The sequence below is a fragment of the Lysinibacillus sp. COL-1 genome (genome assembly GCF_059814265.1).
In genome coordinates, this window is record NZ_JCAWSJ010000001.1 from 1 (window position 1) to 57,671 (window position 57,671).

At 33.6% G+C, this 57,671-nt stretch carries 50 protein-coding genes and 2 pseudogenes (1 of these 52 running past the window's edge); 12 read left to right on the top strand and 40 right to left on the bottom strand.

The features are described 5' to 3' along the window. Positions 1-203: 203 nt before the first annotated feature. The 11 genes from AC6BKE_RS00005 to AC6BKE_RS00055 form a co-directional block, all read right to left on the bottom strand. On the bottom strand, positions 204-2,090 hold the full coding sequence (locus AC6BKE_RS00005) for a TnsD family Tn7-like transposition protein (RefSeq protein WP_009370511.1): 1,887 nt from the start codon (positions 2,088-2,090) through the stop codon (positions 204-206). 442 nt (positions 2,091-2,532) lie between these two features. Further along, a complete protein-coding gene (locus AC6BKE_RS00010; RefSeq protein WP_009370513.1) occupies positions 2,533-3,888 on the bottom strand; it encodes an FAD-dependent oxidoreductase in 1,356 nt (451 codons plus the stop codon). Between the two features lie 105 nt (positions 3,889-3,993). After that, the gene (locus AC6BKE_RS00015) at positions 3,994-4,218 is read right to left on the bottom strand and encodes a hypothetical protein (protein WP_009370514.1); all 225 of its coding nucleotides are present in this window, start codon (positions 4,216-4,218) and stop codon (positions 3,994-3,996) included. A gap of 65 nt (positions 4,219-4,283) precedes the next feature. Continuing rightward, on the bottom strand, positions 4,284-4,565 hold the full coding sequence (locus AC6BKE_RS00020; protein WP_009370515.1) for a HesB-like domain-containing protein: 282 nt from the start codon (positions 4,563-4,565) through the stop codon (positions 4,284-4,286). Further along, positions 4,562-6,331, bottom strand: a complete 1,770-nt coding sequence (gene arsA / locus AC6BKE_RS00025) for an arsenical pump-driving ATPase (RefSeq protein ID WP_009370516.1) — start codon at positions 6,329-6,331, stop codon at positions 4,562-4,564. Before arsA ends, AC6BKE_RS00020 begins: the two co-directional genes overlap by 4 nt. 1 nt (position 6,332) lies before the next feature. Further along, positions 6,333-6,692, bottom strand: coding sequence for an arsenite efflux transporter metallochaperone ArsD (gene arsD / locus AC6BKE_RS00030; RefSeq protein WP_009370518.1), 360 nt, complete (start codon positions 6,690-6,692; stop codon positions 6,333-6,335). A 1-nt stretch (position 6,693) separates the two neighbouring features. After that, positions 6,694-7,113, bottom strand: a complete 420-nt coding sequence (gene arsC / locus AC6BKE_RS00035; protein WP_016993624.1) for an arsenate reductase (thioredoxin) — start codon at positions 7,111-7,113, stop codon at positions 6,694-6,696. A gap of 12 nt (positions 7,114-7,125) precedes the next feature. Further along, positions 7,126-8,184 (bottom strand): ACR3 family arsenite efflux transporter, encoded by a 1,059-nt coding sequence (gene arsB / locus AC6BKE_RS00040; protein ID WP_016993623.1) that lies wholly within the window; start codon positions 8,182-8,184, stop codon positions 7,126-7,128. Then, positions 8,177-8,503, bottom strand: coding sequence for an ArsR/SmtB family transcription factor (locus AC6BKE_RS00045; RefSeq protein WP_036079775.1), 327 nt, complete (start codon positions 8,501-8,503; stop codon positions 8,177-8,179). Before AC6BKE_RS00045 ends, arsB begins: the two co-directional genes overlap by 8 nt. A 254-nt stretch (positions 8,504-8,757) precedes the next feature. After that, positions 8,758-9,204 carry a MarR family winged helix-turn-helix transcriptional regulator gene (locus tag AC6BKE_RS00050; protein WP_009374034.1) on the bottom strand — a complete coding sequence of 149 codons (447 nt, stop codon included), beginning with the start codon at positions 9,202-9,204 and terminating at the stop codon, positions 8,758-8,760. A gap of 90 nt (positions 9,205-9,294) precedes the next feature. Further along, positions 9,295-10,359 (bottom strand): flavin-containing monooxygenase, encoded by a 1,065-nt coding sequence (locus AC6BKE_RS00055; protein ID WP_009374035.1) that lies wholly within the window; start codon positions 10,357-10,359, stop codon positions 9,295-9,297. Between the two features lie 399 nt (positions 10,360-10,758). Between AC6BKE_RS00055 and AC6BKE_RS00060 the strand changes: the two genes are divergently transcribed. From AC6BKE_RS00060 to AC6BKE_RS00070, 3 genes are all read left to right on the top strand, one after another. Continuing rightward, positions 10,759-11,121, top strand: coding sequence for an ArsR/SmtB family transcription factor (locus AC6BKE_RS00060; RefSeq protein WP_009374036.1), 363 nt, complete (start codon positions 10,759-10,761; stop codon positions 11,119-11,121). After that, positions 11,114-13,492: a heavy metal translocating P-type ATPase gene (locus AC6BKE_RS00065; RefSeq protein ID WP_009374038.1), complete on the top strand. Its 2,379-nt coding sequence runs from the start codon at positions 11,114-11,116 to the stop codon at positions 13,490-13,492. The genes AC6BKE_RS00060 and AC6BKE_RS00065 overlap by 8 nt, the downstream gene beginning before the upstream one ends. A gap of 114 nt (positions 13,493-13,606) precedes the next feature. Further along, positions 13,607-14,221 carry a methyltransferase family protein gene (locus AC6BKE_RS00070; RefSeq protein ID WP_009374040.1) on the top strand — a complete coding sequence of 205 codons (615 nt, stop codon included), beginning with the start codon at positions 13,607-13,609 and terminating at the stop codon, positions 14,219-14,221. A 75-nt stretch (positions 14,222-14,296) separates the two neighbouring features. On the opposite strand, the gene AC6BKE_RS00075 is transcribed toward AC6BKE_RS00070, so the two are convergent. Genes AC6BKE_RS00075 through AC6BKE_RS00085 form a run of 3 tightly spaced genes read right to left on the bottom strand, consistent with a single transcriptional unit; the run spans position 14,297 to position 16,535 of the window. After that, on the bottom strand, positions 14,297-15,181 hold the full coding sequence (locus AC6BKE_RS00075) for a cupredoxin domain-containing protein (protein WP_499855430.1): 885 nt from the start codon (positions 15,179-15,181) through the stop codon (positions 14,297-14,299). A gap of 14 nt (positions 15,182-15,195) precedes the next feature. Continuing rightward, a complete protein-coding gene (locus AC6BKE_RS00080) occupies positions 15,196-15,948 on the bottom strand; it encodes an urease accessory protein UreH domain-containing protein (RefSeq protein WP_009374042.1) in 753 nt (250 codons plus the stop codon). Between the two features lie 14 nt (positions 15,949-15,962). Then, a complete protein-coding gene (locus tag AC6BKE_RS00085; protein WP_009374044.1) occupies positions 15,963-16,535 on the bottom strand; it encodes a DeoR family transcriptional regulator in 573 nt (190 codons plus the stop codon). 337 nt (positions 16,536-16,872) lie between these two features. Between AC6BKE_RS00085 and AC6BKE_RS00090 the strand changes: the two are divergent. After that, positions 16,873-16,986, top strand: a pseudogene (locus tag AC6BKE_RS00090) (cytochrome c biogenesis protein CcdA); the annotation flags it as partial. A 96-nt stretch (positions 16,987-17,082) separates the two neighbouring features. On the opposite strand, the gene AC6BKE_RS00095 reads toward AC6BKE_RS00090, so the two are convergent. The 9 genes from AC6BKE_RS00095 to AC6BKE_RS00135 all read right to left on the bottom strand — a co-directional run bounded on the left by AC6BKE_RS00095 (position 17,083) and on the right by AC6BKE_RS00135 (position 29,828). After that, the gene (locus AC6BKE_RS00095; protein ID WP_009374046.1) at positions 17,083-18,924 is read right to left on the bottom strand and encodes a TnsD family Tn7-like transposition protein; all 1,842 of its coding nucleotides are present in this window, start codon (positions 18,922-18,924) and stop codon (positions 17,083-17,085) included. Positions 18,925-18,943: 19 nt separating this feature from the next. Next, positions 18,944-20,572 carry an ATP-binding protein gene (locus AC6BKE_RS00100; protein WP_036079781.1) on the bottom strand — a complete coding sequence of 543 codons (1,629 nt, stop codon included), beginning with the start codon at positions 20,570-20,572 and terminating at the stop codon, positions 18,944-18,946. After that, entirely contained in the window at positions 20,569-22,719 is a 2,151-nt protein-coding gene (locus AC6BKE_RS00105; protein ID WP_009374050.1) for a TnsB C-terminal domain-containing protein, read from the bottom strand. The genes AC6BKE_RS00100 and AC6BKE_RS00105 overlap by 4 nt, the downstream gene beginning before the upstream one ends. Further along, complete coding sequence (locus AC6BKE_RS00110; protein WP_009374053.1) at positions 22,700-23,533, bottom strand: heteromeric transposase endonuclease subunit TnsA; 834 nt, start codon at positions 23,531-23,533, stop codon at positions 22,700-22,702. Before AC6BKE_RS00110 ends, AC6BKE_RS00105 begins: the two co-directional genes overlap by 20 nt. Before the next feature lie 680 nt (positions 23,534-24,213). Continuing rightward, the gene (locus AC6BKE_RS00115; protein ID WP_009374058.1) at positions 24,214-25,749 is read right to left on the bottom strand and encodes a multicopper oxidase family protein; all 1,536 of its coding nucleotides are present in this window, start codon (positions 25,747-25,749) and stop codon (positions 24,214-24,216) included. A gap of 124 nt (positions 25,750-25,873) precedes the next feature. Then, a complete protein-coding gene (locus AC6BKE_RS00120; RefSeq protein ID WP_009374061.1) occupies positions 25,874-26,413 on the bottom strand; it encodes a TVP38/TMEM64 family protein in 540 nt (179 codons plus the stop codon). A gap of 50 nt (positions 26,414-26,463) precedes the next feature. After that, on the bottom strand, positions 26,464-27,393 hold the full coding sequence (locus AC6BKE_RS00125) for a C39 family peptidase (RefSeq protein ID WP_009374070.1): 930 nt from the start codon (positions 27,391-27,393) through the stop codon (positions 26,464-26,466). Positions 27,394-27,585: 192 nt separating this feature from the next. After that, entirely contained in the window at positions 27,586-28,167 is a 582-nt protein-coding gene (locus AC6BKE_RS00130; protein WP_009374071.1) for a YdhK family protein, read from the bottom strand. A 734-nt stretch (positions 28,168-28,901) separates the two neighbouring features. Further along, positions 28,902-29,828: a cupredoxin domain-containing protein gene (locus AC6BKE_RS00135; protein ID WP_051145745.1), complete on the bottom strand. Its 927-nt coding sequence runs from the start codon at positions 29,826-29,828 to the stop codon at positions 28,902-28,904. A gap of 290 nt (positions 29,829-30,118) precedes the next feature. On the opposite strand from AC6BKE_RS00135, the gene AC6BKE_RS00140 reads away from it, so the two are divergent. Continuing rightward, positions 30,119-31,039, top strand: a complete 921-nt coding sequence (locus AC6BKE_RS00140; RefSeq protein ID WP_009374075.1) for a C40 family peptidase — start codon at positions 30,119-30,121, stop codon at positions 31,037-31,039. 86 nt (positions 31,040-31,125) lie between these two features. Here AC6BKE_RS00140 and AC6BKE_RS00145 read toward each other — a convergent pair whose 3' ends face one another. The 4 genes from AC6BKE_RS00145 to AC6BKE_RS00160 form a co-directional block, all read right to left on the bottom strand. Next, the gene (locus AC6BKE_RS00145) at positions 31,126-31,743 is read right to left on the bottom strand and encodes an NAD(P)/FAD-dependent oxidoreductase (protein WP_009374077.1); all 618 of its coding nucleotides are present in this window, start codon (positions 31,741-31,743) and stop codon (positions 31,126-31,128) included. 167 nt (positions 31,744-31,910) lie between these two features. After that, positions 31,911-34,331 carry a heavy metal translocating P-type ATPase gene (locus AC6BKE_RS00150; protein ID WP_009374078.1) on the bottom strand — a complete coding sequence of 807 codons (2,421 nt, stop codon included), beginning with the start codon at positions 34,329-34,331 and terminating at the stop codon, positions 31,911-31,913. A gap of 81 nt (positions 34,332-34,412) precedes the next feature. Continuing rightward, on the bottom strand, positions 34,413-34,619 hold the full coding sequence (gene copZ / locus AC6BKE_RS00155; RefSeq protein ID WP_009374080.1) for a copper chaperone CopZ: 207 nt from the start codon (positions 34,617-34,619) through the stop codon (positions 34,413-34,415). A 452-nt stretch (positions 34,620-35,071) separates the two neighbouring features. Then, entirely contained in the window at positions 35,072-35,401 is a 330-nt protein-coding gene (locus tag AC6BKE_RS00160) for a four-helix bundle copper-binding protein (RefSeq protein WP_009374082.1), read from the bottom strand. Between the two features lie 317 nt (positions 35,402-35,718). On the opposite strand from AC6BKE_RS00160, the gene merR reads away from it, so the two are divergent. The 4 genes from merR to AC6BKE_RS00180 all read left to right on the top strand — a co-directional run bounded on the left by merR (position 35,719) and on the right by AC6BKE_RS00180 (position 39,891). Beyond that, positions 35,719-36,111, top strand: coding sequence for a mercury resistance transcriptional regulator MerR (gene merR / locus AC6BKE_RS00165; RefSeq protein WP_001863748.1), 393 nt, complete (start codon positions 35,719-35,721; stop codon positions 36,109-36,111). A gap of 28 nt (positions 36,112-36,139) precedes the next feature. Then, positions 36,140-37,780, top strand: a complete 1,641-nt coding sequence (gene merA, locus AC6BKE_RS00170) for a mercury(II) reductase (RefSeq protein WP_002440486.1) — start codon at positions 36,140-36,142, stop codon at positions 37,778-37,780. Positions 37,781-37,939: 159 nt separating this feature from the next. Next, positions 37,940-39,262 carry an ISL3 family transposase gene (locus AC6BKE_RS00175; protein ID WP_009374086.1) on the top strand — a complete coding sequence of 441 codons (1,323 nt, stop codon included), beginning with the start codon at positions 37,940-37,942 and terminating at the stop codon, positions 39,260-39,262. 530 nt (positions 39,263-39,792) lie between these two features. Beyond that, positions 39,793-39,891 carry a sunset domain-containing protein gene (locus AC6BKE_RS00180; protein WP_449290221.1) on the top strand — a complete coding sequence of 33 codons (99 nt, stop codon included), beginning with the start codon at positions 39,793-39,795 and terminating at the stop codon, positions 39,889-39,891. A gap of 114 nt (positions 39,892-40,005) precedes the next feature. Here AC6BKE_RS00180 and AC6BKE_RS00185 read toward each other — a convergent pair whose 3' ends face one another. The 3 genes from AC6BKE_RS00185 to AC6BKE_RS00195 are packed head-to-tail and all read right to left on the bottom strand — an operon-like array spanning position 40,006 to position 43,775. After that, positions 40,006-41,160 (bottom strand): Ger(x)C family spore germination protein, encoded by a 1,155-nt coding sequence (locus AC6BKE_RS00185; RefSeq protein WP_229387491.1) that lies wholly within the window; start codon positions 41,158-41,160, stop codon positions 40,006-40,008. Beyond that, positions 41,157-42,692, bottom strand: a complete 1,536-nt coding sequence (locus AC6BKE_RS00190) for a spore germination protein (RefSeq protein WP_229387493.1) — start codon at positions 42,690-42,692, stop codon at positions 41,157-41,159. Before AC6BKE_RS00190 ends, AC6BKE_RS00185 begins: the two co-directional genes overlap by 4 nt. A gap of 3 nt (positions 42,693-42,695) precedes the next feature. Further along, on the bottom strand, positions 42,696-43,775 hold the full coding sequence (locus AC6BKE_RS00195; RefSeq protein ID WP_229387495.1) for a GerAB/ArcD/ProY family transporter: 1,080 nt from the start codon (positions 43,773-43,775) through the stop codon (positions 42,696-42,698). Between the two features lie 236 nt (positions 43,776-44,011). On the opposite strand from AC6BKE_RS00195, the gene tnpA reads away from it, so the two are divergent. Further along, positions 44,012-44,119: an IS66 family insertion sequence element accessory protein TnpA gene (tnpA, locus tag AC6BKE_RS00200; RefSeq protein WP_379261829.1), complete on the top strand. Its 108-nt coding sequence runs from the start codon at positions 44,012-44,014 to the stop codon at positions 44,117-44,119. Positions 44,120-44,308: 189 nt separating this feature from the next. Beyond that, entirely contained in the window at positions 44,309-44,593 is a 285-nt protein-coding gene (gene tnpB / locus AC6BKE_RS00205; protein WP_411268580.1) for an IS66 family insertion sequence element accessory protein TnpB, read from the top strand. Here the strand turns inward: tnpB and AC6BKE_RS00210 are convergent. Beyond that, positions 44,580-45,425: an AraC family transcriptional regulator gene (locus AC6BKE_RS00210; RefSeq protein ID WP_229387497.1), complete on the bottom strand. Its 846-nt coding sequence runs from the start codon at positions 45,423-45,425 to the stop codon at positions 44,580-44,582. The genes tnpB and AC6BKE_RS00210 overlap by 14 nt on opposite strands. Before the next feature lie 112 nt (positions 45,426-45,537). Further along, entirely contained in the window at positions 45,538-46,113 is a 576-nt protein-coding gene (locus tag AC6BKE_RS00215; RefSeq protein WP_079524004.1) for a recombinase family protein, read from the bottom strand. A 146-nt stretch (positions 46,114-46,259) separates the two neighbouring features. Here AC6BKE_RS00215 and AC6BKE_RS00220 point away from each other — a divergent pair, with 146 nt between their 5' ends. Further along, positions 46,260-49,226 (top strand): Tn3 family transposase, encoded by a 2,967-nt coding sequence (locus AC6BKE_RS00220; RefSeq protein WP_229387499.1) that lies wholly within the window; start codon positions 46,260-46,262, stop codon positions 49,224-49,226. Between the two features lie 167 nt (positions 49,227-49,393). Here the strand turns inward: AC6BKE_RS00220 and AC6BKE_RS00225 are convergent, their stop codons facing one another. The 8 genes and pseudogenes from AC6BKE_RS00225 to AC6BKE_RS00260 all read right to left on the bottom strand — a co-directional run. Continuing rightward, complete coding sequence (locus AC6BKE_RS00225) at positions 49,394-51,496, bottom strand: copper-translocating P-type ATPase (RefSeq protein WP_009374088.1); 2,103 nt, start codon at positions 51,494-51,496, stop codon at positions 49,394-49,396. Positions 51,497-51,722: 226 nt separating this feature from the next. Beyond that, positions 51,723-52,895, bottom strand: a complete 1,173-nt coding sequence (locus AC6BKE_RS00230; RefSeq protein ID WP_009374089.1) for a D-alanyl-D-alanine carboxypeptidase family protein — start codon at positions 52,893-52,895, stop codon at positions 51,723-51,725. A 165-nt stretch (positions 52,896-53,060) separates the two neighbouring features. Next, a complete protein-coding gene (locus tag AC6BKE_RS00235; RefSeq protein ID WP_009374090.1) occupies positions 53,061-53,795 on the bottom strand; it encodes an urease accessory protein UreH domain-containing protein in 735 nt (244 codons plus the stop codon). Between the two features lie 21 nt (positions 53,796-53,816). Continuing rightward, positions 53,817-54,743, bottom strand: coding sequence for a F510_1955 family glycosylhydrolase (locus tag AC6BKE_RS00240; RefSeq protein ID WP_009374091.1), 927 nt, complete (start codon positions 54,741-54,743; stop codon positions 53,817-53,819). A 12-nt stretch (positions 54,744-54,755) separates the two neighbouring features. Then, positions 54,756-55,433 carry a response regulator transcription factor gene (locus AC6BKE_RS00245; protein ID WP_009374092.1) on the bottom strand — a complete coding sequence of 226 codons (678 nt, stop codon included), beginning with the start codon at positions 55,431-55,433 and terminating at the stop codon, positions 54,756-54,758. A 16-nt stretch (positions 55,434-55,449) separates the two neighbouring features. Further along, positions 55,450-56,811, bottom strand: a complete 1,362-nt coding sequence (locus AC6BKE_RS00250) for a sensor histidine kinase (protein WP_009374093.1) — start codon at positions 56,809-56,811, stop codon at positions 55,450-55,452. A gap of 41 nt (positions 56,812-56,852) precedes the next feature. Then, entirely contained in the window at positions 56,853-57,386 is a 534-nt protein-coding gene (resA, locus tag AC6BKE_RS00255) for a thiol-disulfide oxidoreductase ResA (RefSeq protein ID WP_036075026.1), read from the bottom strand. Positions 57,387-57,425: 39 nt separating this feature from the next. Next, positions 57,426-57,671 (bottom strand): annotated as a pseudogene (locus AC6BKE_RS00260) (cytochrome c biogenesis CcdA family protein) (it continues 463 nt past the right edge of the window).

Below are 57,671 nucleotides of genomic sequence, written 5' to 3' on the forward strand. Positions count from 1 at the left end.
AGAGTTTCAATAAAGTTGTATACTAACAAATGTTCAAACCCGCATTCTTGTGTCTTTCTTATCTTTAAAATGACAATAAAGTCGTATACTTATTTTCATCAAATTAACTTATTTTGCAATAAACTGTTACAAAAAAGTTGTATACCAATACGAAAATTATGTACTTACATTATAGTTTAAATATGTTTCTTCACAGCTTTATTCTATAAGAATTTGTTATTATGGATAGTTACTAAATCCTCTATATATTTTAGTAATTTTTCTCGTTTCTCTATATTAATTCTAATATAGTTTTTAAGATTAGCTGCTTCAATAACCATATTTTTTGTTACAATCTCGTCTTTATATTTGGTATCCATAACAATTTTTATTCTTCTATGCCGAAAATCCTCAACCGTCTCTATATTCGAATTGATATACTTAGTAGTAAGTGGGTATTTTCCACTGAACAAACTATAACTTGCTTTGACATCAAGTAAATTTATTATCCCTGTCCTACTTTTCCTAACCAATCTCTTTAAATTTCCTTCATGTTCTGACCAACTATCTATTATTAATTTTGCTTTGCTTAGTAATTCTTTATCTCTCTCTAAGTAATCTATTTTTTCTCTATTACCAGTACTCCTCAAGTAAGGAGAATTGCGAATTAACCATTCTTTATCATATTGTAAAAGCCATCCGTATATTTTAGTATATGCTTTACCTAAGTCAGAGCGTGAATATTCTGGATTTTCTTTTCGGATTTTTAGAAATTCCTCTTTGTAGTACTCCGTTTTTAATTTTTGTTTGTTCATTAATCCTTCTTTGTTTTTTAATTGAACTGAAGAAAGATGCCCCCTATTCTTAATCCTTATTACTGTATCCCTAGATATATTTGCTAATTCCGCTATTTTGTTCAGTGTTAGATCTTGTTTAAGTAATTCATTAAAATTAAGTTCCCATACTCGGCCTCGCTTTACTATTCTTCTATGGAAATCCCTTATATCAAAAGGAGATTTTTCCCCTTCCTTAATTATGTACTCAAAACCGCAATTACACTTTATGATACCTTGAATTTTCCTATCTGAATTATTTACTCTAACATTCACATTTTTTATATTCTCTTTTAAATAATTCTTGCAAAACGGGTTCATACAAACCCAAGGTCCTTCACCAAAAGGTTTAAATGAGTTCTCCTTTTCAAAATAATTTTTGGCTGATCCACTTAATAATCTCATTAATAATAAGTGTCTTATCGGATGTAACGACCTATTTTCTTCAATATTTATTAAACTAGGAACCCAAGAAAACTTGTCACTTATCTTGAAAAATGAATCTAATAACTCTAGAAAATCTGTTGGATAATATTCAATTATTAACTTTTGTAAGTATTCTCTTCGCTTTTTAATGGGATATGCAAACCCTTTCTTACCTAATAAATCTACATATTTGCTAATATAATACTCTTCAGAAAACGATTTGTAATTCATTCTAATAATGTATTCAACGTCCTCTGCTAGATCGATCAAATATTTCATTAGTTCCTCACTATAGCTCCTAAGTGGTTCTCTAATATCTTCAATTGTTGGAATTAAATAATTTATAAAGCCCATCTCGGATATTTTTAACGAATACTCTAATAACGGAGTCTTATGCCTAGTACAAACAAAAATCCCTGGAATTTGATGAATCCTGTTCCAAAATCCTTCACCATTTGACTTAAGCTGTTCCTTTAAGCATTCTGCACAATAATATAAATATTTCTTGTTTTTTACATTGTATTTACTGTAACTAAATAAAAAAATATATAAATTTTTAAAATCACTTTTATAAATTTTCTCATTCCATTCTTCACTTTTAAAGGGTTTTACAAACGGTATCACTGTATGCTGGTTAATAAAATACTCTTTAGTAAATTCTTTCGAGAATATATTGATTTGGGATACTAAATGAGCGAGTCCCATTGGTAATTCTAAATTAATATTTACCTTCTTTCCAAATAGTTCTTTATTTGTATGTTTTCTACTCAAGTTACCTACATGAATGTGATAACGAGCTATTATACTGTAATATAGTTCATCTTCATATGGCGTTGGAAAATAACCTATCATATCCTTACTCCTCTTATTTATTACAATGTTTTTTCAGTAAAGCTTTTTTCATAAGTAAAAACGCTACCTAAAGTATATTTCAATTAGTAATGATGTCTGTCATCCCAAATCTGTTCCATAAGTTTGTCCATCCCATTTCCCTTAGTATTTTAAAAAGACTGCTAGCTTTCACTAACAGTCAATTAATTAAACTTTATAGAATTCTCCACATTAGACTTACCTATTTTACATTTGTATTAGGTATGTTGTTTTTCTTATCCCAAATAATATATATGGTGAATGCTATAGGTCCAGTTAAAAAAACACAAATCAACCATATTAAATAACATTGCTTACTAAACTTATTTTCCAGATATTCATGTGTAATATATGATAACATTAAGATAATTAATATATATACTCCCACTATAAATAACTGATTTAACAAAACATATCCCCCCAATTAGCAACATGTATTTGATTGATTGACAAGATTAATACTACATACGCCTGTTTCTGGTAATTCTAATTCAACACGTTTCGACGCTTCTTCATCTCCTGATAAATAAGCTGTTATTGAACGAACCTGTTCGTAGCCGGTTGCCATTAAAAATGTTGGTGCGCGTCCATAACTTTTAGCTCCGACTATATAGAAGTCCTTTTCAGGTTGGCGTAGTATTTCTTCACCATGCGCTCTGACTGTGCCACAACTATGCTCATTAGGATCAATTAGTGGCGCTAATGCTTGCACACTTTCTGTTGCTGTATCAATAGATAAACGCAGTTCATTGTTCATGGTAAAATCAGGTCGATTTCCTGCATTAACAATAAGTTCATCGAATCCTGTAAGTACTTTTTGTTCTCCATTAATAGTACCTACAATATGGATATTCTCTTCTTTTTTCACCTGTGAAATATAGAAAGGTGTTACTACCTCAATCTTTCCTGTATCTACTAATTCATGGATGCGAATACCGAGTGCGCCACGTGCTGCCAACGCATCTTTTTCCTCCCCGCCATAGGCTTCTTCTACAGATCTTTTACGCATAATCCACACAAGCTTTGTTGAAGGATTATCTTTTTGTAATTCAGCCAAAGCTAATAAGGTATTGATCGCTGAATGACCACCACCAATGACAGCAACCTTCTTATTTGCATATCTCTTAGGATTCGTATTTATATCTGGAATACCATACTCAATGTGATCTGCTAATACTTTCTCATTTTTCAGCCAAACACCTGTAGAATTTGCTGGGTTTGGGTTCCCCCATGTACCCGTTGCATCGATAACTGCTTTTGCCTCAATAATATCGATGTCATCCTCTTTTTCAACATATATATTAAAGAACTGATTTAATCGATTTTTTGATTTCATTTTATCATTTAATTGTCTTGAAATACCTACTACTTTTGAGTTCAATCGGATACTAGGTTTTATTTGTGTTAACTCTGCCAAAGGTTTTAAATAAAGATCAATTAACTCATGCCCTGTAGGTATTGTTTCTAAGTTAGGTTCTACCCAATCAGACCCCTCTAATAATGATTTAGCAGCTCTATTGATGTTATAACGCCATGGAGAAAATAATGTGACATGCCCCCAAGTACGAATATTGTGTGCTATTTCATTGCCAGCTTCAAGTAAAATAAATGACTGGTTTTGCTCTACTAAATGAGCAGCAGTAGCTAACCCGATAGGACCTGCACCAATTATGACAATCGGTAAATTCTTATTGGAATTATTAACAGTCTCTTGGACTTCAATGTCCTGAACAGGAGTACAACAAGATTGATTTTGATTGATTACTTTTAGTGTTTTCATATAAACTTCTCCTCTTTTTTCTTTATATAAGCATTCCCTTATATAAAATATATTTTTTACGTCTAGCAGTAAGCTAGACGTAATTTATTTAAGCTTTTGTGATAGTTATGAACACACTTCCATTTCACACATGATTTTATCAATTTCTTTTATAGCTTTTTCAAATTGCAACCATGTAGAAGTGCCGTAACGATCCATATCTCCTTTAAAGAAGAAATCAAAAGCAAACTCTTTAGCCTGTATCAATGTGTATTCTCTACTATTCATTATTAACTTTAAATAAGCGATAAAATAATCTTTAGTTAATTCGCTAGCATGGTTTACTGTCATTATTGCATCCTCCATTCAACGGATTGAATAATTGCTACGACAGACAGTATATTTAGGATCACTTGTTAGCAAGATGTCGGTGAGTATCCAACTAATACTAAACCTAGCTCACCATTCTCTTCTTCTGCATGGATCGTAACATCTGTTAATTGCGGTGCAATATCAGGATGAATTGCGACTTCGATACCTTCAATTGTTTGAATTGCATCTTCTTCTGCTGGTGCTTCTAAGCCTACACCTAAATTAACCCCACAGCAGCCTGCAATACCAAAGAAACGAAGCGTTTTAACCTCTGAATCAGCTAATACCTGTTCTAAATAATTTTTACCTTCTAGACTCATTTTCATTTGATTTTCTCTCCTTTTAATTCATGTAAGCCTTGTGTTCCAACCGGTGGCGTTTTTACCCATGGAATGGCCACAAATTGATTATTGCTGATGGATCTAACTTCTTTTAGCCATTTCGTTTCAGCTTGTTGTTTTTGAATTAATGTTGGACTTGTTGTATAGATAGATGAAAACGTTTGATTAACAACCCACCAATCAACAGATAATCCAGCACGGTGTAAATCTTCTTGTAAGCGCGAAGCTTCATAAACAGGTGTTGCTTCAGGAAGAGTTACAATGGCAACACTCGTATAAGAGGCATCACGCAACCTTGGTAACAGGTTAGAAACAGCTGGAGGAATATCCCCTTGTGAACGGCTTATTTCCCGATGATAAGCTTCTGTTGCGTCTAGTAAAAGCAACGTATGCCCTGTTGGTGCGGTATCAATAATAATGACTTCATCTTGATGATTTTCTACAACGTTAGCAAATGCTTTGAATACAGCTATTTCCTCTGTACAAGGAGAAGCCAAATCCTCTTTCACAAATGCTAAACCTTCCTCATTCATCGTTTCACTTGCCTTTGCAAGCACTTCTGCTTCATAGTTTGCCACTTCTGCTTTTGGATCAATACGACTGATCGTTAAATTATTAACGTTGTCATCTCCGAATGTCCAATCGAGGTGTGCGGCGGGATCTGTTGTAGTTAAATGTACATGAGTATCCTCTTCTGCTAATCGTAATGCAATATAAGAAGCCACAGTTGTTTTTCCAACCCCACCTTTCCCCATCGTAAAAATGAGTTTCGGTTTACGTTCTAAATAATCTGCAATCATTTCTTCTATCTCAGGAATCTTAGTTTCTTCATTTGATTCATCTGCATGTATAACTTCTTTGTCAGTCATCCATGCTTGCATACGCTCAATACTTGATAATGAGTACGGTACAAAAGGTAAGTAGAAATGCTCAAATTGATTTAGTTCTTCAGGAATTCTTGCTATTGCATCAGCTTGACGCGCAATGAAAGCCTCTTCGATATCATCAGTAGAATTGGCATTGCTCATATATCCATTAATTAGTAGAGTCTGATTTTGAATGCCTATTTCAAACAATTCGTGAGAAGCACGTGCAGCTTCCTTTAAAGGATTTTCTTCTGGGCGTGTCACTAACATTAACGTTGTTTGATTAGCATTCTTTAAACGTTCAACTGCCTCTTTATAGACTTCACGTTGTGGTTCTAGCCCTTTTAAAGGACCTAAACATGAAGTGCCAGTCGTGTTATCGTCTAGAAACGTAGACCATGCAGAAGGCAACTGTAATAATCGTAACGTATGCCCTGTAGGGGCTGTATCAAACACCACAGTGTCAAAATTCCCAATCACTGAAGTATCAGTCAATAGTGAAGCAAATTCATTAAAGGCAGCAATTTCTACTGTGCAAGCACCAGAAAGTTGTTCCTCCATATTTTGTAATACCACTTCAGGTAGTTTTCCACGGTACGGACCAACCATTTGCTCTTTGTAATGTTGTGCTGCCTGTTCAGGGTCCAAATTTATCGCAAATAAATTGTCTATGCCTTCAATTTTTGTTGGACTATTAGAAAGCGTTTGGCCAAAAATATCTTGTAAGTTGGATGCGGGGTCTGTACTAATTAAAAGTACCTTTTTCCCTTCCCTTGCAATGGCTATTGATAGGCTACAAGCAACCGATGTTTTCCCAACGCCCCCTTTCCCCGTGAAAAACAGGAATGGGGTGTCAGGGAAATGAATTCTTGTAAAGCGTTCCATCTTACGCATCTCCTTTTAGTGACAAGCGTACTTTTGGCTTTTGTAGTAATTCGTCTTCTGAAAGTCCTGACCACTGTGAAAATTGTTCATTTGTTGGATAGATTCCTTTGCAAAGTAATTCTCCATCCACAAACGTTGCAGGTAAGGCATCCATTCCTTCTGACACTAATAGTTGATTGATTGCTTCGTTTTCTACAAAAGCATTTGGCTCGTTTGTAAGATTAAATCTTTCAGCTTCTATGTTTGTTTTCTTTAAATTATTCATAATAAATGACATTCGCAATAATTCTGGGTCTATAGAAGGTCCACATAAGCCTGTAGAACAGCACATTGCTGGCTCATAGATATGAATTTTTTTCAATTTATTTCAGCTCCTCAGCTACAAATTGTTCAATGCGTTTACCAATTGCATCACGAACATTTTGGAATACAGCCCACTTCTCTTCATCAGTACCTGTCGCTTTCGCTGGATCTTCAAATCCCCAATGCTCACGACGAACGTGAGGAGGTGTCATTGGGCATTTATCAGCTGCATCCCCACATAAAGTGACAACTAATGTTGCATTGTTTAATGTCTCAAAATCAATTAAATCGGATGTATGATTTGAAATATCAACCCCTACCTCCGCCATCGCTTTAGTAGCATTCGGATTTACGCCATGTGCTTCAATACCAGCACTTTTAACTGTCCAATTGGTAGGTAGTAATTTCTTTGCCCATCCTTCAGCCATCTGACTTCGACATGAGTTTCCTGTACATAAGAAATAAAGTGTATTTGTCATAGTAATTGCTCCTTATAATTTAATGGTTTTAAAGTATTTTTTCTGCCAACGTAAGGCAACCCATACAAGTCCAATGAGGACTGGTACTTCCACTAGTGGTCCAATAACAGCGGCAAATGCCACGCCACTATGCAAGCCAAACACACCCACTGCAACAGCAATTGCTAACTCGAAGTTGTTGCTTGCAGCTGTAAAAGAAAGAGCTGCTGTGACAGGATAAGATGCACCTACTTTACGGGAAGAGAAGAATGACACAGCAAACATGATCACAAAGTAAATAAATAATGGAATAGCAATTCGCACTACATCAAGTGGCAGTTCTACTAATTGCTCACCCTTTAAAGCAAACATCAACACAATCGTGAACAGCAGTGCAATTAAAGTAAGTGGTGAAATTTTCGGTAAGAACTTTTCTTCATACCACTGTTTTCCTTTTGCTTTAATTCCTATCCATCGTGTGAGGAATCCTGCTGCAAATGGTATCCCTAAGTAAATTAGAACGCTCTTTGTAATCTCCCACATAGAAATGGATACATTGAAATTCTCTAAACCAAACCAACCAGGTAATACATTTAAGAAAAAGTAAGCAAAAATTGAATACGTCACAATTTGAAAAATGGAGTTAAAGGCAACTAAACCAGCTACATATTCACGATCTCCACGCGCTAAATCATTCCACACAATCACCATGGCAATACATCGAGCTAAGCCAATCATAATGAGTCCAGCCATATATTCTGGGTAATCTTGTAAGAAGATAATCGCTAAAAAGAACATGAGGAACGGGCCGAGTAACCAGTTTTGTAAAAGTGATAGTAATAGCACTTTCCAATCCTTAAACACTCGCCACATTTCTTCATACTTTACTTTCGCTAATGGTGGATACATCATGACAATTAACCCTATAGCAATCGGTATGGACGTTGTTCCAATAGACATGGACTCTAACGCTTCCCCAACATTAGGCATGGTGATACTTAATACAACACCTATTCCCATCGCAACGAATATCCAAAGGGTAAGGTAACGATCTAGAAAAGAAAGCTGTTTTGTTAAAGATTCATTACTCATTTATATTTCCCCCTACATGGCAGCAATCGGTTTCACAATTGCACCCCTTTAAAGGCTGAATTTGTTCTAAAATGCCCTTCATCAGTGGCGTTTGATTCTCTACTAAACGGTAATGTTTCCAAGTCCCTACTTTCCGTTCCGTAATAATGCCTGCCTCCTTTAATTTTCGTAGATGTTGACTAACGGCTGGTTGTGATATTCCTAGCACATCCACAAAATCACATACACATACCTCCCCGTTTTTCATGCATGCAAGTAATTTAATGCGATTCAAATCCGCTGCTGCTTTTAGTTGTTTTTCAATTAGTGTGTTTTCCATTTATCTGCACTCCTTATATAACTGTTTTCTTATATATTATTTTAAATAAAATCACCTCGTAAGAAGGTGACATAATCAGTATATAACTATATTCTTATATTATGATTTAATGTTTTGAATTGCAACAGATATTTACCCATTTTAAAAAAATTTTTATACTTTGTAAAAAGCGTACGTTCAGTTACCTAAACGTACGCTTTAAAAGATAATGATAAAGATTAATTTATCTCCATTAATTTTTCTTTAGTAACGAGTTATGGAGAAGGTGTACAACACAAATTTGATTTAGCCATAGCTTTATTTAAGAGTTCAATTGAACGTAAAACAGTTTCTTTTTCGAAGTCATTCAAATGTGAAAAAACTTCATTTAAATAATTGTTTATCATTTCATCAATTGTAGTAGCGAGAAATGTACCCTCCACAGTTAATGACAAAATGTACACTCTTTTATCTGATGTTAGAGGAGTTTTTTTGACAAGATTCATCTTAATAAGAGTTTGAATCTGTCTACTAAATGTAGTAATATCCATACCTATTGCCTCTGCTATTTGTTGCATAGAAGGATTATTTTGTTTGTCGATCTCATATAGAATATGGCTCTGTATTGGTGTGATGTCAATTGATCCTACAGTACAACATGTTTTATTTAGTAGAGCAAACTTTTGAGTTAAAACTTGAAAAAGTTCACGTTTATTTTCCATTTAATCATCTCCTATAAAGACATATATATTATTTATTTGCAAAATACAACTAAAATATATTTAACTTTTTTTGAAGATGTTTTTCCTACTTCAAAAGTTTCTACTTTTCATGTGGTGAAGTAACTTTTTCACAACATACTCGGCATCTTCTCCCACACCTCTTAAAGTTGCAGATGCAAATGATCGTTGTCCTTCTAGTCCCACAAAATATAATCCAGGGATACTGCTAATACCTGCCTTTTGTAAAGGCATTCCTTCCCCATCTAATGCACCAAGTAATTTCATATAGGGTAAATGTGGTCTGTATCCTGTGGCATAGATAATGGTATCTACAGGCTCCCTTTCTCCGTCCGGCCAAATAACTCCATCTTCATAAAAAGAAGTAAACATTAAACGTTGTTCCGGACTCCCCTTACTAATTCGATCTTTATATCCTCCTATATCATTCACAGCATTTGATCTGGGTGCCGTTTTTCCAAAGCGCCAGAAAGGAAAGGTATCAAAACCAAATACCTTCAACCAATAGTGTATGTCCCGTCCAAGTAGACGTTGTTTTACAAATTTTATTGGCTGTCGTACTGAAAGAGTAGTTTGGCTAACCTTAGACAATTCAACAGCAATTTGCACAGCCGAATTACCTCCTCCGATTACGATTACCCTTTGGTTGTGATATGGCTGTGGATTTCGATATTCTGAAGAGTGAAGTGTTTTCCCTTGAAAGACTTCTCTTCCTTGAATGTTAGGAATAAAAGGATTATTAAATGAGCCTGTAGCATTTATGATTGTTCTAACTTGAAATTTATCGCCTGTGACAGTTCGAACAATAAAACCTATGTTATTTTTCTCAATCATATCTACTCTCTGATTAATTAAAACAGGTAATTGGAACTTTTTTTTATAATCTTGTAAGTATCGAATAACTTCATCCCTTTTCGGATAGAGATTCTGGTTTCCAGGAAACTTCATGCCGGGCATAGAGGAAAACCCTGCTGGAGAAAACAATTTAAGACTGTCATAATAATTTGGCCAAGAACCCCCGATCTGATTACTTTCTTCTAATATTAAAAATCGTAGACCTTTTTTCAGTAAATGATAGCCTGCTGCAAGTCCAGCCTGCCCTCCCCCAATAACGATTGTATCAAGAATCCCTTTCATTTTTTATCCCCCTTCATTATTTGCATTTTGCAAATATAAATTCATTAAAAATAATAGCTGTAATTAATAAAACTAAGTAAAACACAAAAATATTCTATCCTTAATAAATATATATAGCAATTTTATTTGCAATTTGCAACTATTATTCAAACTAATAATTATTATATTCAATAGCTAACCTCTAATTTAATGATCTACATTTCTTTTTCCATACATATCCAAAAAAATTAACTTTTTTCAAGCTTAGGCTTTTGCATATACTTTTCTGGTCAAAAATAATAAATTGCATTAAATAAATAAAACATTCAAATAACTGTTTGACTATTTGAATGTTTAAGTTTATTATAAAAACAATCAAATAATCGTTTGAACGTTTGAATGATAACTGGAGGAAAATATATGAAAGAAATATGTGAAATCACCTGTATTCATGAGGATAAAGTAAACTATGTTCAAGACAAGTTAAAAGAAAAAAAATCAATGGATGTTGCTAAAGTTTTTAAAGCACTTTCGGATGATACACGTGTAAAAATTGCCTATGCGCTAACACTAGAAGATGAATTATGTGTTTGCGATATCGCTAATATTATTGGGTCAACAACAGCAACTGCGTCGCACCATTTGCGTTTACTACGAAATTTAGGATTAGCTGAATATCGTAAAGAAGGGAAATTGGTTTATTACGCTATTCATGACCCATATTTTAAGAATTTAATCAGTGTTGCATTTGAAGAACATAAAGAAGGTGAAATTAATGACTGAGGAAAAACAGGTATTCCGCGTGAACGGTTTCTCTTGTGCCAACTGTGCAAGTAAATTTGAACGTAATGTAAAAGAAATACCTGGTGTTCAAGATGCAAAGGTGAACTTTGGGGCATCTAAAATATCAGTTACAGGCGATGCGACCGTGGAGGAGTTAGAAAAGGCTGGAGCTTTCGAAAACTTAAAAGTAACGCCAGAAAAACAAAAACGTGTTACTCCACCCCAAACAGATACTACCTATAGAATTGAAGGCTTCTCGTGTGCAAACTGTGCAGGTAAATTTGAACGTAATGTAAAAGAGCTTCCAGGGGTTCAAGATGCAAAAGTAAACTTCGGTGCTTCTAAAATTTCCGTAACTGGCGAAACAACTATTGCGGAACTTGAAAAAGCTGGAGCTTTTGAAAATTTAAAAGTATCAATGGATACACCTTCATACAGATCTAAAGCTCCATCTTCTGACAATAGTGAGGGGCAAGTTGAAAAGAAAGTACCATTTTACAAAAAACATAGCACACTTTTATACGCAAGCTTATTTATCGTATTCGGTTATCTATCTCAATACGTAAACGGTGAAGAAAATCTTATTACCTCCCTATTATTTATAGCTTCAATTGTAATCGGTGGTTTCAATCTATTCAAAGTTGGTTTCAAAAATTTAACTCGCTTTGATTTTGACATGAAAACATTAATGACGGTAGCTGTCATTGGTGCTGCATTTATAGGAGAATGGGCAGAAGCATCCATAGTTGTTATCCTATTCGCTATTAGTGAAGCTTTAGAGCGTTATTCAATGGATAAAGCACGTCAATCAATTCGCTCATTAATGGATATTGCACCAAAAGAAGCTTTAATTCGTCGAAATGGTCAAGAAATCATGGTACACGTAGATGATATAGAGATTGGCGATATTATGATTGTTATACCTGGGCAAAAAATTGCAATGGATGGCATCGTGGTTAGCGGTCTTTCTGCAGTCAACCAAGCAGCTATTACAGGGGAATCAGTACCAGTTTCAAAAACAGTAGATGATGAGGTATTCGCTGGAACACTAAATGAAGAGGGTTTATTAGAAGTTAAAATTACAAAATACGTTGAAGATACAACGATTTCAAAAATTATACATCTAGTTGAAGAAGCTCAAGGTGAACGCGCTCCTTCACAAGCATTTGTTGATAAATTTGCGAAATATTATACACCAATTATCATGGTCATTGCAGGGCTTGTAGTAATTGTTCCCCCACTGTTCTTCGATGGTAGTTGGGAAACTTGGGTTTATCAAGGTTTATCAGTACTTGTAGTTGGATGTCCATGTGCGCTTGTTATTTCAACACCAATTTCAATTGTTTCAGCTATAGGTAATGCTGCTAAAAAAGGGGTTTTAATTAAAGGTGGCATTTATTTAGAGGAAATGGGTTCGCTTAAGGCAATTGCTTTTGATAAAACAGGTACGCTTACAAAAGGTGTTCCAGTGGTTACAAACTTTGATGTAATGAATACCCAAAAAGATTCAAAAAAGATTCTAGCCATAATTACGGCTTTAGAATATCGATCTCAGCACCCTTTAGCTTCTGCGATTATTAAAAGAGCCGAAGAAGAAAATGTTTCATTCAAAAATATCAACGTTGATGCTTTCGCAGCCATTACTGGCAAAGGAATAAAAGGTGAAGTAGATGGTACTTTGTATTACATCGGTAGCCCAAAATTGTTCCAAGAGTTAAATGTACCTATTCCAGAGAATTTAGAAGGAAACATCCTTAAGTTACAAAATGAAGGCAAAACTGCCATGATATTAGGAACTGAAAAAGAGATTCAAGCAATCATTGCCGTAGCTGATGAGGTACGTGAATCTAGCCAAGAAATTATTGAGAAATTGCATAACATGGGTGTTAAGAAAACAATCATGTTAACTGGTGATAATAAAGGGACTGCGAATGCAATTGGTCATCATGTAGGGGTTTCTGAAATTCAAGCTGAATTAATGCCTGAAGACAAACTTTCCTATATAAAACAACTTCGAAAAGACTATGGCAATGTTGCGATGGTCGGTGATGGTGTCAACGATGCTCCTGCTTTAGCAGCTTCTACAGTCGGTATCGCCATGGGTGGTGCTGGTACAGACACTGCATTAGAGACTGCAGATGTTGCTTTAATGGCAGATGATCTACGGAAATTACCGTTTACAATAAAGCTAAGTCGTAAGGCCTTAAATATTATCAAGGCAAATATAGCATTTGCCATTTTAATTAAACTAGCTGCATTACTATTAGTTATTCCAGGTTGGCTAACACTTTGGATTGCCATTGTCTCAGATATGGGAGCAACATTGTTAGTAGCATTAAACAGCTTACGTTTAATGCGTGTTAAAGAATGAATTAACGCACTTTATTCAATAGATGGGCTTTTTATATGAAAGTCCATCTTTTTATTTCTAGTACTTTACTTTCTTAAAATAGCACTTAATTCATTATAGAAAGAAGAGATAAAAATGGAACTGGTAAATGTTTTTTCATTGATTCTGTTTGCTTTGTTTTTATTTTCCTATTCATTAAAGCTAGTTATTCTAAATAAGAAATCAGGGATAAAAGCAAATGTGTTAGGAAAAGGAAATAAGGGGACATCCGTCGATTCTTCCGAAATGTTTGTTAAAATTTCAACTTTCGTATGGGGAATTGCATGGCTTTTAGAGTCAATATTTGATAATTCGATTGATAATATTTTACCTAAACTATTCACCAATGAGGTTATGCATTACTTTGGATTAATGACAATTACCATTGGTTTACTGTTTTTTATTTTATCAATGATAACAATGAAAACCTCTTGGAGAGTTGGTATAGATAAAGAAACAAAAACCTCGCTAATCACCAATGGTTTATACAAATATAGTCGAAATCCTGCATTTGTTGGATTCAATTTAATGTTTATAGGTCTATTTTTGACATTCCCTAACTTAGTTACATTAATTATTTGTTTACTAAATATAGTTTCAATTCATAACCTTATTCTTCAAGAAGAAAAACACTTAGAGAATATGCTTAAAGTAGAATATCTCTCGTATAAGAATAAAACCCCACGATACTTATTTTTTAAATCTACATAAGTAAAGAAATTTTAAAGGTGAAACTAAAACAAAGCACAGACTCTTAATGGCTGTGCTTTGTTTCGTTGTTATCCATTATTCAACTATTATCTTTCCAAAATACATATTCATTCCACAATGAAACGTATATATACCCGGTTTTTCTGGTGTGAATTCGACCAAGTTATCACCTTTATCAAGATCTTTTTCTATTTGGAAATCCTCTATTATTAAGTATGATAAGCATCCACCTGAAAAACTCTTTTGAAAATGAAGTTGAACTGGGATTCCAGCTTTTACTTTTACATTCTCAGGTGTATATCCAAATGGCTCTTCCATTATGACGGCTTCCTGATAACCGTCTTTTTGCTCTGCTTTTACTTCATTTATTTTTGTAGAAGAATCGTCTGAAACCGGAGTTGTATCACCCAAAAGATCTCTGAAGTAATGAGAAATGGGTTTAAAGAATACAACAGAAACAACTAATAATACGGCAATTACACAAAAAATAACTTTACTCCATTTATTTTTATTTGATATTACCGTTATTGTATCTGTTCCCTTAACTTCTTGTCTAATTAATTTCAATATAAGAATCATGACAATGATAAAAATTGCATCCACAAATATCATCATAACGACAGGATCTTGAGAAAAAACCATTACCCCCAACATTGCACCCATCATGCCGCCCATGATACCTGCTAATAGTCCATCTAATGAAGCCAATAAACTAAAGGGACGCCCAATAACATATCCAATTATCATGCCAAAAAGTACTGAGGAGATTACTGGGACAGTCATTTTCCCTACTAATATTACTCCTAATATGGTTCCTACTACTATGCTAGCCATCATAGAAACAGCCATTGCAATCATCATAGCAGTCATTTCTGATAAGAACGATTTGGCACGATAGGTAGAAAAAATGACGTAACCGGTTAACAAAAAAATAATACTAAAACTAAATATATATATCATAAACAAATTCCCTTCTATCCTATCCAAGCATTTAAAGTTTCGAATAATCCTGACAATATAAAGAAGATTGCAGAAATATTCCTTGATACATTATGGAATGAATACAAAGTCTTCTTCATTGGATTTAATAACCGTTCACTAATAGTCAGTAGTATCACATATAAAATGAGTGGCATTGCTGTTCCAATTGCAAAAAAAATGGGACCTATCAAATTAAATTCTCCATTTCCTGTCGGCAATAACAAGACAAAAAATAACCAAAACAACGTAGGACAGAATAAAAAACCCATAGCCAACCCAAAAGAAAGAGATGTATTTTTCAATTTCAATCCTTTTTGGACTTTTTGGAAGATACGTTGTGATGCAGAGGAATGTACTGAAATATTTCCAAGGAGAGCTAATCCAATTAGAATAAGAGTAAGGCCAAATAATTTACGGAAAAACATTGTTCCAATGAAAGGAATATCAGCAACTGTACTACCGATGAATACAGACATTATGCCTAACAATATGTACACTAAAGATTTGCCTGTAATATAACTCCCTACATTCAACCACCTTTTATTTTTTTCAGTCTCATATGTAATCAAAGCAACAGCAGTAGAATTAGATGTAAGTTGACATGGTGCAGTTGCCCCAACCAACCCTAATAAGAAAGCCTTCATTCCCCATACATCTAGTTTTAGTGCTAATGTATAAATTGGTTCTGCTACTAAATTGGCTAACTGACTTAACCACACATGTATCTGAAGAAGTACCTCATTCATTTAAATTCCCCTCTTCAACTGTTCTTACAGGACAATTTAAGGTGTTGAGGAAATGATTTCATTATTTCGGAAAATGTAAGGACTTTACCTCCGAATCCTTTTACAAAGTTCTCTGCATATTCTTTAGTCTCAAATACCAACACTTGTGGGTAACAACAACGAATATGGACAGTAGTGTCTAAAACAAACCAAGCTAGATGAGCGCTAATCGTTGTCCCTGTTAAAAAATCGGTACAAATTGCTTGTGCTACCTCATCACCTAACTGTCGATGCCGCAGTATTCCACAATGGCTGCAACAAGCATTTTCACGTTCTCCATTTAAAAGAATTATCCTGTAAACCAATCGATCATCACACTTACGATGACAATACACACACTCGTCTTCCTCAACACGATGTATAGATTGATCCCTTATAAGTGTAATCCCACCATATGTCTTCATAATAAGCCCTTCTTCAATCAGAGGTTTTATATCTCGATGTATTGTCATCTCTGATACCTCAAGTGTTTGACTTAATTCTGAGATTTTCAAATTGTGTCTATATAGAATCATGTCACGTATAAGTTGTTGTCTCTCTGAAAGCATAGTTTCCTCCTGAATGTTATAACTTAACAAGATATAACATCATTTTATTACAGCAATTAGAATAATCAATATAAACCTCGGGATATTTTGTTACATAGTTATGTCAATTATCTATAAAATCTTCTGTAGATGCTCCCCCCACATGAATATGAGAGGTTGCATAGTATGTATTGAACTAAAAAACAGAAGCACAGTAGTTTCAATTACTGTGCTTCTGTTGCTAAATAGAAGAATAAATATTGCTTTGATTACAAACTTGTTCACTGTTCAAGTTCTTCTAGTCAATATGATTTGCACAGCATGCAACGTCTTTTTCCAGACAAAAAGTCATCTCATTATGAGCATTGGTGGATGGTTAATGATAGTAATGGGTGTGCTACTCTATTTTGACATGATGACAAAAATTATTGCTTGGTTTACTCCCTTCTTTGGTGGATTCACAGGATTTTAATTTTTCGATTTCAAAGATGAACAACACCATTATGACTACAACAAAAAAAGCCGTGTTTTCAGCTATGAACACGGCTTTTTGGTATCATTCTTTATATCAGAATTTTTGCTTCGCACTTATTATCTGCCTTTTTATTTCTATCTCTAACCCAGAATAAAATCTTTCACTGATTCCTGCTTTTCGCATTATTTTCCAAACTTCAAGTTCTTCATCTTTTAATTGATCTATAGCCCAACTAATACGCCTCTTTTGAAAATTGGTCGTATTTTCTTTAACACTCTCAATATACTTCATCGTATTGGGCAGTTTATTTACTCTTTTTTCTAACAACGATTTATTATTAATCATTTTACCTATACTGCTTACGGTTATTCTAACTGGTTTTTCTTTAGCACTTATATCTTCCACTGCTTTTTTTACCATGCCCAAGATGTGAAGGTCTCTCTGTACCCAATCAACTCTTTTATTAGTAACCCTATTTACTTTAACAACTGGGGAATGTTCCTTTAACCATTCCTTATCATTTCTATAAATTCGCATATAAAGTGATGGGTCTTTTTTTCTAAGTTCTGTTCTTGATAATATGGGGTATTGGTTAATTAAATCAATCCATTTTTGCTTCAAATCACTTTTAATATGATTTTCCTTGTTCATAGGCTTACTATTTCTTTGCTTAGAATACTTAATAATTGTTTTGGTGTCGACTTTTAATATTTTTGAGCATGCTTTATAACTCAACTGTTCTATTTCAACCAATTGATGGAGTTTGCTCAACCAAGTATCACCTAACATCTTAATACGCCCTATATTTGTTTTATCCTCTTCTGTTTTATCTGGCCCCTTACGAGAATAAACAAAGCCACAGGCACAGGAGAAGGTTCCTACCGGCCTTTTAGTATCATAGCAACGAGTAACCTTTAAATTAGTTATTACAGGCTGTAGAAAGTGTTCTGCCGCAGGATTCAAACATAGATATGGCTCTTCACCAAATGGACTATATCGTTTATTTGCATACTGTTCAATTGTATCAACCGATTCACCTAAAAAATAAATGAACAGTAAATGCCGTACAGGATGAAAAGACTTTCGATGTTTTCTTGTTATTGCCCTTAACCAACACTGTCCTTCTACACCACTTGGAAATGATTGCATCAATATTAAAAAATCGACCTTAAACTTCTTAATAAAGTCTTCTTCTAATCGCCTTTGGTCGATTGTGCCGTTTGATTTTACATACCCTTCGCGATCCAATAGGTAATGATAAATCTCTAATAAATTTAACTGATCAAATTTATAATCCTTTTGATTTAAGTTGCTACTTTCTACAGCAAAATGACGTAGCAAATCAAAGTTTACTTTTGAAACATCACTTTTATTGCCCTTCTCTAAACTGTTTTCAATGTTTGAATAAAAATACGAAGAGTTTCCTTGCCTAATTAAGATTGAACTGTCTACAAGCAAGACAGAATGCTTTAAACAAATAAATACACTTGGTAATTGGTGATATGTCCGCCAATATGTTTCTCCATTCACTTGAATATCTTCTTCAAAGCAGTTAGGACAATAGCGAAAATACATAGGCTCTTTTACTGTCCCAGCCATTTGACCTGTTGAATAATGCAAGGAAGTATTGCCACAGCCATATAACATTTTATTTCGAACACTCTGTTTTATTTCTTTTGAAGTAAAATTTGTATAGTAGTTATACAATGTATGATAATTTATCCATTCATCAATACTCGAATTTAAAAAAGGATTTACTTTTTCTAATAATATCTCTAAATCAGTAGGTAAATCAGGAATAATATATGCTTTCTTTTTTCCAAACAAATCTAAAGTTGAATGTTTATTACTTAAATTCCCTGAACGTTTATGGTATCTAGCCAACACACTATATAATAGTTCATCTTTATAAATTGAAGGAAAAAATGCTAACATCTATTTTATTTACACACCCTTACATTATTAAGTCATCTAAAGGATTTTTAATATATCCTTCTTCACATAATGCCTCATAAGCAGAGCGTTTATTCTTCTTTCCTATATCAACTATTGATTGAAGTTTATTTACTGAAATATTGCCTTTCGCTTCATTTTTCTTTTCTTTCTTTCCCTCAATGTATTGGAGTGATAGAGTCATTAGTTGTGGAATTGTTGACTCAGGTGAATTTTTCAGTGCATATTTAGCAGCGTTTTCAGCAATTTTTTCTGAAACATCTAAATTAATTAAGGATAGGATTAATTTTTCTAGTATTGGAAGTTCTTTATTTGTACGATCTTGTGCCATCTTTTCTTTTTTCGCCTGAACCCTGGCCTTAAGGTCTAATACTGGCAATCTATTTAGAATATAATCTTCAATATCCATTGGAACAATATCTTCGTATTTTGCAATGTCGCTTTGATTTCCGGATTTAAGAGCCTCCAACATAGGTTGAAGAAGTTTCAAATCTTCTTTCACTACCTTTTGTATAAGTTTAGGGGTTATTTTTTCAAGGCCAGAATTGATTGCCCTCGCTTGTGCGAGTAAATACAACTTAACAGCAACATCCACAATTCCTTGGCTCTCTTCGTAAATCGTGTTTAATAATTCTTCTGTCAGTTCCGTATATTCATTCGTCCACTGATAATCCCACATACTTGTGATTAATACTTCCCAATCATCATCTTGTTTCATTTGCTGCCATACCATGTCGCCTTGGCCACTGCTTCTACGTGCTTGTCTGAAATCCTTTTGTAATAATGCCTTGGCTTTCATGGTTCCAATAAACATTACTGGTACTCCTATTTCATTCACTAGCGTTACAAAAAAATTCATCATCATTTCTGATGCAGCACCTGATGCAGATAACGAGTGCTGAACCTCATCAATGATTAGAGCGCCTATTGAGTGTAAACGAGCGACTTGCCCCATACGAGTTACCATTGAACTAACTGAATTTGATGGCTTACCATACTTTTCAAAATAATTAGTACCTGTCAACGAATCAACTTTTTTGAAAAAGTCCATACAAAGAGTTTTTAATGATCCATCATGTGGACAATCCAATTTTAACCATACAATTTGAATCAAATTGATTGGATTTTGATGCAATATTACTTGCGGATAAAGAGATAGTACCCTTTCTATCGCAGATGTTTTACCTATTCCTGGATATCCCATTAAAGTGAAACTTGAAGCAGAAGAACGTATATCTGGCGGTAATCCAATTTCCTCTTTATTAACAAGCTTGTTGTGTAAATCAAGTAATGCTTGAACATGTTTTTTATGTAATGGATTTCGATTAACATATCCATACCTAATGAAACCTGAAAAACGCTGTTCTAGATTTAAGGTTTGATTTATAGGCTGATAAAATCTTGATAATCTTAGTAAAGCATGGTAACGATGATGACTTGATAAATTTCTTTCACTATTATGAAACATAGGTATAAAGCTAAGTTGATCAAACGCTTCTTCTTTAGAGAGTATCGGAGGTAACGCTTCAATAAGGGGATTCCCTTTATAATCAATTATTTCTTGTTCACGATACTCTGCCAATAGAACTTCAATACCACTCTCTAATTCAATTGTCTTCCCATTTTTCATTCCTTCTTCTTCCTTCTTTGCTTTTTAAATAATTCCATTATCGTAGATGTTTCAGTTTTTTCATCTTTCTGCTCAGAAGGTGCAAAAGAAATAATGTTTTTATCATTATCAATCTCAGTTACACCTATTTGAAATGCCTCATACTCTCTTCGTAAACTTTTTTCAACTTCCCGATTTTCTCTAATATTTTTTATTTTTTCCGTTTTAGTGATTTTATTATTTTCATCTTGATTTGGTGTCTTAATTGCCTCATCCACTATTCCTTCAATTTTAGAATAAAAATTAATTTCTTCTTGTAACAAACTATGACTTTCAATTTTATATGTGTTTTGTTCAATCATTAATAATTGTTCAATTTCTTCAAGTACTTTATTTTTGTATCTCTCCTGATGATCTAAAAGGAAGCAACTTTCAAAAAGTGATTTATCATTAATGTGCAGATAAATAATGTCCATGTTTCGAGGATCGTATGAAATATCAACTGTCCAACTTTTCTTTGTTCTAGCTTGTACAAACCAAGATTCCTTTATAGCTGTTTCACAGCTAAATAACCTATTTTTAAACTTTATTCCCTTTGAGGTTACTGTAGCTGTATCTCGTGGCAATAAGTAAAACTTTATAGTATTAGGATGTTCCTTCCTTAGCTTACCTGCTCTATTTTTAATGCCCCAATTCCAGAGTTTAAGAGGAGTCGGTTTTACATTTTCCCGTATCATCTGCTCATCTCTTAGATAATCCTTCATATAGTGATTTTTGTTATAAAATAAAACAAAATTGATTAGAATTTTTGTATATTGATCTATAGTTAACTTAGCTTCTAAACGATAATCACTAGCCCCACGTTCCCTAAAATCACTCTGTATGTAACCTGGTAAGAACGGCTTTATTTTACTTTGTGAAGTATCGAACAATTTTTCCACAATTCCCTTCCAATCTGGTCGAAAAGCAGGATTATTCTCCACTACCAAATCCAACCCTTCAATTAAACTATTCACGTTATATCCCTCCAACTCACCTCTATCCCCTAGAATAATTTCAGGAAGATGCGCAGATGGCCACATTTCATTTGAAATTTCTATACCATATCTACTGCAATATTCCTTTTTATCTGATGCTGCATTTGCTATTGCCATCATCATTCCTGCCCAAGAAGGACCTTCAAATCCGATATACATTCCTGTAATCATATGTGTATATACGTCCACCACAAAATATATAATTGGTTTACCTACAATATAATCAGAATTAAAACTAGATACCAGATACACATTACCAATAGTCGCATCTATTTGATATCGTGATCCTGGCCCCATGACTTCATAAGTTGAAGATCCTAATATTGCTCGATGATCTCGTTCAAATTTTTTCTCACCTTCTCGACTTACTATTTTTTGTTCAATACCAAATTCTTTGTTGTGCCAATATCTAAATTGTCTTAATGAAGGAATTTTATTTTCATCCTGTATTACTATATATTTTGTTCCGTTTTCGTAACGAACTTCATCTGCATAGAACTCCTTTATCATCATTTTATATGCGAATGACAATGAGTTTCTCTTGCTTGTAAAATAGTACCTTTTAATCGATTTACGAAATATTTCCCTTGTTTCATCGGTTACATTTATTCCTACACTGTTAGTGGTTCTAGGTTTTCCCCTTTTCAAAGTACCACTTTTTTTATTTCTTCCCTTACCTCCAGAGTTACTATAATCCGGAAGCAAACTATTCATAGTTTTTCCTCTCTGCCAGTACTTTCTCAAATATTTATAAGCAGTCATTTTTGTACATACTTTATTATTTACAAGTTCATTTATTAGCTGCCCACGTTCTTTTTTCTTATAAATTGAAGGTTCATCATTCACTAAGTTTTTGATAATTGCCCACGCTGTGTCTCTCTTTTGTTTCATTCCCTCAGGTAAATTAATGTGGTTAATTAGTATGTTTGTGTGATCAGATTCGAATTTGGAGTATGAATTTTCTATAAATCCTTGATGTATATCTTTAACTTTTAAAAGGAATGGTAAGGCATTGGAATCTTCTATATCAATTGCATATGTAACGATGTTACTTTCATCAATCCAAAGTAGACGATATACTTTATTACACGTCAAGTCTTTAATTAATTCATTAACTGATATTGTAATCAATGTTATCCTCCTTAGAAACATTCATAATAATTTGATCTAAAGTTAGATTGCTTGGGTTAATTTTCTTACTCATATCAATCGAAATATATTTTCGAGCTATAAAATGTTTTATATAACTTAAAGATGAGCCTGTTTCTAAGTTATAATCCTCATCAAATTTATTACAAACTACTAATAAACTCTCTTCGCTATCTTTTTTTAAAATCAATAAATGCAATAATAAAGTAGAATAGCTTATATCTTCTTCTGCTAAATAATAAGATTTATGTATCCATAGAATATTGTTTGCTAGTTGTTTAGGAATTTCCTTTTCAGTTATGACCCCCCAACTTATTCCTTGTATCTCCCAATACTCTCGTTCAATTTCAAACTTTTCAATTACTCGTTTATCTTCAAGTTGTTCACTTGGTTTTACAGTTCTAGCGATATATTTTCTTTCAGAGTTTTTTACTACTGTTATAAAGAAATCTGTTGTCATATCTATCGGTATACCTGAACTATTATCTTTAGAGTGCTTAATTCCTTTCTCTTCAGCTATACGAATAGTTGTTTCAACATTTAAAGGAAACTGTTCTCTTATGTCTACCACTGTATCTTCCCAATCTAATAAGAGAAAAAAGTCTCTTTCCAAGTTAGACAACAATTCATGCTGTCTCTTCGCGGTCCACCCTATTAATCGAGAAGCATTTCCTTGTGACGATATATCTTGTATTTTAATCCAAGGTATATAATTTGATAGTTCCCCTTGACCTCGTCCTTCTTTAATATAGTCATTTCTTTTTTTCTCAGACCAACCGTATTTCCTTTTAGACATGTAAAGCACCGCCTCGTCGACATAATTATGGTTCAAAAAAATAATTTCTAAAATTATTATAACTTTTTGACTTACTTGTAGTTTAATTTATTCCATTTTATAAAAGTATTTATATTACAATCGTTTACACATAAAAAACGTCCTTTAAAGAGTGGACGTTTGCTAATTTTAGTAAGAAAAATACTATACTTTCTTCGATTCACATTATGTTTTTAACAGCCCTTGATTATATACAATCCACTTCTCCAATTCTCTTTCTACCGCTCGATTTTGCCATTCAAACCAAATCCCAATACACTCACTACAATGACTGTCAACACCGATTTTATTATGCAAATCCTTACATGTAAAAATGGTCTTTTTACGACACTTATAACAGTAGATTTCAATCTCTTTATAAAATTCCATAAATATTACCTTTCATTTTATTTATATTCATTTCCATTAAAGGGACAAAAAATACATAAAATCATTAAGGTATTCTTTTGTATTAACTAAATAAAAATGTTGTTAAGTTGTTAAAAATTTCAATTGAAATTTTAGAAAAAAGATTGAGTATTTCTATAGGGTAGGTTATTTAATATGAACCACGACCAATAACCCTAGATATAAGAGTTATGTAATAGAAACCAATAAAAAAACCTCCATGGTATTTGGAGGTTTTAATAATCTATTTATATTTAATTTACTTCAACTTGCCCCATCATACCATTTTCTTCATGTTCAAGGACATGGCAGTGGAACATGTATATGCCCTTATTATTAAACTTCACTGCTAATTTAACTGTTTGACCAGCTTCAATTGAGACAGTATCCTTCCACCCTTTTAAATTTAAAGGAGGTTCTTGACCATCAATCGACACGATTTTAAATTGAGTGCCATGTATGTGGAAAGGATGTGTCATACCACCCATCATATCAGGTTTATTATAAATTTCCCAAATTTCAGTCTCACCCTGCTTTTGAGTGAAATCAATGCGATTCATATCAAACTGGTTTCCATTTATAGAAACCATTGTCCCCATACCAAATAGTTCAAGCTTCTTAGAAACTGGTAAATTTTTCTCTTCTTCAGTAACACTAAAATCATTTAATTTTTCTGAAATTTTACTTGTACTTGTAGTCTTTTGTTCAATTTTAAATGGTAAAAGGGTAGTACCTTCATCATTTATTAATGCTATATCAGTCTTGTCATCCATTTTTGAAAAGTCCACTATTACCTCTGCTCGCTCACCTGGTGTTAAGGTAATTTCTTTCATATCAGTTGGTTGATTTAAGAAACCACCATCAGTAGCAATTTGTTGGAATGTATCTCCGGTATTCAATTTAAAAGTATAATTACGAGCATTAGAACCGTTTAATAAACGAAGTCTTACTTTTTCTTTACCAACTGTAAGTTTAGGATTCAACGTACCATTAATTAATAAAGTATCTCCAATTGTACCATCTTCATTAAGGACTGCTTGATAATTTAATTGCTTTTCTTCAGTAAATTGTCTATCTTGGAATACTAATGGAAAATCATTCACACCATATTCATTTGGTACATTGATTTCTTGTGAGTTTTCATCATCTATATAAATTAAACCAGCTAAACCTTTATATACTTGCTCTGCTGTAGCACCTTCTGGATGTGGATGGAACCACAGCGTAGATGCTCCCTGATTAACTGTAAAATTTACATCTTCTGTTACACCTGGCTCTAGGACTTGATGTGGGCCGCCATCACCATTTCCAGGGATTTCTAATCCATGCCAGTGAAATGTTGTTGGTTCAGATAAATCATTTTTAGTTCTAAACGTTACCGTTTGATCTTTATTAATACGAATGATTGGCCCTAAAAAGGAACCATTATATCCATATGTCTCTGTTTTAGTTCCCTTAAAGATTTCTGTTGTTCCTTGTTGAGCAGTAATATCAACAATTCCATTTTTAGGTTCAATAATAGGTGGGAGCGCAAGCTCATTTTCCCCATTTGAATTATTTAATGCTAATGGATTGTTATGACTCGCATGACCATTTTCCATGCTACTATCTTTATTATCCATACCCTCCATGTTTTTCATTTCTTCATCACTCATATTGGAATGGTCCATACCAGACATATTAGAATGGTCCATATTTGAATTATTATTAGATTCCGAATTACCCGCACTACATCCTCCAATTATAATAGCGCCTACTAATAATGAAGTAATCAAAAGTTTAGATTTCATTATGTTTCCTCCTTTTATTCTTTACATAGGCACTATAACAAATAAATATGGAGAATTTATGGATTTGAAATTAAATGAGACAAATATTAACCACTCTATCTAAGAAAACTTTGAATAACTTTTTTTATTTCTTAACTTTCCAAATCAAAATGATAATTGAAATTAATAAGATACTTATTACAATTTTCCATATTAAATTTACTTGCATAAAACCATATACTGCACCTGCTTCAAAGATTAAAGCTGGTATTTTTCCAATCGTACTAGCAAGCGTAAATGTGCCTAAAGACACCTTAGAAAATGCACTAGTAAAAGTCACAAGACCTGATGACATAAAAGGTAAAATCCTTAAACTGACAATTATCCAAAATGCATCAGAACCTTCCAACTCCTTTAATTTTAAAAGTTTAGGGTGCAATACGAACGGTCTTTTCCATTTATTGATTCCTTTTCTATATAAAATAAAGCTAATAACTGCACCAATTGATTCACCGATAATAGAAATCAGCAAACCGTTGAATACTCCAAAAAACACAAGGTTAGTGGCTGTAACAAAAACACTTGGTAGTACACCTATAATACTAACCAAAGTATTTATCATTAAACTAACCAAAATTGCAAATAATCCAGATTGTTCTAGTAAATGAAGTAATTTTTCTTCCATGATTAAACGCTATCTTTTTTAACCTATTACTTGCATATAATGAACTATTGTTAATAAACAACAACTGCCTGTTCGCCTAATGCTTCATAACTATTAAAAAATGCTCCCTTATCCAATGTTATAATTCCCTTACGTGGATCCATTACTTCCACAGTAGTATCTCCCACAGATAATAGTACCATTGTATGTAAATTTTGATACATTTGATGGTATTCACCTGTTTCTTCAATAATCCATCCCCCTTTAACCTTTGGTGGTGAGAGGTCCAATGTTACCCATGTAATAACTGGTATTCCCTGTCTAATATAATTTGTTATTTCTTTTATTGTTCTTCCACTAATATTTTTTGCTTGTAAATCTAACTTTCTCTCTGTGATAAAATTATTAGCTGCTTTGACAATTGGTTCGGCAAAAACATATGTACCCGTTTCTAGATTACTTGGCTCGCCGCCATATGCTTGATTAGGATTTGGCCCATACTTTTTTTTCATTTTGTATTCAAAAGATTGTTTAGGTAAATAATTTTGATCCATTTCTAATTTAGATGTTTCTGCACCATAGTAATTAAGTACTGCTGTAAGAGTAGTTATTTCACACCCATTTGGTAGTTCAGGATTTTGTAGAATTACAGGTACTCCAAATCCTTTATTATGATTTACTGCATATGTTTGAACCAATATGGATTGTGTAGATGACGTATACGTAAATTTTTTTTCTGTTAAATACATCCCTGTTGTAAAATTGTCTGGACTCCCTACTTTTACTGTATAAGTTTCATTTGGTTGTAAATTATAAAATTCTGCCTCACCTTTATCCAAACTAATTGTTGAATCTATTTCTTTCCCTTCTTCATCGAGTAATTCCACATATAGATCATTAAGTGGATCTCCACTAAAATATTCAACTGTTAAAACTGCTATTTTATTTGAATTGATATTTTCGTTTGTACAACCCTTTAAAAAAACTACTAATACTCCCAAAGTGAAGATAATTCCTCTCTTTCTAATTTCCCACGCCTCCTCAGTTATTGTTATATTATTAAAAATGAATATAACGAATAATTATGGAGAAATTATGGATTAAAATTAAAGGATATTATAGAATTTCTAAAACTAAAAAAGATGTCCAATTTGTCAAAATTGACTCGTCGAACATCTTTAAGTATTTAATTTTTATGGAGAAGATAATTCACTTTCCGTTAGCCATTTATGATTTTTTATTTTTTCACCATTAGTAGAAGTGTAGTCAACCACATACACAGTAGTTTCTTCTGCGGAATCAATTTTTGCAGTTACCCCTTCCATACCCTCCATATGATTAGCATTTATAATAACCTGTGTTCCTGGTTCAAATGGCTCTGAACCAGCACCTTCTATTTCTTCTTGAATGACCCACTTATGATTTGTTACTCGATTTCCACCATTTGTAGGAGCGTAAGATATAGTATAGACTATTGTATCGTATGCCCCTACAATTGTTGCTTCAGCTCCATCCATGCCTTTCATGTGATCTGCATGAATTATTGCTTTTGTCCCAACTCCAAACTTAGGATTTTCAGCTTCTTTTAAACCTTCAGGAAGTTCATTTGAACTAGGATTCATTTCAGAATGGTCCATACCTTCCATATCTTTCTCGGCCATTTCATTTGTCTGCATTTCTTGTTGACTTTCTTTCTTATTTGTATTTCCTGTACATGCAGAAAGCATTAATGCAGCAACTATAGTAACAAGACTCATTATAATTTTTTTCTCCATCATAGTCCTCCTACTCGCAGGCTTGAATTTTTGTATTCCCAATCATCATAAATTTACTTTAGGGATATTTCATACGAGTTTTTCTTTATTTAGAATCACCAAGAAAATTTAATATATACATTTTAAAGATACCTTCCTTATTCATTTTTAAAACCTGGATTGTCAAAAATGTTGAAACAGCAAAAGGGGTAAGGAGCTTTTTTTAAATTAATTCATATAATGAGATTAACCAATTTTTTAAGGAGTAGATAACCATTGATAACGAAGCTTTTAAAACATTTTCTGATTCTCAATTATTAATTGAATCTATTGAAAAACTAGGTGATGAATTATTTGCATTAACTGTGGAAATTGCATTGAATGTCTTAAAGACTGTAAGTAGTGAAGATGGCCAATTTACAAGCGATTTTTCTTCGCCATCAAGTTACTTGCAACAACAGATAGATTATTTGATTTCTGAATTAAAAATGGTAAACGAAATTATACAAAGTAATGAAAACGAAGCAAAATAATATTTGTGATTGTATCCATATGCTTCAAAATTAATACCCTACTTTTATTTGAGACTAAACATTTTTTATTTCACCGTCATCTTATTTATCAAAAAATAGAGCTTATCTAAATATATAGATATACCTTATGCCCTGTTAATAATAACTGGGCATTTTCAAATAAGTATCATTGTATTTAATTTGACAACTCCATTTGTATATCAATTACAAAATCAAAGCTAATTACTTAATTATAAACTTGCCAACCATACCAAGCTCCTTATGTCCTGGAATAGTACAAACAAATTGATATTCTCCTGTATTAATGGGAGTAAAACTCATTTTTTCTGTATTTTTAGGCCCAACATGGAGATGAATCATATTCTCCTCCTTTTTGTGATGTACATGATTATTACTACTAATAGTATTTGATGTTGGTATTGTAACTTCAATATCATGTTCTATATTATCTTTATTAATTAATTCTAATGAAACCGGTTGATTCTTCTCCAAAATTACTTCAGAGGGCGAATACTTCATATTTTCTGTTTCTATAGAAATAATCTTAATCTCTTTCTTTTCTAATTTATTTTGAGCGTTCGAGTGTAGATTATGATCCACTAAAGAAGAGTCTTTAATAAAGTTTATTTGTTTTTCGGCAAAAGGAATGCCCCCAAAAAAGTAGAAGAGTATAAAAACCGAAAAGAAGAAGGGTGTTAAAAAGCCCATTTGACTTTGGAATGTTTTTTGACTTTTACTTGGAAGTAGCGCAAATAAAAAAATAGTGAAAATTGATAGCAACAGAAAAATTCTTATTAATACAATGGATTGCCCGCCATCCACCATTTCACCTAACATTGCCCCCATCATACCAGCCATTAAACCTGCCATTAAACCTTCTAACATAGGTAATAATCCAAAGTTGCAACCACTTAAAAAGCCAATGCTTGCACCGAGAATAATTGAAATAATCGTTGAGTAAAACAAGTTCCCTTGAAAGGTAACTCCAAAAAGTATTCCTAATGTTAGCCCTACATTCATACTAAAAAACATTGAAATAGTCATACCTTGCATAGGCTTAATAGTCTTTTTCATAATTCTTGAAACCATTATGACAATTAACAATAAAAACATTAGTGATACTAAGACAAACATTTGATAAAATCCCACATATCCATCCTTTAACAATTTAATTAGCCTGTCTAAAATACACACCGTATACCTTATATAGGTATGCTCGAAAGAGAGTATTTATTTTATTATTACTTGATTTAAGTTTTATTTATCTTCAAGTAACATCACCTAGTTATTATTGCAGTGAGATTACACCGAGTATATTAAGTCACCAATTTTAATATTCTGCACAAATCAGTAATATAAATGAAAAATTTAGTATCTCTATTCCATGCTATTCTTACTTTAATCAAAAAAGCGATTGCTTTTCGAAAGGAGTAAGTTTAGTGAAAAAGAGATGGTTACTACCGGTTTTTGCGTCATTTGTAATTTTTTCAGGAATAGGTATGAATGATGCTGAAGCAGCATCAGTTACTGATTTGACGAGTACAGCGAAAGATTATATAGGAGCTCCTTATAAATATGGTGGGAATGATATTAATACAGGTGTAGATTGTTCAGCATATACAAAGTTTATATTTTCTAAGTTAGGTATTTCTTTAGAGCGCACATCTAAAGACCAATATCAGCAAGGTACTTCTGTTTCTAAAGATAGTTTAAAAGCAGGTGACCTCGTATTTTTTAATACTTCAGGCAACGGCATATCTCACGTTGGAATATACATAGAGAATGGTAATTTTATATCAGCTACTCCAAGTTCGGGTGTTAGAATTGATAAATTAAACGATCCTTACTATTGGGGTTCTCGTTATATAGGTGCAAAACGTATTGCAAACTTTACTACAAATGAAATAGCTCAAGCAGAAGTTAAAGGTGAAGAGATAGACTTTTCCATTTATGCCTCACGTGGAGCAGTAGCCATACAGCTTGCTAAAGCTTTAGCATTAGATACAAGTGATACAAACTCAAGTTTCCCTGATGTTAAATCATCTTCTGAACAAGCTGGAGCTATAGTAGCACTAAAAAAACTTGGAATTTTTAATGGAGATAGTAATGGTAAATTTAACCCAAATTCACCGATTACTCGCGGTCAATTAGCAAAGGTTTTAGTTGAAGCATTTGATTTAGAACAACAAGGAGAACCAAAGAATTTTACAGATGTAACGAGTACTCATTGGGCCAAAAATTTTATAGCAGTTCTTTCATCAAATAAGATTACGCAAGGTAAAGGTGATGGCACATTTGGCGTAAACGACAAAGTAACATTAAATCAATTAAATATCTTTATAGAACGATTAACTCGATAAATTTTGTTCGAGGACTTAAATTAAAAATGGCGGCTCATTTATTCAGAGCCGCCATTATAACCTTCCCAGAACTTCTTAGAGTAAAACTAATTTATTAACTCTTCTTTTCCTATCCGTTTTAAAAATTTGAAAAACGTTTCTCGTTTTTTTCCATTCTGTGAATATACATTTATAATCTTTTCTATTTTATCGTACAATTCATCTGGTGTTAGATTCTCTTGCAACAAAGATCCCACCTCTGCATCTTTCCCTTTTGCTTTTCCTCCAACATATAAATTGTAATGGTCTTTAATTTTCATAATCCCTATATCACTTAACATTGGTTCACCGCAACCAACAGGGCAACCTGTGTATGCAACTTTAAGAGTGAATGGTACAGCTTTTCCTGCTATACGATTATTTATTTCTTTTGCTACTGGCATCCCCTCTTCTTCTTCTCCTTTGCAAAAATTACATGTTCTCAAACTCTTTACAAAGTTGCCAACTGGATAACAAGATAAATTAACACGGTTGAATTCTTCAATTATTTCTTCTTTTTTATTTTCCGGAATTTCTAGATAGAGTTGTTGGAAGGTTGTTAACTCAAGCTGTGCGTCGTCTTCCATATATTTGGTGATCGTTAAAAGTTGTTTAGAATTTAGTTTTGCCCCAAATTCTATTCCCCCATTAACGGCAATTTTAATTTTTTTATCTTCATTACTCATACCAATTTTCCTCCATACTTTCCCAAACAATTAATTTATTTTGCTCTTTACCTACCTAAGGATGGTTTATCTGATGAAAATAGTAAGTTAAATTATGTCAGTTAAACTATTGCGTATTTCTTTATAAGTAAACCCAATAGAGTAAAGTTTACAATTGAATTAAAGGGTTATTTATTATCTAATTTTACTCTTTGTAAGCGTAATGCATTTAAAACTACAGATACAGAACTAAATGCCATCGCCGCACCTGCTACCCATGGAGCAAGTAGACCTATTGCAGCAATAGGAATACCCAAAGTATTGTAGGCAAATGCCCAAAATAGGTTTTGCTTAATATTCCGCATTGTTTTTCGACTCATTAAAATAGCATCTGCAATACTATTTAAATCGCCACGAATTAACGTAATATCAGCAGCTTCCATGGCAACATCCGTTCCTGTACCAATGGCCATACCGATATTTGCTGTGGCCAATGCCGGAGCATCATTAATACCATCTCCCACCATCGCTACATTTTTCCCTTGTGCTTGTAGCTTTTTCACCTCGTCTGCTTTACCTTCAGGCAATACTTCAGCGATAACTTGATTCACGCCTACTTCTGTTCCTATCGCTTGAGCTGTACGTTCATTATCACCAGTCATCATAATGACTGTAATGCCCATATTCTGTAGTCGGTGGATTGCCTCTTTTGACGTATCTTTAACTGTATCAGCAACAGCTACTAAGCCTGCATACTGACCATTAATGGCAGCAAGCATTGCTGTTTTACCGTTTCGCTCTAACTGCTCCATTGTTGGTAAAATATTATCAATATTGATTCCGTATTGTTGCATTAATTTTCGTGTACCAATGACAACTCCTTGACCTGACACAGTTGCCTGCACACCATAACCTGGAATAGCCTCAAAAAATTGAACTTCTCCTAATGCTATGCCACGTTTTTCTATGCCCTGTACTATAGCTTCTGCTAACGGATGCTCTGACTGTTTTTCAGCAGCCCCAATTAATGATAAAAAACGAGCTTCCTCCTGCTCTGAATCTAAAAGAACGTCTGTAAGAACAGGCTTACCATGTGTTACTGTACCTGTTTTATCTACAACCACTGTATCAATACTTTGTGTTTGTTCTAAATGTTCTCCACCTTTAAATAAAATACCAAATTCAGCTGCACGACCTGAACCTGCCATTATGGAGGTTGGCGTTGCTAACCCAAGCGCACAAGGGCAAGCGATTACAAGTACTGCAATTAAGACCTCTAAAGCTGGTGTAAATTCTCCTGGGCGAACCCAAATGATCCAAACTAAAAATGTGACAATTGCAATGCCAACAACAATTGGTACAAAAACCCCCGAAATTTGATCTGCTAAGCGTTGAATTGGTGCTTTTGATCCTTGAGCATCCTCAACCACTTTAATGATTTGTGCTAACGCTGTGTCACGACCAACCTTTGTCGCTGTCATTTTAATAAATCCATTTTTATTAATCGTCGATCCAAATAATTGATCGCCTTGCTTTTTATCAACTGGTAAACTTTCACCTGTAAGCATTGATTCATCAACAGCTGTTGTTCCCTCTATTACCTCACCATCTACAGGTATCTTTTCACCTGGTTTCACTAGAATAACATCGCCAATGATAACTTCTTCTAAAGGAACCTCTTTTTCTACACCGTCACGTACAACAATAGCGGTTTTAGCTTGAAGTCCCATTAGTTTTTTTATGGCTTCAGATGAGCGTCCTTTTGCTTTGGCTTCAAATAATTTACCTAATAATATTAATGTAATTAATACAGCACTCGTTTCAAAATAAAGATTTGGACCATGATGCGACCCTATCGTCACAATCGCTTGATAAACACTATAGAAATAAGCTGCTGATGTCCCCATGACCACAAGTACGTCCATATTAGCACTACCATTACGTAAAGCTTTATATGCCCCTACATAGAATTGCTTACCAACAATAAATTGCACAGGAGTAGCCAATACCATTTGGATCCACGGATTCATTAGAAATTCTGGGACATATAAAAATGATGTAAAGGAAAAATGTCCAACCATCGTCCAAAGCAGCGGTAAAGAAAGAATAGCCGATAAAATAAATTTTCGTTGTTGCTGTTTAATGGCCTTTTCTCGATGGTCCACTGTTTCCTGTTCATCAGCCTTTTGATGAGCCCCATAGCCCAATTTCTCCACCTTCGCAATGATGTCTACGATTGACACTTCAGATGGATTAAACTCAATCATTGCTTTTTCCAGGGCTAAGTTAACATTGGCAGAAGAGATACCACTTAACTTATTTAACCCTTTTTCAATGCGAGTTGCACAAGCTGCACATGTCATACCTGTAATATCAAGTTCCGCCTTTTGTTTAACAACCCCATAACCAAGTGCTTCTATTTTTTTTTCGAAATCTTCTTCACTTAATTTTGCTGGATTGTACTTAATAGATGATTTTTCAAGCGCTAAATTAACAGTCGCTTGTTCCACACCATCCATTTTATTTAAACCTTTTTCTATACGAGTTGCACAAGCTGCACAGGTCATTCCTGTGATCTGAATGCTCGCTTCTTTTAATGTATTACTCATGATGCTGTTCACCTTCCTCATACCCAATAGGGGTATATATTTTTGAAAACAAGAGAGTGCATTTATGCACTCTCAAAAATATTATTTTACCTCATATCCCTGTTCTTCTATTGTTTCCTTAATTTTCTCAAGCGATACTTGGGATTCATTAAACGATACTTCAACTTGTGCATCTTTTAAATTCACGTTTACTTGATCAACACCTTCTAATTTCCCTAAACTTTTTTCAACAGTATTTACACAATGACCACATGACATTCCAGTTACCTTTAAGATTCTATTTTCCATAAAAATCCCTCTCTTTTGAAATATTTTTATAAAATGTAAAAGGGTATTAATAATTTTTTTATATTTCCTTTTAACTTTCGAATTGTGATTTTAACTTATATTGGCTTCATCACTTTTAATGCAGTTTATCATTATCAAACAAGCTTTCTTTAAACGATAAATTTGTAATTACATCATCACCGTAAATTATCAACCTCCTCTAAACACACATTCATGTTACCATACCCCAGTTAGGTATGTAAAGTGGTGTTTTAATTTACTATATGCGTCACTAATTATGCAGTATATGTTAAATATCACGTTTATTTAACATTCAAACACTGTGACTTAATTAAATTTTTTAGCAGTCCATCAAAAAACTCTGCTCCTAAATAAGCAGAGTTTAAAACATTTTCGCGTTAGAAGAATTACTTTTATTTATCATTGATTCTTCATTTATAAAATCAAATCTTCTACACAGCCATTTTTTTACATACTTCAGCGCATCGGTAACATGTTTCTGCACATTCTTGGCAATGTTTATGATGTTCATGTTTTTTACAAACATCACCACATGCCTGACAAATCTCAGCACATAATTGACAAATTTGCTTTACGAATGGACTACCAGACTGCATCGATTTAGCAGAAAATGCACAAATATCGGCACATTCTCTAAGGGTACGAATGCACTCCGCTAACATTTTAACATCATCTTCTTCTAGACATTCATGATAACATTTATTACATTCCTTCATACACTCTAGACAAGCTTTAATACATTCTTCATAGCTCATTTTCAATTTTAAATACCTCCTGTTAATTTAGTCTGTCTTATTATAACCACTCCTATTTACTATATACCCCATTCAATCATAACTAATCTTCCCTATTGATATTAAACGGGTCTTCGGAATATATAGTGGAATTACTTTCTTAATAGTTTAAAAACAACTGGTGTTTAAATCGGATTTTCTGGTGGGATGTTAGGATAATCAATAGTATTATATAAAAGTATCAATCACATACGAGTGATACTTTGGGAAAAAAATAAAATAGTCCAATTTACTTGACCGTGTACTATGGTACACGGTTTATAATATTCATGGGGTGAAATAAGATGATTTATCGCATTAGTGAGTTTGCAGATAAATGTGGAGTTAATAAAGAAACGATCAGATATTACGAGCGAAAAAATTTATTACAAGAACCTCACCGAACGGAAGCTGGTTATCGGATATATTCATATGATGACGTTAAGCGTGTTGGGTTTATTAAACGAATACAGGAACTTGGTTTTTCTTTAAGCGAGATTTATAAATTACTTGGTGTTGTAGATAAAGATGAAGTTCGTTGTCAAGATATGTTCGAATTTGTTTCTAAAAAACAAAAGGAAGTGCAAAAACAAATAGAGGATTTAAAACGAATTGAAACTATGTTAGACGACTTAAAACAACGATGTCCAGATGAAAAGCAATTACATTCGTGTCCAATAATAGAAACATTAACATGAGAGATTAATTAACGAAAGGAGCTTTTTTATGAATAAATTTAAGGTAAACATTTCAGGAATGACTTGTACGGGTTGTGAAAAACACGTAGAATCAGCACTTGAAAAGATAGGTGCTAAAAATATTGAGTCTAGTTATCGTCGTGGTGAAGCAGTATTTGAACTGCCCGATGATATTGAGGTTGAAAGTGCAATAAAGGCGATTGATGAAGCAAATTACCAAGCCGGAGAAATTGAAGAAGTATCATCACTAGAAAACGTGGCGTTAATTAATGAAGACAATTATGACCTTCTTATTATTGGTTCTGGTGCTGCTGCCTTTTCTTCGGCAATTAAAGCTATAGAATACGGTGCAAAAGTTGGAATGATTGAGCGTGGAACGGTTGGGGGAACCTGTGTGAATATTGGCTGTGTTCCGTCAAAAACTCTTCTTAGGGCAGGGGAAATCAATCATTTATCAAAAGACAATCCGTTTATAGGTTTACAAACATCCGCTGGAGAAGTGGATTTAGCTAGTTTAATCACGCAAAAGGATAAATTGGTGAGCGAACTTCGGAATCAAAAATATATGGATTTAATTGATGAATATAATTTTGATTTAATTAAAGGTGAAGCAAAATTCGTTGATGCTAGTACGGTTGAGGTCAATGGGGCAAAGTTATCTGCAAAACGCTTTTTAATTGCAACAGGTGCATCGCCTTCGTTGCCCCAAATTTCAGGACTTGAAAAAATGGACTATTTAACTAGTACAACACTTCTTGAGTTAAAGAAAATACCAAAACGATTAACTGTAATTGGTTCAGGATACATTGGAATGGAGCTTGGACAACTATTTCATCATTTAGGTTCAGAAATAACGCTTATGCAAAGAAGTGAGCGACTTTTAAAGGAGTATGATCCTGAGATTTCAGAGTCAGTTGAAAAAGCGTTAATTGAACAGGGTATAAACCTTGTCAAAGGGGCAACTTTTGAGCGTGTTGAACAAAGTGGAGAGATAAAAAGGGTTTACGTAACAGTAAATGGCAGTAGAGAAGTCATTGAATCAGATCAGTTACTTGTTGCCACTGGAAGAAAACCAAATACGGATTCTTTAAATTTAAGTGCAGCAGGTGTTGAAACTGGAAAAAATAATGAAATCCTGATCAATGATTTTGGTCAAACAAGTAATGAAAAGATTTATGCAGCAGGAGATGTGACTTTAGGACCACAATTTGTATATGTAGCAGCCTATGAAGGTGGAATTATTACTGATAATGCTATTGGTGGATTAAACAAAAAAATAGATTTATCGGTAGTTCCTGCTGTTACGTTTACGAATCCGACGGTTGCAACGGTTGGTTTAACAGAAGAACAAGCAAAAGAGAAAGGGTATGATGTGAAGACATCTGTATTACCTTTAGATGCTGTTCCAAGAGCAATTGTAAACCGTGAAACAACCGGTGTATTTAAACTAGTAGCAGATGCAGAAACACTAAAAGTATTAGGGGTTCATATTGTATCTGAGAATGCAGGAGATGTCATCTATGCAGCATCATTAGCTGTTAAATTTGGCTTAACGATAGAAGATTTAACAGAAACCCTAGCACCATATTTAACAATGGCTGAAGGGCTAAAATTAGCTGCACTTACGTTCGATAAAGATATTTCGAAATTATCTTGTTGTGCAGGCTAAGGGAACTTTTTTACAACTCCCTATTCAAGTGAACCAGCTAATGCTTTAAGGGATTTTCTAAGTGCATTTGTGGTCACAAAAATAATTTAACACTGATGATTTCGACATCAAATCTATAATTGATACCTTAACACCGCAGAGTAATAAAGGATGAATAATATGTCAGACTTATTATCCCTACCAGACATTAAAACAATAGAACCGCCACAAGAAAATGAAACCGATATGATGTTTAAAGTTGAAGCAGTCGGACCACCTGAACGTTGTCCTGAATGTGGTTTTGACAAGTTGTACAAACACAGTTCAAGAAATCAACTAATTATGGATTTGCCCATTCGTTTAAAGCGAGTGGGCTTACAATTGAACCGTAGACGATACAAGTGTCGTGAATGCGGATCTACCTTCTGGGAACGCCTAATATCTGTAGATGAAAAGCGTAGTATGACCAAAAGGCTTTTAAAGTCCATTCAAGAGCAATCCATGTCTAAGACCTTTGTAGAAGTCGCAGAAAGCGTTGGTGTTGACGAGAAAACCATTAGGAACGTTTTTAAGGACTATGTGGCACTCAAAGAACGTGAATACCAGTTTGAAACTCCTAAGTGGCTTGGGATAGACGAGATACATATTATCCGTAGACCTCGGCTTGTATTGACTAATATTGAACGCAGGACTATTTATGACATCAAGCCTAACCGTAACAAGGAAACAGTCATCCAACGTCTTTCAGAAATCAGTGACAGGACTTACATTGAGTACGTCACAATGGATATGTGGAAGCCCTACAAAGACGCAGTGAACACTATCCTTCCACACGCTAAAGTTGTCGTAGATAAGTTTCATGTAGTTAGAATGGCTAATCAAGCCTTAGATAACGTCAGAAAGTCTTTGAAAGCCCATATGAGCCAAAAAGAAAGACGTACCCTTATGCGTGAAAGGTTTATCCTTCTAAAGCGTAAACACGATCTAAATGAACGTGAATCATTCCTCTTAGATACTTGGTTAGGTAATCTTCCTGCTTTAAAAGAAGCCTATGAACTCAAAGAAGAGTTTTACTGGATATGGGATACTCCTGATCCAGATGAAGGTCATCTTCGTTATAGTCAATGGAGACACCGTTGTATGTCCAGCAACTCTAAAGACGCATATAAAGACCTCGTGAGAGCCGTAGACAACTGGCATGTCGAAATATTCAACTACTTTGATAAAAGGCTCACTAATGCTTATACGGAGTCAATTAACAGCATTATTAGGCAGGTAGAGCGAATGGGTAGAGGTTACTCGTTTGATGCCTTACGAGCCAAAATCCTTTTCAATGAGAAGCTCCATAAAAAGCGTAAGCCACGATTTAATTCAAGTGCTTTCAATAAAGCTATGTTATACGATACTTTCAATTGGTATGAAGTGAATGATCACGACATTACAGACAACTTTGGTGTCGATTTTTCCACACTTATTAAGAATTTGGAGAAGGGTGATTTATAAGCCCTTTTCCACCATAAAATCCGAATACCCTATTAAACTAAGAGAAGCTTCATGAGACCTATCATCATACTAATTATGATTCCCATTCCTATGATTGAATAACTAATTACTTTTAAGTCATCTTTTTTTTGCAATCGACAGTATTTTTTATAACTAACTTCTCCATTTGCGAACATAAGACCAAATTGATCAGGTTTAATTGAATAAAATACACCATTCTCGTCTTCTAAAATTAGTTTTGTTATAAGGTTCTCCCCGTTCGATTTTTGATTATGAGTATTGCTTCTCGAGCCTTCAATCCTCACCACTTTGTATATGGAGTTCCCCAAAATCTTTTCTGTTATATGAAAAGCTTGATCTTCTATAAAGTTGTTATTTATACACACTTATATCCCCCCTCTGTTCACTAAGCTTCTGATATACTATATGTAAAATTTAATATATAGTTTGGGGTACCGTCAGGAAAATGCAGATTTACAACGTTAAGGAAATTATAATAGAAAAAAGTCCAATTTCTCAGTATCATAAAAATTTATCATACAGCAGATTCACCTCGGTATGAACGAACTAAGTCAGAAGTCATTTTTTGTATGCGAGCTCCTTTATATTTAGTAGTGAGCTTTCCCTAATTGGTAATTGGAAGTAATGGGTGATATACAAGCCTTTCTGTATATCACCCATCATTTAATAAGGGATCACCTAGTTTGAATGTGTTAAAACACCCTAAAATTATAAGTTTAACATTAATATCCGTCTTGGTACTTCAACTTTCCTGAGTTAACTAAATTAACTTTAACTTTTAAATGCTTTATACTATGTTTATTTAAGTAAAACGAGTCTGCTTTCACTTCTTCTTTCCATTTACTTGGGTTTTGTCGATATAATGATTCCCCTAATCTGTAGATATCTGAATTTATTTCTATTCCTTTTTCAAAGGAGTTTAGAATTTCTAACTTTATAATATCTTCAGTTTTTGTAACCAACTCTTTATCATTAATTTCCTTGATTTTCTCATTGATTCCGGCTTGCACTTCAACTGTAATATTAAAAAGTATTGGTTTACTATTCATAATAGGGGTAATGGTAATCTTAGGTTTCTCTACCACTACTGAAACAACAGCGCTATCATTCTCAACAATCCACACAGGAGATCGAACGGTTTTTTCATCCATCCATCTTAGACCGTTTAAATCAGTCTCAGAAAGCCAGCCTTCTAGGCGATTATTTCTTATGAAAAAAGCACCATCATTTCTTAATAATGGTGCTTTTTTTGATTCTTCTTTCCAGTTTTCCGTCGAAATTTTAACTGATGGAATTAAAGCTGTTTGTCCCATTGGATCGCTATCTCTAATAAATTGATGAAACTGTTTAGGTTGTATATAAGATCTCTGTTTATAGCTTTCATATGGTTCATGGAGAATGGTTGACAATCCCGACAATGTAAAAAACGCTTTTGTTTTAAGTACATCTTCTATGGGTTCCTTTGTAGCATATAAGAGAATATTATAGCGTATTTCTCGGTATCGATTAATAAAATCAATCGAATCTTTAATATCTTGTTTTAGGAGTTGTTCACTCAAAATTAGCGTAGAGACATGTCCCCAAAAAAGTCTTTGTTGTGCATCTTTATATAATTGATTTAATGCTTCCGTAATTGTAATGCCTTCCCCTCTTCCTATCCAAACTGGTGGTTGTTTATCAGGTCTTGCCCCTTCTAACTTAGCAACATTAGAAAAGTCAAGTAACTGAGCATAGGCTATATATTTTCCTTCTTTAAAATCTATACCAAGAGCTGCTACATAATAAATATCTTGTACTTCTTTAATATTCCAGCATCCAGATAATATTGTGCTAGACAAGAGTATCATGGTTATTAGTTTTAGTTTGTTCAGCTTCACTCTTTCCCTTCTCCTTCATCAGTTTTAGAACTATCATTGGTCCGAAGGTAACTTACTCTATGCCCATAACTTCTCCACGGTAAGCGAAATAATGCCTTGAAAAAATCAGAACTAGATTTTGGGAAAACCAAAGCTAAGTAAGGTATCCCAAAGGAACGCAATCTAGAAAGATAAAGAACGATTACAAATCCCCCAAGCATAAAACCATATAACCCCATTAAAATTGAACATAATAGTACAAAGCCTCTGAGTATGGATACTGCTCCTGCTAGTAGTTGGTTTACTAGGGTATATCCCGCAATAGCAGATAAAGCAGTAATAACAATCACAGATGGGGAAATAAAACCCGAACGGATTGCAGCATCCCCAATGATTAGTCCGCCTACTACTGAAAGGGTTTGACCAAGTGGGGAAGGTAATCTTTGACCAGCTTCACGGAACATCTCAAAAAGAAACAAAACAATTATAAGCTCAAGTGGTGCTGGAAATGGTAGACCTGATCTTGCAACAGTCACAGTCGCAAGAAGAGGGAAAGGAATTTGATCTTGGTGATAAGCAAGTAATGCCATCCAAAATCCGGGTAGGAAGACAGCTAAAAGAAATCCAACCCACCGATAAAAGCGTGCAAATGATACAGTTAGAAAATTAAAGTGGGAATCTTCTGCAGCTTTTATTAAAAAAGTTATAGTAACAGGAGCGATAATAACAATTGGGGAGCCATCAATTATAATCACTACTCTACCTTGCAATAAGCATTCCACTGCAAAATCAGGTCTGGCTGTATCACCACAAAGAGGAAAAATAGATAAAGATTGTTTCGATACCATCTCTTGAATTTGAGTTGAACTAACTACGCCATCAATATCAATTAAAGTTAGACATTCTAGAATGTTATTTAGTATCTCTAAATTAACTACATCTTTTAAATATAATATCCCTATTTGAGTTTGAGTCCGTTTACCTAACGTCAATGTTTGATAAGATAAGGTGGGATGTCTTAATCTTTTTCGAATAAGTGCCACGTTTGTTGAAATATCCTCAATAAAATTGTCTCTTGGCCCACGAATGGATGTTTCGTAATTAGATTGTTCGGTAGAACGGTTTGGTTTATTTGATGCACTAACAGAGAAAAAGGTAAACGACTTAGGAAAATACAGAACTAAATTTCCATTAAATATTTCCAAAGAAATAGACTCGAACCCTTCACTCACTTCTAAAGGTGTCCATTCTAGGTCTTGTTGATATTTATCAATTTCTTCTTTTAAGAAACGGTATTGATGTTTTTGAGCTATTTTTTCTAATTGAGGAATAATAAATTGATTAATTTGTTTTTTGTCCACTAAACTCTCGCAATAAATGAAAAAGGTCTCTATATCACTATCTTCACTCCCGATTTTATGGAGAACTACTTTTACATCTTCACTATTTTGATATGTTGAACGTATTTTTTCCTCATTTATAATTGGATTAGGTTTATAGATAGTATATTTTCCATTCCCATTTTTTTTATTATTCTGTTCCCCTCTTCTCAAGGATTATCTCTCCTTTAATCTTTTTAGAAAAACTAAAAATCCTAATACTAATGAAAAGAAAAGCAGAAATAAAAAAGATAAATGAAAATAAACATTTTGTAAAAAACGAACAAATTCAATATCACTCATAGGAAGAAGAACAGCCACAAATGTAATTAGTGAACTGATTCCTATTAATACATTCCTTTTTTTCTCGTTTTTAAATGAAAATAATTGTCCAATAATATATAAACCAAAACTTATCCTAATAAATCCACCTGATAGCCATTGGTAAATTGAAAAGAAATCTACATGTTCAATAAACTTTCCTATTTTCAATAATCTCCATTCTTCGTAAGCAGGATACCTCTGATTAGCAGCCTCTTCAGGTCCAAAAATAGCAATAGAGCCCAATAAAGGGCCAAGCGTTAAGCAGATCAACACTAACCCAAGAATAATAAAACTCCGTGACTTGATATTCATTTTTAAATTATGTTGAATAAAAAAAATTAAAGTCACTTCTAGCAGAGAACCTAAACTGTAGACGATTCCTTTAATAACGGGTGTCAATCCATTTTCAAGGATAGGAAATATTTGAGAATAATCCTTATGAGGAAGATTAAGACTCATAACGAAAAAGCCCAATGCAACAACAAATACTAATAAAAAACCTGACAGAATAGATAAGGTTGTAAAATTAGATGTTGCAGCAAAAAAACAGATAACTAAAAATACAATAGCTAAAATGGGCGCAGGACTTTGTGGAAAATAGGATGTAACTGTCCATACAATCATATCTTTTAAGGTAACTCCAATAAATAAGAGAATAAACATATACATTAATAAACATAATCCCTTTGCAACAATATTCCCAAAGTGGTTATTTAACCATGAATACAGATGTGTGTGGTCTAACTTTTTCATAATAAATCGAATAAAAAGTAACCATCCCAGAATGAATCCCCCAGATAAGAGGACAGAAATCCATGAATCTCTCCTCGAGATAGCTAATAACATAGGAATCACCATAACGTGATTCATTAAGCCAATACTCATCATAAACAAAACAAATACTTGTGAAAAATTCGCTTTATGTTGTTGCATTGTTAAACCTACTAACTTAGTTGGATTTTATAAAGAATAAACTAATCACATCAAAACTAATTGGCAAGGATACTAAACGGTATTTTCTCCATTTATTAAGAAATTATTCATATAACACCTCATATTATAAGTGTAAGCCTCTACCTTACCCACATGTTTGGCATTTTTTTATATGCGATAATCTCCTAAAGATCGAATTCTAAGGAGGTTTTGCGATGAATAAATCTCAATTATGAATGGAATGGGGACAACGGATTACCAACTGTTTGGCCAGCGGACAAAGTGCTTCAAAATGGTGTGCTTCTAATGAAGGAAGCATTCATCAGTTCTGGTATTGGAAATAAAGCTTAAAATGACTCAGGATACAAGTGATAATTCACCTATATGGTTGACATTAGAAATGGACGATTCTTTCGAAAATCAAGATTAGTGGTAGGGGGTGGCCAAGCTTCTTTAGATGTTGAACCTGAATGCGATCCAAAGTTACTTCCAGATGTAGTAAGGACGCTTCAATCAGTATGTTGAGACCTTCAATGATTGAAAGTGTCTATCTCGAACGAGGTAGTACGAATATGAGGAAATCTATCGACGGATTAGCTATTTTGGTTCAGGTGGAGTTTAATCTAGACCCATTTTCATCAAGTCTATTTGTTTTTTGTTGCAATAAGGGTAGCGTCATGAAAATGCCGATTACAACAATAAGGAAATTCCAATATAAAAAGCCTGATTTCTCGTCAATTAAATTGAGAAATTTGGCTTTTTTGTCACTCCATAAAAGTCTTCTATTATTGGAGAATTTGTATATTACTTCGGGATAACAGGGACCCAGAGTTCGTGTCTTGGTTTATGCTTCTGACCGTAATAACATTCTATACACGGTAAATTTGCAAGTTCATACTCGGAGGTAGGAACCCACTCGGAATATAAACGTTTCCATGCATCCACTATGTTCGGAAAAACTGCCCATGTACCTGCGGGAATAATAAGCGTCTCCATATTTTCTGGGGATTCCCCATCGTATCTTACGCCCATGAAATAGGAAAATTGTTCATCTGTTATGGCGGCTTCTTTTCCGCAAACCCCCAGAAGGCTTTCAAGCGTGCATTTTGGATTTTCCCATGACATATCTACTAGTTCTTGCATAAATCCATCTTTTTTAGCAGTGTTCCAAAGCGTAGGGATTGTTTTAAATGCTCTGCTTGTTTTTACTGGCTTACTTTTTCCAACAATTCTTAAATCAAAATCAAGGTTTTCAATTCTGTAGTCCATCTCGTTATCTCCTTTAATAGAAATTTGAAAGGAAATTCTGGGAAAGGCTTTTAACTGTACCCCTCTATTACGAGCATTGGAAGGGGTTACTCCATGCATTTTTTGAAAGGCACGTGAGAAAGTATCAGAAGAAACATAACCATATTTAATTGCCACATCGATAATCCGAATATCACTTTTTTGAATTTCAAATGCTGCGAGTGTTAACCGTCTACGTCTAATATATTCTGATAGCGATATACCAGAGATTGAAGAGAACATTCTTGAAAAATGAAACTCAGAACAATTAGCTGCTTTTGCAATCTTTTTGTAGTCTATTTCTTCATCCAGACTATTTTCAATGTAGTTTAACGCATTGTTCATTCTTTCTAGCCAATCCATAAGTTTAATCCCTTTCAATATTTACTATAAAACAAAATAGATAATAATTGCCGACATTTCATGCCTAAAAATGTTGGTGAAAAAATACACCTTTTGATAGAATCAGGACAAACTATTTGTTTCCTTCCGATAGCTTTCTATATAATGAAGCCCTAGATACATTAGTAATTTCGCAAATTTGATTTACAGTCATACCGCCTTCTTTATATAGTTTTACTGCATAATTCATTCCTGCGTGATTTTTATGATATTTCTTTAACCGGCCTTTAAACTTGCCTTCTTTCTTAGCCAGCTCAATCCCTTCACGTTGACGCATACGGATAAGATCTCGCTCTAATTGATTAACACCAGCCATTACCGTAATTAAGAATTGACTGTAAGGATTATCTTCTGATAAATCTAGCCATGAATCCTTGAGTGATTTTAAGCTCGCCTTTTTACTTCGTATTAAATCAATCAATTCAAATAAATCCTGCGTACTTCGAGTGATCCGAGTTAAGTCTGTAACATAAATGATGTCGCCTTCTTGTATATCCTCTAACATCTTTTGAAGTTGCTTACGATCTTTTGTTGCTCCGGAAACTTTTTCTTCAAAAATAATATCCATTCTGATTTCGTTCAGTTGCTGAACTTGCCTTGAAGGATTCTGGCTAGTTGAACTGACACGTATATAACCAATTTTCCGCAAAATATCACCTCATTTTTTGAGACAAGTCTTATGAGACGCTCTTAACTATGATTTTATCAGTCTCCTACACTTGTATCAATAGAGTACACTCTATTGATATATAATTGAACTAATAAATTGAAAATACAGAAATGGGAGGATATTGAATGAAAATTGCGAGAGGTAGAGAATTGCTTACACCGGAACAGAGACAGGCTTTTATGCAAATCCCTGAAGATGAATGGATACTTGGGACCTACTTCACTTTTTCCAAACGGGATTTAGAAATAGTTAATAAGCGAAGGAGGGAAGAAAACCGTTTAGGATTTGCCGTTCAATTAGCTGTTCTTCGCTATCCCAGTTGGCCATACACCCATATCAAAAGCATCCCAGATTCAGTCTTACAATATATATCGAAACAGATCGGTGTAAGTCCATCCTCACTTAGTCATTATCCTCAAAGGGAAAATACACTTTGGGATCATTTGAAAGAAATTCGAAGTGAATACGACTTTGTAACTTTTACCCTAAGAGAATATCGAATGACATCTAAGCACCTTCATCAATTAGCTTTGGAAAATGGTGATGCCATTCATCTACTGCATGAATGTATAGATTTTCTAAGAAAAAACAAAATCATACTACCTGCTATCACTACACTTGAAAGAATGGTGTGGGAGGCAAGAGCAATGGCTGAAAAGAAGCTATTTAATGCGGTTAGTCAGTCTCTAACAATTGAGCAAAAAGAAAAACTTGAAGAGATCATAACTTCGCAGCATCCATCCGATTCCAATAAAACAATATTGGGTTGGTTAAAGGAACCCCCGGGTCATCCTTCACCCGAAACATTTCTAAAAGTAATAGAACGGCTGGAATACATACGGGAAATAGAATTGGAGACGGTAAAAATTAGTCATTTGCATCGCAATCGCCTGTTACAGCTATCTCGTTTAGGTTCAAGATATGAGCCTTATGCATTCCGTGACTTTCAGGAAAATAAACGCTACTCAATATTAACCGTCTATTTATTAAATCTTACTCAGGAGTTAACGGATAAAGCTTTTGAAATTCATGACAGACAAATACTCAGTCTGTTATCAAAAGGCCGTAAGGCTCAAGAGGAAATTCAGAAACAAAATGGTAAAAAGCTGAATGAGAAAGTTATACACTTTACGAACATTGGACAAGCTTTGATCAAAGCAAAACAGGAGAAATTAGACGTTTTTGAGGTTTTAGAATCCGTTATCGAATGGAATTCTTTTGTCTCTTCAGTCGAAGAAGCTCAGGAGCTTGCACGTCCTGCCGACTATGATTATTTAGACTTACTACAAAAACGGTTTTATTCACTAAGAAAATATACGCCAACGCTATTAAGAGTATTGGAATTCCATTCCACAAAGGCAAATGGGCCACTTTTAAAGGCTGTTGAGATTATCCGAGGAATGAACGAATCCGGAAAACGAAAAGTGCCTAATGACTCACCTGTGGATTTTATTTCAAAACGATGGAAAAAGCATTTATACGAGGAGGATGGTACAACAATAAATCGTCATTACTATGAAATGGCTGTTTTATCAGAACTTCGGGAGCATGTTCGGGCAGGAGATGTTTCCATTATAGGTAGCAGACAATATAGAGATTTTGAGGAATATTTGTTTTCGGAAGATACATGGAACCAAACGAGGGAGAATACGAGATTATCAGTTAGTTTATCATTCGAGGATTATATAACGGAGAGAACCAGCAGCCTTAATGAAAAGTTAAAATGGTTAGCTTCCAATTCCAACAAGTTGGATGGAGTTTCTCTTGAAAAAGGAAAGCTGTCACTTGCACGCTTAGAAAAAGATGTTCCAGAAGAGGCAAAAAGGTTTAGTGCAAGCCTTTATCAGATGCTACCAAGAATAAAATTAACTGATTTACTCATGGATGTGGCTCATATTACAGGATTTCATGAGCAATTCACTCATGCTTCCAATAATCGAAAACCAGATAAGGAAGAAACAATCATTATCATGGCTGCTCTTTTAGGAATGGGAATGAATATTGGCTTGAGCAAGATGGCCGAAGCCACACCTGGACTTACATATAAGCAATTAGCCAATGTATCTCAATGGCGCATGTATGAAGATGCAATGAATAAAGCCCAAGCCATTTTAGTAAATTTCCATCATAAATTACAGTTGTCCTCCTATTGGGGTGACGGTACAACATCCTCGTCAGATGGTATGAGAATGCAGCTAGGTGTTTCATCACTGCATGCAGATGCAAACCCACATTATGGCACGGGAAAAGGAACCACCATCTACCGTTTTACTAGTGATCAATTCTCTTCTTACTACACAAAGATTATTCATACTAATTCAAGGGATGCGATTCATGTTTTGGACGGTTTATTGCACCATGAGACAGATCTAAACATAGAAGAGCATTATACAGACACAGCCGGTTACACAGACCAAATTTTCGGATTGACCCATTTATTAGGATTTAAATTTGCTCCGAGAATAAGAGATTTATCAGACTCAAAATTATTTACAATAGATAAAGCAAGTGAATATCCAAAATTAGAAGCCAGTTTACGTGGACAAATAAATACAAAGGTCATTAAAGAAAATTATGAGGACGTTTTGCGATTAGCTCATTCTATAAAGGAAGGAACAGTTTCAGCATCCCTTATTATGGGGAAACTAGGATCTTATTCAAGACAAAATAGCTTAGCCACAGCCTTGCGTGAGATGGGACGAATAGAAAAAACGATCTTTATTTTGAATTACATTTCGGATGAATCATTAAGAAGAAAAATACAAAGAGGATTGAATAAAGGAGAAGCCATGAATGGATTAGCAAGAGCTATTTTCTTTGGAAAACAAGGTGAGCTTAGGGAGCGAACCATACAGCATCAATTGCAAAGGGCCAGTGCCTTAAACATAATCATTAATGCCATCAGTATATGGAATACCTTACATCTAACAAAAGCAGTTGAATATCAAAAACAGACTGGTAGTTTTAATGAAGATTTGTTACACCATATGTCACCTTTAGGTTGGGAACATATTAATTTGCTAGGAGAATATCATTTTAATTCGGAGAAAGTGATCTCATTAGATTCTTTAAGACCACTAAAACTTTCTTAACGTTGTTAAAAATGGGGGAATCGTCAGGAAAATAGGCTTAACGTTGTAAATCCGCATTTTCCTGACGGTACCCCAGTTTTAACTAATCAGGAAATTGGAATCTTTTTTTTACAATATAATAAAAATTCGTCAAATTATATTTGACGAATTTTTTGCTTCATCTTTACTTATTCGATTTTGAGCAATTGTGCATTTATTGCACATATAATCGTACTTAAGGACATGACAGCAGCTCCAATTGCAGGTGTAATAACAATACCTACACTATATAAAACGCCTGCAGCTAGTGGAATTGCAAGAATGTTATAACCAGCTGCCCACCCTAAATTTTGGACCATTTTTTTATGACTAGCTTTCGATAGCTTTAATGTATTCAGAATGTCCTCTGGATTGCTGTTTACCAGTACTACATCTGCAGTTTCAATGGCCACATCTGTGCCTGCACCGATCGCAATACCTAAATCTGATTCAGCCAGTGCAGGCGCATCATTAACACCGTCACCAACCATTGCAACTTTCGAATTTTCTTCTTTTAGTCCTTTCACCTTATTAGCTTTTTCATGGGGTAATACTTCAGCAATAACTTTCGTCATGCCTAGTTTTTCACCAACATATTTTGCTACACGCACGTTATCACCTGTCATCATAACGGTTTCAATACCTAAATCACTCAATTCTTTTATAACCTTATAAGAGGAATCCCTTATTATGTCTGCTAAAGCAATCATGCCTAAAAATACATTATCCTTTAATATAAAAATAACGGTTTTACCTTGTTGTGCAAGTTTTTCGTAAGTACTTTCATCGAAGCTAATATTTTTTTCTTTTAAAACATTTGGACTAACAATTGCAATTTCAGACCCGTTAACATTAGCCACTAACCCTTTACCTGTTAAATTTTTAAAACCTTTTACTTCAGATACTTTTATATTTTGCTTCTTACCCTCTTTTACAATTCCCTTTGCTATTGGATGTTCAGATTGAATTTCTACAGAGTAAGCAAGCTTTAATAATTCTTTTTCGCTAACCCCTGTAACTGGATGAATATCCGTTATACCAAAATTACCTTCAGTTAAGGTACCAGTTTTATCAAACACAATTCTATTGATTTTAAATGCGTTTTCAAATGAAGTACGATTCCTAATTAATAAACCCTTCTTAGCAGCAATAGATGTAGAACGTGATGTTACTAAAGGAGTAGCTAGACCTAAAGCATGAGGACAAGCAATTATTAAAACTGTCACCATTCTTTCTAATGCAAAATCAAAGTCATCTGTTGACCACCAATAAACCAGTGTGATAATACCTGCAACAATAGCGACATAGAATAACCATTTAGCGGCTGTATCAGCAAATCCTTGAGCTTTTGATTTAGTTTTTTCTGCATCGCTTACTAATTGGATTACTTGTGCAAGATAAGTGTCACTGCCTGTTTTACTAACATTTATTTTTAGTACACCCTCTCCATTAATTGAACCCCCAATGGCCTCCATACCTACCTTTTTTTCAATAGGAATTGATTCCCCAGTTAACATCGATTCATCAACTGTAGAGTGTCCTTCAAAAACTATTCCATCAATGGGAATTTTCTCGCCTGGTTTTACTAGTATTTGATCACCTGGTTTTAAATCTTCAACAGATACTTCAATAAGGTTGCCTGATGCATCTAACTTATGAGCTTCTTTAGGCATTAATTTAATTAACTCTTCTAATGCTTTTGAAGCACCCATTATTGATCTCATTTCGATCCAATGTCCAAGAAGCATAATAACAATTAAGGTTGCTAATTCAAAAAAGAAGTCACTTCCTTCAATGAAAAATGCTGTTAGTGAACTATAGACATAAGCTGTTACGATAGCAAGAGTAATTAATAGCATCATCCCAGGAGTTCTATTTTTCAATTCACTCCATGCTCCAAGTAAAAATGGTTTTCCTCCATAGAAAAAGACTATTGTTGAAAGTAAGAATAGTAATAATGTGTCACCAGCAAAATTTACTTTATATCCAAGAAGCATCTGAATCATCATGGATAAATATGATATTGGAATCGTTAATACTAAAGATACCCAAAACCTTTTCTTAAAATCAGAAATCGAATGACCATGGTGTTTGTTGTTACCCTCGCTTTGATTATGTTGATGATGATTGTGTTCATTATTTTTCTTATTGTTAGGGCTGTAATTTTCATGAACATCTTGCATATGATTTGTTATTGGTTCATGCGAAACATTATGATTGTGGATGTGGTCTCTTTTTTCTTTTCTCTCCATCAAATATCACTCCTCTAAATATAAATCAGATGTGTACTATTTTTTTAGTGAATGTTCCCTCATTTTTCTTGAATTCATTTCTCCTAGGTTTCCTAGAAAAAATATTTCTTATTTAATCTTAATTTACCCCAAAGTTATGCAAAAATTATGAATTGTAATTTGAATAAAATTATTATTTAACAAAAAAAGAATGAGGATAAAAATGTACCTCATTCTTTGTCTTAATTTATATTAATTTCTTCTTTCGAATAAACTTTAAATAGATGAATAGGACGAAAATAAACATTACGCTAAATTTTGTGTACACCGATGCATCCTGATTTAAATTCGAGTCCTCTGTGTCTTTATGAGTTACATTTTTATTTATTTTACTATTGGCATTTTCTAACTGAAAAGATGCGATAGTATCCTGATTTTGATTTAATAGCTCTAAATGACCCTTTCCAGAGATTCTTTGACTAACTGTTTCATGTTGTAAAACTATATAATCGAGTTTTTCTTTGGTCTTAAAGGACATTTCATCAATTTTATATATTTTTCCCATCGGAATATTCCTAGACTCAAAATTCTCAAATGCATAATCAAGAAGTTCTATTGTATCGTTATAGGCCATGTCTTCTGTTTGCGCTTTAAGCGTTACGACAATAACCGATATATCGTTTCTTGTTGCTGTTGTTATAAGAGTTATTCCTGATTCATCAACATATCCAGTCTTTCCACCCGTTATTCCTTCATAAGGTCGCTCTCTCATTAATTTATGATGACTATAAAGAGTAGTATCCCACGATTTGCCATCCCAATTAAGTTCCTTTAGACCAAAAATTTTACGAAACTCCTTATTTTGCATTGCGTATTTCGTAATTTTTGCTAAATCTTGTGCAGTAGTTTTATGATCTGGATCATATAGTCCATGGGGATTTACAAAGTTCGTATTTTGTATTCCAATATTCTCTAAATATTTATTTATACTAGTCGAAAACTGTTTTACAGACCCATCCAAATGCTCAGCAATAGCAATACCTGCATCATTACCAGAATTCACAAGTAAGCCTTGAATAAGCTTTCTTAGATTAACCTTTTCTCCTTCTTCTAAAAAAACCCTAGTTCCTTCAACTTCTCTAGCATTTTTACTAATTGTGACAATGTCTTCTAGGTTCCCTTTTTCAATTGCATATATTGCAGTTGCTATCTTTGTTAAGCTAGCAGGAGCCATCTTCTGATTTGGATTTTTTTCATATAAAATTCGCCCCGTTTTTTCATCTATTAATATAGCAGCTTCACTGCTAATCAAAGGAGATTCGACCTTCATTGCGCCATGAACTCTATAAACAAAATTTGAACCTAGTATTAAGAAGATTACTACTAAAATCGCAACCTTTTTTATTAAATGTGTTTCCATATTATTATTCTCCTCATAGTAATCTACACATGTATCTTAGAAAAAATATGTGGAGAAAATATGGAGAACAAGTTACGTAATCTAAACTTAACACTTGTAACAATAGTGATTTCTATTAATGTTTGAAAAGCAATGTACTTTTATTTGTTTCTAAATTATTTATATTTACATTCCCCAATAAGTAATTGTGTCAAAAATTCCAATAATAAAAAGAGTAACTCCGGCTATTTTTTGAATAAACCTACCTACTTTAATACTTTTCTTCATTACTAATCCCTTAATATCAAAGTACCATATAAAAAATAAGATGATGACAAGAGGTATTGATGTTGCCAATCCAAATATTGCAGGTAACACTAATCCATATGAAGTCGACATAACGGTTGGCATTAGCCATACAAAATAGAGTACAAACATTGTTGGACAGAATGCAATTGCAAAACTAGCTCCTAGAAAAAAGGAACCAATATAACCTTCTTTTAGTATAGTAGGAACGTTCTTTGAAATTCGATTTAATATTCTTAACTTTATTGTCCCCATTAACACAAGTCCGGTAAGTATTAATAGAGGACCAATCAATTTTCGGAAAACCGGAAAGAAATTAATTATTTTGTTTTCAAATGTTTGTCCAAATGCCCACGCCAACAAACCAATTGCACTATATACTATGACTTTACCCATAATAAACGAAACGATCTCTCTCCAATTACTACCTAATTGGATAGTACGATTACCATATAACGTAATAGCGCTAATATTTCCAGTCAGTTGACATGGAGCAAATGCACCTATCAACCCAAGGAGGATAGATATAATGATTGGGGAATGCTCATATGAATTTAAGAATACAGAAACTGGTTCACTTATGGTTTGACTAATTTGAGACATCAAATTATACATCTCAATCACCCTTCAATAACCTTATTTTATTTTTAATTCCCCTTCTGAAGCTAATTTATCCCACGATTCCCCTTCGTTCTTAGAAAGATAGAAGTTAAGATTATTTGTTACAAAAGTAATTTCTTCTCGATTAGTAGGATTAGAAGCGATATAAATAATTGGGTCTTGCATTATCTCGTTTGGGAGTTGTATATTTTTTTCTTCTTTACTATCCAATGAGAATGATCTAAGGGAAACAGAATTTGAGTCATAGTTTGTATAGTAACCCCCATTCTCATTTAAAGTTACGTATGTAACCATTTGAGTAGACTTAAGTAATTTAAAGTTAACTCCATAGTCATTCGAAACAAAGATTCCATCTTTACTACCAATTGCAACTATTTCTTTTTTGGAAGGGTGAGCTGATAAATTAGAAACAAACTCGGAATTAAAGCCATTCATAGCTGATTCAGTCCAAGACTTCCCTTCATCAATTGAATAATGCAATCCACCACTCATATTCTCTGTAGGTGTTTCATTAATGACATAGATTGTATTCGAATCATAACCAGCTGCAAGATAATGAAAATCAATTTCGCCGTAAAAGGCTAATTGTTCTAGATTTGCTCCTTCATCTGTACTTTTTATAACTCCTAAAGGGTTTTTAAGGTTTGAGCCTTCCTCAGGATGTCCACTTGAATAGAAGCCATCTTTGACCGCCTGAAAGCCCATATAGTCATGTTTTTGGCTGTTCGCTTCTTCCCAACCCTTTACACCATATTTATACAATCCTCTATGTGTTGCAATTACAAAATCACTTTTACCATTTATATATCCCAAACCATGTATATGTTCAATTTTTGGGTTATCCACTTCTTCAAATGAATAACTATCTTTTTCTTTTGAATTACAAGCACTTAAAACTAAAACAATAACTAATAGACCTAACCAAATTTTGTAATTTTTCATACTTTTCTCCTTTTAACTCCATTTATACCCTATTCCCCAAACCGTTTTAAGGAACTCATCGGTAGGAAAGTCAGATTTACTTAATTTTTCTCTTAGATTTCTTATATGTGAATCAACAGTCCGCGTATCTGTATCTGTTTCATATTCCCATGCAGCATGCAGTAATTCCTCTCTTGTAAATGTCTTAGAAGGTCGAGATATTAATGCTTTTATAATTAAAAATTCTTTTAAAGTAAGTTGCACACTTGAATTTTGGTAGTGTAGAGAATATGTTTCTTTATCTAAAACAAAATCTTTAAAAGTGATATTTTCATTATCCTTTTCAAATCCGACAATTCTACGCAAAACAGCATTGATTCTTGCTATTAACTCTCTTTCATCGAATGGCTTGGATATATAGTCATCTGCACCTAATAAAAGTCCCTTAGCTAAATCAGATTTATCAGCTCTTGCAGTTAGCATTATAATGGGTACTTTTGAAAATTCACGAATAGATTCACAAACATCCCATCCATCCATTTCAGGCATCATAACATCTAATAAAACGAGATCGATATTTTCTTTCTTAATTCTCTCTATTGCCTTTATTCCGCTCTTTTCTTTAATACAGGTATATCCATGTGGAATTAAAAATAATTCGACTAAATCGAGCATTCTTTCTTCATCATCCACAATCAAAATTGTCTGCATATTTAACCTCCATGTGTTATATGATCACCGTAAATGTACTTCCTTCTCCAAGTTTACTTTTGACTTCAATGGTACCATTGTGTGCTTCTACTAATTCCTTCACAACAGCAAGTCCAATTCCTGAACCACCATATGCACGAGAACGTGATTTCTCAACACGATATAGCTTCTCAAAAATGAAGTCAATTTCTTCTTGTGGAATGCCAATACCTGTATCAATAACCTCAATTCTTGTTTTCCCTTCATTTTTACAAGCCTTTAATGTTACCTCTGTATTTTCCTTTGAATATTTCAAAGCATTATCCAATAGGTTTATGACAATTTGCTCTAAACGTAATGGGTCAGCATATATTTGAAAATCTTCAGTGCAAACAAAGTTCAACTTAATATTCTTGAGATCATATGAAGGAGCAACAAGTTTACATATTGCTTCGAAAAAATATCGAGCAGAGAAAGATTCTTTCATGACAGTAAATGTGTTTTCGTCCATTCTAGCCAAGTCTAATAAATTTTTTACCAATTCCTTCATTCTATTGGACTCTTCAACAATAATTTCAAGATACTGTTCTCTTTGTTTCTTACTTAGACTCTCTCTCATCGCTACTTTTGAATATCCAATTAAATATGTCAACGGTGTACTTAATTCATGAGCCACTGACGCCAGAAATTCATTCCGGTCTGTTTTTAAACGTTCTAAATCATTGGCTAATTTCTGAATTGAACTTGCTAACTCACCAAGCTCGTTTTTACTTTTAATTGCAAGCTTTACATTAAACTCACCTTTGCTTAATTTCTCTGTTGCCTCTTTCATCCGTATTAAAGGTCTTGTTATAACTTTTGACAGAACCGCGTAAACAATAAAAAGTACAATAAAACTTGTAGCACCTGCCATACCAAAATGTTCAGTTAATTCATGAACCATCTTATTAAGAGAACCAGTACTTTGTAGCATTAAAACGTATCCAGATTGATTTGTATTTGAGATATAAGGATGCACACTCATAATATAAGGGGATTCTTTCCAGTTAGAAGTCAATAATTCATCTGTTTCTACGTCTACGTTCTTTATTAAAGAAACTATTTGTCCACTTAAAGATTCACTAATATCTGAACTACCAATGATATTTCCTTTATTATCGGTAATGATCACCGCACGATCTTTACTTTTTTCCATCAAAACGATATGTTTTATTGTAGTTTCAGAAAAATTTTCAATTAAAACATCTCTATGATTAGCACCATTCGCCAATAATGTATAATATTCTTCTTCAACTCTCGAATTAATTATATTTCGATGAAGATAAAACATAAGAAATAAATCCATTATTAGCACTACAATAAAAAAACACGATGCTAATTTTGTAGAGATTTTGTTCACTAATTTTTTCACCTCTCTTTATTAGTCTAAAAAATTATTACTTAGTCTGGTAAAATTTGTTCCATGTAACTCTTTATATCCTGTTCTTTCATTTCTCCAGTGATTATTTTTTCTATTTTACCCTCTGAATTAATAAGAATAGTCGTTGGTAATGGATTTATATTATATGCTTCCATTACACTTTTGTTTTTGTCAATTAATACCGGAAAAGTTAAACCTTTTCGGTCAATATAATTTTGAACCACGAAGTCGGATTCTGCTATATTTATAGCTAATACCTGTATACCTTTTTCTTTATATTCCTTATAATATCTATCTATAATTGGGAATTCCCTTTCACAGGGTTTGCACCAAGTCCCCCAAAAGTTTAAAAAGACACCTTGTCCTTTGTATTCCTCCAAATTATGTTTATCACCATACATATCAACTAGAGTAAAATTTGGAGCATTATCCCCTATTTGTAATACTTCATTTTTTTCTTTAGTTAAAGTTGTATATACTGTAAATAATATTGCCCCAAATAATACAATTAATATAATTGAACGCATAAGAAATCGTCTCTTTTTTTTATCCATAATTAAGTTTGGTTCCTTCCCCTCTTATATGATATAAAACTAAAAGCCAGTAAATCCTCCAAAAATAGGTGTTAAAAACGCAATAATTTTAGTCATCATATCAAAGTACAATAAAACCCCCATCAGAATCATTATTGCACCACCTATTTTCATAAACAGTCCATTTTTTCTTTGAAGAAACTTCATTTTTCCAATAAATAAGGACATTATTAGGAAAGGTATAGAGAAACCTAGCACATAAAATAACATGTACAACATTCCTTGCCCGGGGTTAGACACTCCTAA

Bases quoted from the DNA above. Each gene is read 5' to 3' on its own strand.
- AC6BKE_RS00075 (WP_499855430.1), bottom strand. From the start codon at position 15,181: ATGATATATATATTTAGTTTTAGTATTATTTTTTTGTTAACCGGTTAC.
- AC6BKE_RS00225 (WP_009374088.1), bottom strand. From the start codon at position 51,496: ATGGAGAGAAAAGAAAAAAGAGACCACATCCACAATCATAATGTTTCG.
- AC6BKE_RS00130 (WP_009374071.1), bottom strand. From the start codon at position 28,167: ATGGAGAAAAAAATTATAATGAGTCTTGTTACTATAGTTGCTGCATTA.
- AC6BKE_RS00085 (WP_009374044.1), bottom strand. From the start codon at position 16,535: ATGCTTTCAGAGAGACAACAACTTATACGTGACATGATTCTATATAGA.
- AC6BKE_RS00065 (WP_009374038.1), top strand. From the start codon at position 11,114: ATGACTGAGGAAAAACAGGTATTCCGCGTGAACGGTTTCTCTTGTGCC.
- AC6BKE_RS00235 (WP_009374090.1), bottom strand. From the start codon at position 53,795: ATGTATAATTTGATGTCTCAAATTAGTCAAACCATAAGTGAACCAGTT.
- AC6BKE_RS00015 (WP_009370514.1), bottom strand. From the start codon at position 4,218: ATGACAGTAAACCATGCTAGCGAATTAACTAAAGATTATTTTATCGCT.
- merA (WP_002440486.1), top strand. From the start codon at position 36,140: ATGAATAAATTTAAGGTAAACATTTCAGGAATGACTTGTACGGGTTGT.
- AC6BKE_RS00080 (WP_009374042.1), bottom strand. From the start codon at position 15,948: ATGAATGAGGTACTTCTTCAGATACATGTGTGGTTAAGTCAGTTAGCC.
- AC6BKE_RS00150 (WP_009374078.1), bottom strand. From the start codon at position 34,331: ATGAGTAATACATTAAAAGAAGCGAGCATTCAGATCACAGGAATGACC.
- arsA (WP_009370516.1), bottom strand. From the start codon at position 6,331: ATGGAACGCTTTACAAGAATTCATTTCCCTGACACCCCATTCCTGTTT.
- resA (WP_036075026.1), bottom strand. From the start codon at position 57,386: ATGGATAAAAAAAAGAGACGATTTCTTATGCGTTCAATTATATTAATT.
- AC6BKE_RS00045 (WP_036079775.1), bottom strand. From the start codon at position 8,503: ATGGAAAACACACTAATTGAAAAACAACTAAAAGCAGCAGCGGATTTG.
- AC6BKE_RS00195 (WP_229387495.1), bottom strand. From the start codon at position 43,775: ATGCAACAACATAAAGCGAATTTTTCACAAGTATTTGTTTTGTTTATG.
- AC6BKE_RS00210 (WP_229387497.1), bottom strand. From the start codon at position 45,425: ATGGATTGGCTAGAAAGAATGAACAATGCGTTAAACTACATTGAAAAT.
- copZ (WP_009374080.1), bottom strand. From the start codon at position 34,619: ATGGAAAATAGAATCTTAAAGGTAACTGGAATGTCATGTGGTCATTGT.
- AC6BKE_RS00220 (WP_229387499.1), top strand. From the start codon at position 46,260: ATGAAAATTGCGAGAGGTAGAGAATTGCTTACACCGGAACAGAGACAG.
- AC6BKE_RS00115 (WP_009374058.1), bottom strand. From the start codon at position 25,749: ATGAAATCTAAACTTTTGATTACTTCATTATTAGTAGGCGCTATTATA.
- AC6BKE_RS00070 (WP_009374040.1), top strand. From the start codon at position 13,607: ATGGAACTGGTAAATGTTTTTTCATTGATTCTGTTTGCTTTGTTTTTA.
- AC6BKE_RS00020 (WP_009370515.1), bottom strand. From the start codon at position 4,565: ATGAAAATGAGTCTAGAAGGTAAAAATTATTTAGAACAGGTATTAGCT.
- AC6BKE_RS00060 (WP_009374036.1), top strand. From the start codon at position 10,759: ATGAAAGAAATATGTGAAATCACCTGTATTCATGAGGATAAAGTAAAC.
- AC6BKE_RS00145 (WP_009374077.1), bottom strand. From the start codon at position 31,743: ATGAGTAATGAAGATAAAAAAATTAAAATTGCCGTTAATGGGGGAATA.
- AC6BKE_RS00010 (WP_009370513.1), bottom strand. From the start codon at position 3,888: ATGAAAACACTAAAAGTAATCAATCAAAATCAATCTTGTTGTACTCCT.
- AC6BKE_RS00245 (WP_009374092.1), bottom strand. From the start codon at position 55,433: ATGCAGACAATTTTGATTGTGGATGATGAAGAAAGAATGCTCGATTTA.
- AC6BKE_RS00240 (WP_009374091.1), bottom strand. From the start codon at position 54,743: ATGAAAAATTACAAAATTTGGTTAGGTCTATTAGTTATTGTTTTAGTT.
- AC6BKE_RS00230 (WP_009374089.1), bottom strand. From the start codon at position 52,895: ATGGAAACACATTTAATAAAAAAGGTTGCGATTTTAGTAGTAATCTTC.
- tnpB (WP_411268580.1), top strand. From the start codon at position 44,309: ATGATTGAAAGTGTCTATCTCGAACGAGGTAGTACGAATATGAGGAAA.
- arsB (WP_016993623.1), bottom strand. From the start codon at position 8,184: ATGAGTAATGAATCTTTAACAAAACAGCTTTCTTTTCTAGATCGTTAC.
- AC6BKE_RS00050 (WP_009374034.1), bottom strand. From the start codon at position 9,204: ATGGAAAATAAACGTGAACTTTTTCAAGTTTTAACTCAAAAGTTTGCT.
- arsC (WP_016993624.1), bottom strand. From the start codon at position 7,113: ATGACAAATACACTTTATTTCTTATGTACAGGAAACTCATGTCGAAGT.
- AC6BKE_RS00005 (WP_009370511.1), bottom strand. From the start codon at position 2,090: ATGATAGGTTATTTTCCAACGCCATATGAAGATGAACTATATTACAGT.
- AC6BKE_RS00120 (WP_009374061.1), bottom strand. From the start codon at position 26,413: ATGGAAGAAAAATTACTTCATTTACTAGAACAATCTGGATTATTTGCA.
- AC6BKE_RS00100 (WP_036079781.1), bottom strand. From the start codon at position 20,572: ATGAAAAATGGGAAGACAATTGAATTAGAGAGTGGTATTGAAGTTCTA.
- AC6BKE_RS00055 (WP_009374035.1), bottom strand. From the start codon at position 10,359: ATGAAAGGGATTCTTGATACAATCGTTATTGGGGGAGGGCAGGCTGGA.
- AC6BKE_RS00110 (WP_009374053.1), bottom strand. From the start codon at position 23,533: ATGTCTAAAAGGAAATACGGTTGGTCTGAGAAAAAAAGAAATGACTAT.
- tnpA (WP_379261829.1), top strand. From the start codon at position 44,012: ATGGAATGGGGACAACGGATTACCAACTGTTTGGCCAGCGGACAAAGT.
- AC6BKE_RS00175 (WP_009374086.1), top strand. From the start codon at position 37,940: ATGTCAGACTTATTATCCCTACCAGACATTAAAACAATAGAACCGCCA.
- AC6BKE_RS00095 (WP_009374046.1), bottom strand. From the start codon at position 18,924: ATGTTAGCATTTTTTCCTTCAATTTATAAAGATGAACTATTATATAGT.
- merR (WP_001863748.1), top strand. From the start codon at position 35,719: ATGATTTATCGCATTAGTGAGTTTGCAGATAAATGTGGAGTTAATAAA.